We start from the raw sequence: 50,067 nt of genomic DNA, 5'->3' as shown, positions 1-50,067 counted from the left end.
AGAAGTCAGTAGTTAGGCAGAAGAAAAAAGAGAAAAGTGATGAGAAGTGAGAGGTAAGAAGACCGGTGACGGATGGCCGAGTCCGAAGTCCGAAGCGCAGAGTCCGTAGTCCGAAGTTCGAAGGTGGAGCAAGTTAAGCGCCATGTTTGCTATCAGCTATAAGCCATCAGCTTTTTTTATTAGTCAGTAGTCAGTAGTCAGAAGAGAAAAGTGATGAGCGGCATGCACTCTAAACCAGTAACCCGAAACTCTGTCATCGGTCCTCAGTCTTCCAAAAAAAACTCTGCGCCTTTGCGCCTCTGCGTTAAACACCTTATACCCTAAATCCTCTGGACTTCGGGCTACGGACTCCGGACTTTTTTAAGCACCATGTCTGCTATCAGCTTTTTTAGCCCGTCAACCAGCAACCAGTAACCCTAAACCATCAACCCTAAACCATCAACCCTAAACCCTAACACCTCATCCCTAAAGCGCAGCGTTCTGTCTTCTCATCCCCACAATCCTCCCTTTTATCAATAAATCAACATAATTTATCAACTGAAGCATGCTTGTTTAAGGATAAATACTATTTTAGTACTCGCTAATCGGAAATACACCGCCTCCCTGACCGGGGATAATGTGAGAGTTATATGGGGCGGGAAATCATAAAGGAATAAAATTAGGTGTTGGCACTGGGTGCTGATAGTGCGTGATATGTAGAGCTATCGCTACGGATGATATTGGAAAAATATTGTGAAGTGGAGTGTAGATATATAATTAGTTGGGCATTATACAAGATGAACTATGAATGAAGTACAGTTTACATATTTAATTGGTGCAGGAGCAAGTGCTTTAGCTATCCCTGTTATAAATGATTTTGCTAAAAACCTTGTTGAATTTGCAGAATATTTGGAAAAATTTAAGCTGAAGGAAGATAAATATCCTGAATCATATGGAACTGATTCAAGACCATCACAAATAAAAGATAAGTTCATAGAAAATATTAGGTGGTTGGCAAATGAATGCGAAGCTCATTCCTCAGTTGATACTTTTGCGCGCAAATTATTTTTATCAAATCGACAGAGTGAATTGATTAAATTGAAGGGTATTGTTAGTGAATTTCTCCTATGGAAACAGAATGAAAATGGAATTGACAAAAGATATGATGCATTTTTTGCTGCATTACTTGAAAAGGGTAGTTCTGGCTTGACTTTACCTAAAAATGTTAAATTTTTGTCTTGGAATTATGACAAACAGATAGAGTATTCTGTTTCTCAATTTAAAAACCCGTCAGATGATAGAATGATTGAAAACTTTCTACAGGTATCGCCAAGAGCTGAGGGAACTGCTATAGACACAGAGGATTTTTGTTTATTTAAGTTAAATGGTGCAATTGGAGGAACGATTAAAAATGGAGGTACTTATGTTCCAATGAGAATGGATTTTAACTTAGTTGGGGAAAAAATAACAGATGACATAGAGCAGAATATCATGAAGAACATGATGTTCAGATACAACCTTATTGAAAATAGAATCTTTCATGAAGAGTATTATGGGAATACTGAAGATATAGATGAATATCCTACAATAATGTATTCTTGGGAGCGAAATCCAGTCTTTGAGTTTGTAAGAACAAATGCATTGAGTGCTACTAGAAAGACTGAGATTCTTGTGATAATTGGGTATTCATTTCCGACTTTTAATAGAAACCTAGATAAGAAACTATTGCAAAATATGGAGAACTTAAGAAAAGTATTTATACAGTCACCAAAGGATTCTATTAAAGGGGTAACACAAAGATTTAAATCACTATATGAGTCTATAACAGAGATTGAAATAGAAGAAATTACTAATGTAGATGAATTTTATATACCATTTGAATATTAAAACGTACTATGCCCAGCTTAGCTTAATTTACAATTATGTAGAAGTTAAAACGCGGTTTAAATTTAAAGTCTTTGCTTGCCGAGAGATTTTTTTAACTAAAGATTTATAATAAACAAACATTAAAACCAAGACTAATTATTATGGAAGCAATTATTGGAATAGCACTTTTAGTAGGAGCAATTTTATTATTACGAGCAATTGGAGCATGGATGTTAAGGATTGACGAAGTCATAAAACATCAAAAAGAGATTGTGACAGAATTGAAGAAGATATCAGGGAAAGGACAAAATACTAACGCCTAAAATGATATCCCCCCGTTTGGCGTAGCGTCTCGCTACGCCATCCATACCAAGGCCTCACCGGCATACCTTTAAACCACATTAAGTTTAACTTATAAACCCGTTTGGCGTAGCCCCTCGCTACGCCATCCTTACCAAGGCCTCACCGCCATACTTTTAAATAATATGAAACTTAAATCAAACCAACCATGAAAAAAACAAGAATCACCCTAATCGTTTTCGCCGCTATCATTATTGCCGTGCAGCTGTTTCACATTAACTACAGCGATTTAAGCTGGGGCGTTAATGCATCGGCCTATATAGGTATTAGCTCCATGGTGTTAGTGATTATCGCTATGGTGGCTTCCAACAAACACGATAGTAAGCACCAGGCTAAGCCCTGAGGGACATCTACTCATGCACCTGATTAGCCCGGATTTATGCATGCAACATATACTACTGACTACTCACTGCTGACTACCGACTAATACACTAAATACATACCAAAACAACTGTAGAAAGGAACAGATGGCACAAAATGATACGTGCCTGTTAGAGTATCATTACAAACTTATTCACCTAATTATGATTGAAAAAGAAGTACTTCAGGAGATGCTGCCTGAGATTAACAGTGTTAAAAAAGAGGATGTAAAGCCTTGCAATATTCCTGTGAGCGTGTATGTGCAAGAGGCCGGTAACCTGCACGAACGGATGAGCCTCGATAGTGCACGCCTGCAGGCCTTGGGTATGGACCCGGCCTTGCAGACCCGCCTCGACAAGCTGCGGGCCGCCCTGTTTGCAGCCGAGGTGGACTGGCAAGAGCAGCAGAGCGAGCGCCAAAAGGCACTGGAGCTATGGAAAGAAAAATCGCCGGCCCTCTACGATTTGCGTAAGGATATCATTGAACACCTGGCCTTTGCCTTTCGCAAAGACGAGCGCCTGATGGAGCAGCTGGCGGCTATTGAAGAGGGGAATTCGCATGCCGATGCCATTGAAGACCTGGCGCGTCTGGCTGTGTTGGGTGTTCAAAACCCCGAACTGGTGCAAGCCATTAACTACGATGCCACCAAATTTGACACCGCCAATACCATGGTGAGTGAGATGAGTGGTGTATTGTCGGCGGCCAACGGTTACCTCTACCGCGACGACGAACGTAAGCTGATACGCGACAAGGCCTATACACTGCTGAAAGAAGTGGTGGATGAGGTACGCGATTACGGCCGCTTTGCGTTTCGTAACGACCCTGAGCATGTTAAGGGTTATTCGAGTAAGTACGCGCGCGACCAGGCCAAGGCTTATCGTCGGTCGTTAAAGGAAAAACAAGAATAGTTTGATTTGTCAGAGCCAAATAAGGGGTGCTTAGGCACCCTTTTTTAGATCCATATTATGCGATGGGAAAGGGTATTGCACCGACGGGAAGCTCTACTTTCGTGACGGGAAGCACCACTTTTACGATGGGATCACTCACCACCGCGATGGGGAGCGTGCACTGCACCGATGGAAAGACTTGCTTGTGCGATGGGAGACCTCATAGCTGCGATGGGAGAGGGTAATCCACCGACGGGAGGCTCTGCTTTTGCGATGGGAAGCGTCAACCTTACGATGGGAAAGGGTGTTTGTGCGACCGGAATGTTGTGTTTCTTAAACTCATCAACTGATAAACTATTAAACAGATCCCTATCACTAGAACCCCTAACCAGTAACCCAGAACCCTAAACCTCCGTCACCGGTCTTCCGTCCTCCGTCTTCTGTCTTCCAAAAAAAAACTCCGCGCCTCTGCGCCTCTGCGTTTAACTAATTTCCTATTTTTACGACCCATTAAGCCATCAGGATATTTACATCTTGAGTCTTGATACTTATGTCTTAAACCTTGATTTTGAAATAACATGTTTAAAAAAGTCCCCCATACCTACGTCATCATTTTCTCCTTAATCGTATTGGCAGCTGTGGCCACCTGGTTCATTCCCGGCGGCGAGTACGTCGAGCAAACCACCGTGGTTGATGGTGTTGAGCAAACGCAGATGGTGTTTCAAACCATCGATAGCCAGCCCCAAACCTGGGAGGTATTTGCAGCGCTGGTGCATGGTTTCGAAAAAGGTGCCGGCATCATCATCTTCATCCTGATGATTGGCGGAGCGTTCTGGATCATGAACGATTCCAAGGCCGTGGATGTGGGCATTTTCTCCTTTCTTAATTTCGTTAAAAAGCTCGATCGTTATAAAATCATACGCCTCCTGGGGGCCAATAACATCATACTCATCCTTATCATGCTCATGTTCTCGGTGTTTGGCGCCGTGTTTGGCATGAGTGAAGAGACCATTGCCTTTATGGTGGTGCTCATTCCGCTGGCCATCTCCATGGGCTACGATAGTATTACTGGTGTGGGCATTGTGTACCTGGCGGCTCACCTGGGCTTTGCCGGTGCGGTGCTTAACCCCTTCACCATTGGTATTGCGCAGGGACTGGCCGATTTGCCTCTTTTCTCAGGCTTTGAGTACCGACTGGTGTGCTGGTTAATTATCAACCTGGTGGGTTTCAGCTTTATCCTGTGGTATGCCCGCAAGGTGAAGAAGAATCCTAAAGCATCGCCCGTGTATGAGGAGGATGCCTACTGGCGCAAGCGTGCGGCCACACAAGTGGAGGATATTGACAAACCAACCTCACCCGCTGCCTGGTGGGTATATGGCTTAACAACGGTGGTGCTGGTGTTATTCGCCATCAAGCATCCCGAAACCACCCTGAAGGTAGGTGGGGGCGAAGGTGTTACCTGGCCGGTGATGCCGGTTATGGCGGGCTTGTTTGCCATCACCAGCTTCCTGTCGCTACGCAAGAAAGTACATTTCTTTATTCTCAACCTATTGAGTTTTACCATCCTCTTTTTGGTGATAGGCGTAATGGGTTACGAATGGTACATCACCGAGATAGCCGCGTTATTCCTGGCTATGGGACTACTGTCAGGCATCTCCATGGGCAACGATGCCAACCACATTACCAAGCTGTTTCTTGATGGCGCTAAAGACATCATGTCGGCGGCCCTGGTGGTGGGACTGGCCGGTGGTATCATCGTCATCCTCGAAGAAGGAAAGATTGTGCATACCATACTGCATGCTTTGGCGCAGTCCATGAGCGACCTGGGTAATATCGCGTCTGTGGGCATTATGTACATGATTCAAACCCTTATTAACATTGTTATCCCGAGCGGTTCGGCCAAGGCGGCCTTAACCATGCCCATCATGGCCCCATTCAGCGACCTGATAGGCTTATCGCGCCAGGCAACCGTTATGGCTTTCCAGTTTGGCGATGGCTTCACCAACATGATTACCCCCACATCGCCGGTACTGATTGGCGTGCTGGGCGTTGCCAAAGTGCCCTACACCAAATGGTTTAAGTGGATTGCACCACTTATCATCGGACTGATTATCCTCGGCTTCCTCCTGCTGATTCCAACAGTAGTGATGGATCTGAATGGGTTTTAGGTGTAGCTGCTAGCTGAAAGCCACTCATACTCGGCGTGAGGCAATGTTTCGGCCATCCATTCTCCCCTTGGGGAGAAACCCGCAGGGAGAGGGGGGATACAGTTTAATCCCCCATCAGCTTGCAGCCACTTCCCCAGGGGGAAGATGTTTATTAGCAGCTTGATTTAATTCCTATCGCCTTCGGCATTTTGCCAATAGGTGTTCGTTATGAAAGGTATTGGCAACTTTAGCTGACGAACAATTCCAATACGACTTTATAGCTTTGGCCTGTGGGCGGAAGCTTCTTTTTGACTAGCGTTTTTTGTAGCAATGACAATAAGGAAAGACTTGTCCCGTGTCAAAAAGAGACCCAGCAGCTTGAGCTGATATAAGAGAATTAAACTTCAATTAATCCACCATTCAAAACAAGGTTTTGAAGCATTGAAAGCAAGCGATAGGCCTGAATATGGCAGAATGGCGGCTTCGACGAAGGAGAAGGGAAGCCTGTAGCCATAAATTCAGGCCGTTGCATAGCAATCGCCTCTTTCAATGAGGTTTTTTGCTCCTCGTTTTTTCTAAAAAAATGAGGAACCCGCCTGGTAAGGCAAGTCTCATTCTAAACGAGTAATCTATTTTTATTTCCGATTAACCTTTATTCATTATTTGAAAAACTATCATCAATTCCAAACATCATGATAAACCTTTACAATTCTACCCCTTTTTGTACACACAATTATTGAATCCGCACCGAACTTATCATAAATTTGTTCCACAATTTTTAATCTATGATGATGTACAGATTCCCTATAATAATCGCGATTCTTTTGAGTGTGTTTGGTTGTGCTAATAGCCAGAACGACTGGGAGAACCCGGCTGTGTTCAATGTCAACAAAGAGCCGGCCCGTGCTTCTTTCTATTCCTTTACCAAGGAGAAAAATGCCATGACTTATAATAGGGAAGAGGCCCGCTTTTTCAAGCTGCTCAACGGCTACTGGCGTTTCAACTGGGTGGATGAACCCGGCAAGCGACCTGCAGATTTTTACCGCAGCGATTACGATGTCTCAAAGTGGGACAGCATTAAGGTGCCCTCCAATTGGGAGGTCGAAGGCTATGGCATTCCTATTTATGTGAATACCACCTATCCCTTTGCCATGCGCAACCCACAGCCGCCTACCATCCCTGATGGCTGGAACCCGGTTGGCTCCTATAAGCACCGTTTTTCCATCGATGCCAGCTGGAAGAGTAAAAGGGTATTTATCCACCTGGGAGCTGTTAAGTCGGCCATGTATCTGTGGGTAAACGGGCAGAAGGTGGGCTACTCGCAGGGCTCCAAGCTGCCGGCTGAGTTTGAAATTACCAACTACATCAAGGAAGGAACAAATGACCTGGCACTGGAGGTGTATCGCTGGAGCGATGGCTCCTACCTGGAGTGTCAGGATTTTTGGCGCCTGTCGGGTATCGAACGAGATGTGTACCTCTATGCCACCAACGATGTGCGCATGCGCGATATACGCTTTAACAGTGAGCTCGACTCGGCTTATAAAGATGCCACCTTTGATGTTGAGGTGGAGTTATCGGCCCGACAATCTGCAGGTGCCTACAATGTTGAGGTGGTGCTAAAAGATGGCAATAAAATACTGTTTACAGGTAAGCAACAGGTTCAGGTGGCAGATAAGCAGGCAGCCATCAAGGTGAAGGGCAAGGTCAGTAACCCGCTGAAGTGGACGGCCGAAACGCCTTACCTGTATGATTTGCAGGTGGCCTTGAAAGATGCGAATAACCTAACCATTGAAGCAACGGCCATTAAGGTGGGCTTCCGAAAGGTGGAAATCAGGGGTGGTCAGTTGCTGGTGAATGGGAAAGCTGTTTACCTCAAAGGCGTGAACCGTCATGAGCATGATGAATTCAATGGTCATGTGGTGAGTCGTGAATCCATGATACAGGATATCCGCTTGATGAAAGAGCATAACATCAATGCGGTCCGCACCTGTCATTACCCCAATGATCCGCTGTGGTATCAGCTATGCGATCAGTACGGCTTGTACCTGGTTGACGAGGCCAATATTGAGTCGCACGGCATGGGCTATGGCGAGCGTTCACTGGCCAAAGATACCGTGTGGAAAGCCGCCCATATCGACCGGGTGCAACGCATGGTGCAGCGCGATAAAAACCACCCTTCGGTCATCATCTGGTCATTGGGTAACGAGGCTGGCGATGGCGTCAACTTTGAGGCTTGCTACGATTGGATTAAGCAGTACGATACATCGCGTCCGGTGCAGTATGAGCGTGCCGAACGACGCGCCCATACCGATATTGTTTGCCCCATGTATTCGCCAATCGACCATTTGGTGAGTTACGGGCGCAGCGTGCAGGCACGGCCATTTATTCTTTGTGAATATGCTCATGCCATGGGTAACAGTGTGGGCAACCTGCAGGACTATTGGGATGTGATGGAGAAATACGATAATCTGCAAGGCGGCTTTATCTGGGACTGGGTGGACCAGGGACTGGTAAAATATACCAAAGATGGTCAGAAATACTGGGCCTATGGTGGCGACTATGGTCCGGAAGGTATCCCCAGCGATCGCAATTTCTGTATGAACGGACTGGTGAATCCCGACCGCACCTTGCATCCGTCCATCTACGAAGTGAAGAAGGTGTACCAGAATATAGCGTTTGAAGCGGTTTCCTTTAGTAGTAACACCATCCGCATCCGCAATAAATACGAAGCTACCACATTGGATCGTTTCGAACTCAACTGGGAGCTGCTGGAGAATGGGCAGGTTGTGTCCTCTGGTCAATCGAAGTTAGATGCCATTGCGCCTGGCATGGAGCAGGTAGTGCCAATCTACCTCAATGGCTGGAAGAAGAAAGACGGGGCGGAGTATCTGCTCAATGCAAGCGCAGTGCTGAAGAAGGACTGGGGGCTGGTAAAGGCTGGTACGGTTTTAGCCAGCGAGCAGTTTAAGCTGGGTGATAAATATAAACCGCAGTTGAAGGAAAGTCAGATACCGGTTCAGGTGTATCAAAGCGATGAGAGTTACGTGGTGGGTGGCGACCTGTTCCTGGCGCAGTTCGATATCGAATCGGGCACCTTGTATTCGTATGCATATAAAAAGCAGGAGCTGCTGGCAGAACCGCTTCAGCCTGCTTTTTGGAAGGCTCCCAACGACAACGACCATGGTTTTAATATGGTGAAGGAACTGGGCGTATGGCGTCATGTCATGGATAATGCCAAAGTGGTGGACTCACGCCTTTCGCGCATTGGTAACCTGGAGGCCGAGGTGTTCTTCCGCATCTTTTTACCGGATGTGAATTCGCACATTAATCTTAGTTACATTGTGTCGGGCAACGGACAGATAGTGGTTAACTATGCGTTTGAGCTAGGACAAAAACCATTGCCAATGCTGCCGCGCATCGGGCTAAAACTGGCTTTACAACCGGCTTATCAGCACTTGGAATGGTACGGTCGCGGGCCATGGGAGAACTATCCTGATCGCAACACGGCCTCTTTTATTGGGCTTTACAGCAGTGCTGTCAAAGAGCAGTATTTTGCCTATGCCAGTCCGCAGGATAATGGCTATAAAACCGATACGCGCTGGATGAAATTAAGTAATCAATCGGGCACAGGACTGCAGGTTTTGAGCGAAAAGCCATTCGGGTTCTCCGCACTGCATTATACGGCCGAAGATTTTACCAGTGACGAACGGGGTGTACAGCATCCTTTTGATATTAAGGAGCGCAAGGAGGTCTATGTGCACATCGATCGGGCAATTATGGGTGTTGGAGGCGATAATTCCTGGGGAGCGCGTCCACATGCCAACTATTCGGTAGTGCCCAATAATTACAAGTTTAAGGTGGTGCTCAAGCCATTTTAACGGATAGTTAGTTGCATTGTTTATGCTGAGATTTTGATTGGAGCAAGTCTTTAATCTTGTATCTGGAGTCGTATAGCTTCAATCATCATCCTGCTAGGGTGTAAATCAACTAGTGAACTTTCTCAGAGGCTTCAGATGGCTGAAGCTTCTCTTTAAGTTCATGCAGGGCTGCTTGAAGGGCGTTAATCTGGTTTTTTTGCTGTCTGCTTTTGTCAGTTAGCTGGTAGTTCTGCTCCAGCAGGTTGTCTTTGGTTTTCCTGAGTTTCTCAATTTGTTGCAGCAGGTTTTCTTCCTGTTTGAGCATGCGCTCCATACGTTTGTCAAGCGACAGGTTTTTGTCAAGCACCTCTTTGAGGTGTCTTTTTAAGAATCCCTTATCTTTTTTACTTTGTCTTAATTGCTGGTTAAGTAAATCAAAATGCTTCAGTAATCCGGTTTTTCGTCTTAGGAGCTGGTCATATTCATTGCTCAAATTGTTGAACTTGTCTTCTAGTTCATCATATTGCCTCTCCTTATGCTTAAGCTCTAACTGTAAATTAAATCGTTCGGCTTTTTCAAATCCCCATTTGGTTCTTCTGTAAAGTGTTTTGTTCTTATCAGTATAGATATTTGGGAGGGTAGGATGGGGGCTTAGTCTTAAAGCAAAGGCCAGTATATCGTAGGCCGAAAAGCTTAAGCGGGATTTATAGTCTTCAGGCATTGGGTAAGTTTCGGATTAGTTATGTACTTTTAGTGTCAACAAAGATAAGGTGGTATTTATGAATATATCAAATGTTTTAAAGCATTATTGAGTATGTACCAAGCTTAAATCAATATTTGTTATGGAAATAATAAAGCATAAAACGCATCCGGGCAATGTTATCAGGTATTGCCCACGCTGTGGTTCAGAATCTTTTCTTTTTGATGGCGAGAAAGCTTTTAAATGCCAGACTTGCCGGTTTCATTTTTTTATAAATTCGGCCTGTGCTGTGGCGGTTATTATTCTTAATGCAGAGGGAGATATGCTTTTTACCAGGCGCGCAGTAGACCCACACAAGGGGATGCTCGATTTGCCCGGAGGTTTTGTTGATCCGCTCGAAAGTGCAGAGGAATCTGTGATACGGGAGATAAAGGAAGAGTTGAATCTGGATGTTGTTTCAATGCAGTACATGGCTTCTTTCCCCAATGATTATGTCTTCTCAAACTATTCGGTTTTTACTACAGATCTATGCTTCTTATGTGAAGTGAAATCCTTTGAGCATATGCATGCCAAGGACGATATCAGCGGCTATGAATTTATTCATCCTGGCGATATAGATTTTAATCAAATAGGCTCAGAATCGATAAAAAACATAGTGAGAGCCTATATCAGAACGATTTCAAGTGATTTAGATTAAAAATAAATTAGCTGTAAGGAAGGCTGAGTGCGGATTATTTGCGGCAATATTTTACTAATTTTAAAAGAAAAAAATGAGTCAAGAGCTTCAAGTTTTGCTAATCAGCGCAGCATCTATCGGTTTTTTTCACACCTTACTAGGACCTGATCATTACTTGCCATTTATCATGATTGGAAAGGCTCGCGAATGGAAACTCAGGAAGGTGATTGCATTAACCATTCTTTGTGGTATTGGCCACATCCTAAGTTCGGTAGTGGTTGGGTTAATTGGTATTGCACTGGAGATGCAGGTGGAAAAGCTCAACTGGTTCGAGTCCTTCCGGGGTAACCTGGCGGCCTGGGCTTTAATTGCCTTTGGATTGCTTTATGCTTTATGGGGCATTCGCCGCATGTATAAAAAACACCACCATGGTCATATGGATAAATTGCAGGATTCGAGAAACATTACGCCCTGGATTCTTTTCATCATATTTGCGCTTGGCCCTTGTGAGCCGCTTATTCCAATATTAATGTATCCGGCAGCTATTGAAAGTGTGGGAGCGCTTGTGCTGGTCACCAGTGTATTTGGTTTAACAACGCTGTTAACCATGACAGGCGCTGTTCTGGCAGTAACCTACGGACTTTCATTTGTCAATATCCGACGCTACGAGCACCTGGGGCATCCAATTGCCGGATTTGTTATATTTCTTTCTGGGTTGGCCATTCAGGTTCTTGGCTTGTAAACTAAAAAGTTAGGCCAAAAGTTTAGCCCAAAATATGTAACTTTTAAAGGGATGTTACGTTTTATACTTCATGTGTTAAAAAACGTGCAATTAGGTTGTTTAAACTTAAATGGCACATCGGGAACAATGTAAACAGGACTGTGTTGAAGAGGATTGTATTTGGGGTAATTTTACTGGTAGTGATATTCAACAAATTGGTTGCTCAGGGGTTCGCCTTTGAGAACTATGGTGTTGATCATGGGCTTGAGCATCCGTTCATTGAATGTGTGGCGCAAGACTCAACAGGTTATGTATGGATTGGTACTTCTGAAGGCTTATACCTGTATGATGGAAACTTTTTTGATGGTTTCAGGCATCAGCCCGATGATTCAACGTCTATCTCCGACAATCTGATTAATGCCTTGTATGTTGATCCTAATAAGGATTTTTTGTGGATTGGAACGCGCTTTGGCGGAGTCAATAAGTTAAACCTCAATACTTTTAAGGCAGAGCAAATTCAACGTCCGGTTGATGAAGAGCATAAAAGCGGAATTGGTACTGTTCAGGCTTTATCCCGATTTAATGATTGGTTATTTATCGGTACTGAGGAGAATGGTCTTCAGGCTTACAATATTAATAACAGCACGTTCATTGATTTTACATTTACCGATCAACCCCATGGTTTTGAAGTTTTGGATTTGCAGCATAATAACGAAACACTATATGTTGCCACCCGTAGTGGGATCTTCTATTATCCGCTTGACGAATTGGATAAGCGAACCTATCAACTTAGAAAGTTGACCTCATATAAAGGAGGCAAACACGTTAACTCTATAAGCTTTTTAGATGACACCTCTTTGCTGGCCTGTTCAAGCTCTATGCTGGTTAAGTATGATATTAGAAAGCATGCTACAACTGTTATTCATGAAAAGTTACCGGATAATGAAATGCTGACCAGGCATCTGGTAGATGGGCATGGTAATATATGGGTGGGAACCTATGGCGATGGATTGCTTCAATTGAGTGGTGATGGTAAGATGCTCAACTGGCATAAGGCCGTTGATGCAGACAATGCCCTGGTGAATAATTGGGTAACTTCATTATGCTATTCATCAAAGCATAAGATGCTATGGGTAGGTACAAAGGATGGATTTTCGGAATATAGTGAAAATAAGTTAAGGTTCAGGCATATACAAACTAGCTCGCAGGAAGGGCGTATGACGGATAATGTGTTTTTCCTGTTTAAAGATTCCAAAAAACGTTATTGGTGGTGGACTCATACAGAATTATTGATTAAGGAAGGAGAGGCGGATTCCAAAGTATTTGATTTGGTCAACTCGCACGGAACAAATAAAGACACGGTTAATTGTGGCTATGAAGATAAGTATCAAAATATGTGGTTGGGTACTTATGAGGGCTTGTTAAAAGTGGATTTGAATAAAAATACCTATAAGCGCTTATTATTTGAGAAAGAAGGAAGCGATTATCGACAGCTTAATGTTATTTATGCGGTACTACCAGATAATAATGCGCTTTGGTTGGTTTCATTCGGTGGTGTTATTCATTTAAAAAGGAGTGGTAAATACACTGTTTATCCATTCCCAGATGATTATGGAGACCAAAACGGATTACGGACAACCACCGCCTGCTTTGACACAAATGGTGTATTGTGGATCGGGAATAAAGATGGTACACTCATTTCTTTCAATCCGGTAGATAAGGCCTTTGAGTGCTTTTCATCGACAATTGTTAATCAGCAAGGTAACGTCAGGATGAATGCCATCATGGATTTGCATGCGCAAAATGATAGCACCATTTTTCTGGCTACCTATGGTATGGGGTTGCTGCGTTTTAATACACTCAAGAAAGAGTTTAGCCAGGTACTGGATAGCGAACTGCTCACGACAAACATTTATTCGATACATGAAGATGCACAAGGGTATTTGTGGATGAATAATAATTCGCAAATTATTCGATACAATTGTGAAGATAAAAGCCTGCTCAGCTTTGGTAAGTATGATGGAATAATGTGTCGCGAATTTAACCAGACATCCCATTTTCAGGGGAAAGATGGTACCATATTGATGGGAGGTTTTGGTGGCTTTGTCGAATACAATCCCAATACCTTCAGGTATAATACATTTACGCCTGAGGTAGATTTGGGCTCCTATTCAGTATATGATGACAGGCAAGTGGTAGGAGGACAGGTATATACTAATTGGGAGTACATCGGTCAAGATACCCTGATCATTGGTACCGGACATAAGCCAATATCATTTTATGCAACTGTTTTCAACTTTCAAAATTCCTACCGTAATATGGTTGCCTGGCAGCTCGAAGGTTATGAAACCACCTGGGATACCTTAATGGCTTTTAGTTCCAAAACCTATTTGTCAATTCCTGAAGGAAAATATGTATTGAGAGTAAAAGGCTCTAACAATGATCAGTTGTGGAATGATGAAGGCGATAGTGTCGTGCTTATTGTTAAGCCTACCTTTATGGATAGCAGGCTGTTCAAGGGATTGGTGGTATTATTGGCAGTTTTAGCTATATACTTGATATATATAACAAGGATTAGGTATCTGACGAGTCAGAGAAAAAGGTTGGAAGCCAAAGTGCTTGAGCGTACGCAGCAGTTGCAACAGGTGAATCATGATTTGGAAGAAAGCCGGGAAGAGATTCTGAATCAGAAAAAGGAACTGGAACGGCACCGTTATTACCTTGAAGATTTAGTGAATGAGCGCACAACAGATTTAGAGTCGGCCAAATTGAAAGCCGAAGAAGCCGATCGCTTGAAGACCGCTTTTCTGGCAAATCTATCGCATGAGATACGGACTCCTATGAATTCGATTATTGGCTTTTCAACTTTGCTGGCCAGTGATGTGTACAACGAATCAGAGCGAAAGGAGTTTGCCAATGTAGTGCAAAAGAGCAGTGATAGTTTATTGGTGCTCATTAATGATATCATCGATATATCCAGGATTGAAACCGGACAGATATTGCTGGTTAAAAAATGGGTGGATATCTATTCAATTTGCAAAGAAGCCTATAAGTCGCTTGAACTAAACGTCAGCGAAGGAGTGAACTATTTACTTGACATCAGTGTTGAGGAAAACGAATTGATGGTGCATACTGATGGGGAGCGCTTAAAACAGGTGATAATTAATCTTCTTAATAATGCCATTAAATTTACGACACAAGGGCAAGTGAAGTTTAAGGTAAGAACAGGAGAGCAGGCACTGGCCTTATTAAACGGCTCAATTGATCGGGCCTTAGTTCCTGAACAGATTGTGTTGTTTGCTGTTGAAGACAGCGGCATTGGTATTTCGAAGGAGCAGCATGAGGAGATTTTCTCTCCTTTTCAGAAAGTGCAGAATGGTAAGGATATACATGGAGGCATAGGCCTTGGACTGAGTATTGTAAGGCAACTGGTTGAAATGCTAGGCGGTAAGGTGTGGTTGAAATCCGAGCTGAATAAAGGCACTACCTTCTACTTTTTTATCCCCCAACATCATTAAACCAATGTGCTAAAAACAAAGAGTAAAAAGTAGTAGTGAAAAAAGCCAGGCATTAACCTGGCTTATTATTCATTATTACTTTTGATGCCTCATTATATAATTGGAGTCCCTTTGTATACCGATGATTCGGACAATGGTACAATAATGCCCCGGTACTGAATACGTTTGGATGTATTACCTTGAACCGATGCATTGGCTATCTGGCCATCTGAGTTGCAGTCGAGCCGAATGTCGAATGAACCTAAAGCTGAAGAAATATAAAGAGTGATGAAATAAGTACCCTTTTTTTCATTTTTCTTCACTTCATACTTGTTAACATTACCCCTTACTGAAACACCTCCAACACCATTTTGCCCCATGCCAGTATTGGAACCCAACTGCACAAAGGCTTCATCGCCTTCAACCGCAATGAAATTGAGGGTGCTGTTAACAACAACCGAAGCACCTCGTTTACCGGCCAGCGTGTTGGCTTCTAATACCCACATTTGTTCATCAATGGCAGCAGCAAGAAGTTTAGCCATTGCTTCTGATTGCTCTTTCTGCTCTTGCTTTTTTATTTCGCGACGCTCCTTACGGGTGAGCTCCTTGTTTTCATTTTCCTGCCCAAATACTGACAGTGAAAGGCCAAGTACAATAGTTATTAAGACTAGTTTTCTCATAGCTGTTTCTTTTAATTAAGCACCAGGATGTATAGGTTTGTAAACAATATTAATGCCACTTTATACGGTAGCCAATATTCCACTCAATGACTTCGGCCACCGAAAAGTTATGAGCCCTCACTAAAAGTCCCAGGTACAAGTCGTTCTTAAAATGGTATTTCAGTCCAAACTTCTGGTAGAGATATGGGTTGGAGTTGTCGTCTTTTTTGCGCAAAGCCAATACGCCCATGTAGGACGCTACAGAAAGACGGTCAATGGTAAACTCATAGGTGCCATATATACCAAGCATCAGTTTGTCAGAGAATTTGTCAGCAAACTCAACAATAGGTTCTTCACTGCCATCCTCCGGGTTGGTTACAACAACGTTAGCCTTTTCATCGTAGGTTAAATCAATACCTGCCCCAAATTTATTTTTCCAGGTGGTTTGCTTTAAAACGGCTGCCGATAAGTTTAAGTAAGAGTGCATAACGTCTGCAGTGCCTTTTGAGTCCTCAGGGTTGCTTGGCTTGTTTGGGTTGTCGTATAGTACGTTGCTGGAGCCTGAACCAAGCTGAATCGCCACCTCATAGTGCTGCCCATAGGCTGGTTGTGGTTGTTTAAGCAGCAAAGGTCTGTCTTTAAAGCTATAGCTTACTTCAATGGCTGGCGACAGCAGGTTAATACCGCTGTTCGGTTTCTTAGTTCCGCCATTTGAAAAGTGGGTGAACCCGAATGAGCCACGAACAGCCCAGCGAGAACTTAAATAATATTCGTAAAATAGATTGGCATCTATGTATACAGTGCGGTAAGAGCCAATAGCAACATTAAAAGGATTGTCGTACTTGTTATATGGCTCCCAGTTATAGGTTAGTCCAAAGCCCAGTTCATACCCCCACATGCTTCTTTCCTTCCTTTTAAACGGAAAGCCCATGAAACCGTAAAGGGCAGTAGGTGTTCCCAATTCATCCACATTAAAAAAGTTGGCATTGTAGAAGCCCACGCCATAGTAGGGGAAATTAAAAATGTGATGCCATTCTTTACTGCCATCAGTTTGCACACTATAGGCAATGCTTAAGGCCTGGTAATAATCGATCACCTGGTTTGACTCATTCTCTCCCTTTAAAAAGTCATTGGTCTGAAGCACCCGGCCGGCATGGTAGCGCATGGAAAGTGCATTGTAGCGTTTGGGTTTCTTTTTTGATGCTAATGAATCATTTTGTTGTACTTCCTGCGCACTTAGCTGAAGGCAGATAGTCATTAGGATGGTTAGTGCGATAGTTTTCATATATAAGTTATTATTGAAATGCTGTAACGGTTATTTATTGACAATTATGATCCAAAAATAGTTCTTTTGAACTGGTTAACTGAATGTTTGTGAGCGATAAGTTAATAATATTATTTAGCATTTGTTAATACATTCTGGAACTGAATTTGTTGTGCATGGTGCTAAAAATACTTGTGTATAGGTTAAAACATATTATTTGTGGCATATTGCTGGTGTTTATGACAACCTGGGGACTAAGCGCACAGCAGCCAATAAGCAGTAAGTTCTACCAGCTTCAATGGGATAATGATGTGTTTATGATGACCGATTATTATTATACCCAGGGCATGTCATTTACGTCCTACCATCCTTTTTTCGATCGAAATCCGGTCAATCTTATCCTCTTGAAACCCAAAGGATATGTGGAGGTCATCAATGGGATTTCAATTTTTCAGAAAACATACACCCCAAAGGATATAAAGAGTGATGAGATACAATATGCCGACAGGCCTTATGCCGGAGTATTAGTAGTGACATCTCATTCGAGGGCTGTTAACAGGAATAGTGGATGGATGTACCATAGTGAGCTGGATTTAGGTGTGATGGGGCCTGCTTCGGGAGCTGGCCAGGTGCAGTATAAGTACCATGACTTAACCGAGAATCAGCTGCCCAACGGCTGGCAGTATCAGCAGTACAACTGGCCTATTGTTAACTACAACCTGAAGGTATATAAGGAAGTGTATGAATCCAGAGGGCTGGGCTTGTATGCATTAGGCAAAGCCCGCATTGGTACTTTGCACGATGATGCTTCGGTTGGAGCACTTTTCAGACTTGGTAAAATGGATGACTATTATGAGAGCCTGGGTTTGCCTTTGCTCAACGGCAGCAGCCATTGGCAGTTATTCTTCGAAACAGAACCAAACATAACGGCCGTTGCGTACAACGGTACAATGATGGGAGGCTGGCACCGAAACCCAAAAATACATTACATTGAATTTGACGAAATGAGTAAATTAATTGGTACCTGGCGTTCAGGTATCGGCGCCCATTTCAGGTCATTTGGGCTTAGTTTTGATGTATACCTGCAGTCAAAAGAATTTAAATCGGGTTCTCACCATTGGTACACCAGTACGAAGCTGTTTCTTAACTTTTAGCCGTCAGGCCGTATAGTACCACTGAAGCACCAATAATCAACATGCCAACGATGGAAATAATATCGGGCGATTCGTTTGGCAAAATCAGCCAGCTGAGGGTAGCACCAAAAACCGGGATGATGAATTTGTAGATATTCAAATCAGACACCTTAATATTGGGTTTTTGCAGCAGGAAAAACCATATGGAGAAGGCAGTGGCAGATAAAAAGCTTAGCCAGCCCAGTGCTGCATAATATTCGCCAGGAAATACAAAGCCTGAAAAGGGTTCAGTGAACAGGGATGCTACAAACAAAAGCAAGCCGCCCAATATCATCTGAGAAGCATTTAATACCACAGGGGATATACTTTGACGGTTTTTACTGACCACCACATTACCAATGCCAGAGGCGATGTTGGCCAATACCAGCAATGCCATGCCCAGCAGTTCTGTCCATTCATTGGGGCCGTTAATGCCTTTGGGCAAGGCAATTAATACAATGCCCCCAATGCCTGACGAAATAATCAGCAATTTACGAAGGCTCATTTTATCATTTTGCATCATCACATGTGCAGTAAGCGCAGCAAATAAGGGTTGCGAACCAATGATAATGGCTGCCAGCGCCCCATCAATCATATCAACTCCCCAATAAAAGAGGGCATAGAGAATAAATGTTTGAAAGGCTGAAACTTTCAGTATTAGCCAGAGATTTTGCCTGATGACACTTATTAGTTTGGAAAACGATGGTACCAGGGGGAGCAACAATAGCCCCGATATGAAAAAACGTAATCCGGCAAACTGCAATGGCGTCGTGTATTTGAGACCTATCTTAATGCCCACAAAGGCAGTTGACCATAGTAAGCAGGCGATTATGGCCAATAGGGTATTTTTAAATCTTTCTTTTTGCATCAGTTGGTAATTATGGCGCACAAAAGTAGTAAGTATTTTTGATTATAGTTTGTTAGTCAGTGGCCGGCAGTGCTTCTGATAAAGGCATCTGGTTGGTACATTGAAGAAGATATTTAAGCACTCGGCAAACTTTGCAAGATGTTTGAACTTGATGGCTGATTGTCATTAGCTAAACGCCCAAAGCTCTTTATCGTCAGATAAAAGCTATCTTTGCTCTATGCTTATAACACCAAAGGACATTATCTACCAGGATGAGTCGATAATAGCGGTTAATAAACCCGTAGACTTGCCTGTTCATAAAAATGATTTTATGCCGGCTGATGCGGTCTATCTGACCAAGGAAGTGGGCCAGCTAACCGGCGTATCGGTTTTTCCGGTGCACCGGCTGGATGCTAAAACATCCGGGGTGATTGTTTTAGCATTAACAAGAGAAATTGCCGGCATCCTTAGTCGTCAATTTGAGCAACGTGAGGTGAAAAAGACCTACTTACTGGTGAGCAAAGGCTTACCTGGTGAGGGGGTGTTTGATTCACCTGTATTGATTAAGAAAAAGAAGAAACGACAAGCTGCGGAAACAGCTTACAAAACCCTTTCGACAGTAGAAACAGGGATTTGTTATAAGCAGGAAGTGAATGTGCCTATCAGCCTGGTGAGAGCCATGCCTCAAACAGGTCGGTGGCACCAGTTGCGGCAGCATTTTGCCATGAATCGTACAGATATATTGGGCGATACACAGCATGGCGACTGGACGCTTAACAAGATTATGACCGAGGTGACGGGGGTAAAGCGACTCTTATTGCACGCGGCATCACTGGAGTTTCAGCACCCGCAAAGCGGGCAAAAAATAAGCCTCGAAGCAGAAATACCTGAGGCTTTTGATAGGGTACTTACTCAACTGGCCGGACTTCAGTATTCTTTGGCCTAGTGCTCTTTTTGCTGTTCAATGGTGGCTTATACTGGTCAAAACCAGCGCCGTAAACCGCCATCACATTGGCCACCGATATAAACGCATCAGGGTCGGTTTCTTTAATGATTTGAAACACCATGTGTGATTCCGACTTTTTAACAATGGTGATGATGAATTCGCGATCGCCAGCATAGTAATAGCCACGCCCTTTTAAAAAGCTGAGGCCACGGTTGATTTGCGACGATAGCTTATCGGCTATTTCTTTCGGTTTTTGCGAGATGATCAATATCTGAACCGACTGGCGTGAACCGGTCAGCAGCATGTCTGCAATGTAAGACATCAGGCCTACTACTACAAAACCAAACACCATTGTTTCCAGCGATTCAAATACAATGAATGAGGAACTGATGATGAATATATCGCAGAACACCATAATACGGCCCGGGCTGATGTTATGGTTTTTATTAATCATCATGGCAATGATTTCGGTGCCGCCGGTGCTGCCACCCTGTACAAACAAGATGCCAATGCTGGCGCCCACTAAACCACCTCCAATAATAGCCGCCATAAAACGATCGGTTACAATGGGTTCGGTGATGAAATAGGGAAACACGGTAATAAAAACCGACAGGGTGACCAGCGAGTAGATGGTTTTAATGCCGAAGCCTTTACCCAGGATTCTCATCGATAAAAGGATGAGAACGCCATTGAGAACCAGGTTGGTAGGGCCAACAGGCAAATCAAAAATGAAATACAATAATGAGGATAACCCCATTACACCACCACCAACAATATCGGATGGGATAATAAACCCGGTCCAGCCAATGGCACTTACCATCAGGCCCAGGGTTATAATGGCATAGCTCTTTGCTTCTTTTAAAATAACTGATTTTGTCATCACTTTCATCCATTAAAAAAGGTGCCTGTTAAACAAGCACCTTTGCATCTAAAATCTTCTTTATTGTGTTCTTATAGTGCTTTTTTGTAACAACGCTTTCTCTTATGCTGGATATGTTCAAACGACTTCCACATCTGAATAGCCACATGGTTATTTTCTAACATACCCGTGGTTTCCACGTACTTGACGCCATCCTCCTTGGCTGTTTTCCAAAGATCATTCATCAACAGGGCAGCGACACCCATCTTTTGTAATTCAGGCTTTACACCAGTCAACATCAAATCCATCTCTTTGGGTTTTTTAAGCGCTTTCATGATGTGCCACCAGCCAAATGGCAGCAGTTTGCCTTTAGCTTTTTGCATGGCTTCTGAAAGCGATGGGAGCGCTATCAAAAAGCCTGCCAATTCATCCTCTTTATCCAGGATGATTTTAACATAGCGCGGATTTAATATGGGAAAGTACTTATTGATGTAAAATTGCACCATTTTATCGGGCAGCTGGAATGTGCCAAATAGCTCTGCAAAGGCCTTATTAAATAAAGCGAATACCTTTTGCTTATAAGGTTCGAGCTCTTTGCCCGATTTAAAATTCAAGGCCTGTAGACCATAGCGCTTCGTTAGCATATCGGCCACCTTGAACGCTTTTTCGGGCAGTGCATCCGGAAAGGTAATACGAAACTCTACCCAGTCAATCTCTTTTTCGTAGCCCAGTGCATCAAAATGCTGCTGGTAATAAGCCATGTGATAGTCAGAAGCCACCGAAGGTAGCCAGTCGTGCCCTTCAATTAAACAGCCCTGATGATCAAGGTTAGAGAAACCTAATGGTCCCTGCATCTCCACCATACCTTCTGCTTTGAACCACTGTTCAACAGTTTCAAACAGTTGCTGGCTTACCGCTTTGTCGTCAATGAATTCAGGACGGGTAAAACGTCCAATGTTCTGGCCTTTCTTTTCGATCCAAAGAGAATTGATAATGCCACCAATTCGTCCCACGCATTTGCCATCCTGATAGGCTACCCACATTTTTACCTTGCAAAATTCAAAGGCCGGATTCTTATCAGGCAGTAAGGCATGCAACTCGTCTTTTTTCATTGGAGGCACCCAGTTGGCCTCGTTTTTATAAAGTGTATATGGTAGATTAACGAAATCGTTAAGTGTCTTATTGTCAATTACCTCTTTTATCTCAATAGCCATATTGAAAAGATTTATATTATTGCCGCGAAGTTAATACATAAAATCCGGTTAATCCTGAAAAAAAGTGATAATAGGGGCAAGAGTTTTCTGTTTTAGGACATAGAATGTGTATTTTAGTGTTATGATAAAGAAGTTGCTGAAGAAATATGTCTTTACGACACTGAGTCTATCGCTAGTGCTGGCATTGATGGTATTTGCAGTTACCCGTATGGGCTTGCATCACCCCGGTTGGATGGAAAGCTGGTATTCGCAAGGGTTTTATCCGCTTGTAATTACCGGTCTTTCGGCCTTCAGTAATCTGTTTCCTTTTTCACTGGATGATTTATTCTATGGCATTCTGCTTAGCGGCGGACTCTTCATTACTGTATGGGTGTTAATTAGGCGAATGGCATGGCTGCAGTATTTTAAATGCCTGGTTATTACGCTGGCACTGACCTATAGTCTGTTTAATATCTTATGGGGGTTTAATTATTACCGTAATGACTTAACTACACGCCTTGAATTGCAAACAGCTGAGGCTAATGTTGAAGAGCTGATGAAGGTGTTCGGCTGGCTGATAGAGAAAGTGAATAGTAGTTATACCCCCATATATACTATTGATGAAACAGAAGTGCGTGATTTATTGGCGAGTGCTTACCGGGAGCATGCAGATTTTTTGAAGATTGATCGCATTTCAGCCCAAGGCCATCCAAAAGTTATTACACTCAGTCGCTTGTTTGCTTCCGCCACTATATCGGGCTATTATGGACCTTTCTTTGGAGAGGTACATGTCAACCGGTATATGTTGCCGCTTGAACTGCCGGCTGTAATGGCACACGAGATGGCGCATCAGCTGGGGATTACCAGCGAGGCCGAAGCTAATTTTTATGCCTGGTACGTTTGTACGCACTCTGCTGATAAGCGTTTAGCCTACAGCGCTAACTTATATTTACTGCGCTATTTTGCCTACGCCTGTTACCGTTATGAAGGGTTCAGGGAGCTGGTAAAGAATATCCGTTATGAGGTGCGACATGATTTTTATAAATCGCAGTTTCACTGGATGCAACTCATGAACAGGAGGGTAGATATGGTGGCTGAAAAAGTGAATGATGCCTACCTGAAAAGCAATAGTGTTGAAGCTGGCATCGACGATTATGAAGGAGTCGTAAAATATGTGATGGATTTAAAAACGTCAGAATAATCTGGTCAATGAGTCTGAATCCTTTGATAAAAAGCACTTTATTGTTGATAAATGGCTAAGCAATTACTTGACTGCTCATTATTTTTGTAAACGTTAAAACCAACACAAAATGAGAAAGCCCGAAATCATTCATCACGATGGTAAACGTATTTTTTATATGGATTTTACCGGCATTCGATCCACTCCTGAAGTGGAAGCACTGATTAAAGAAAGTAAAGATTACATTCGGATGCAACCCGAAAAGTCAGTAATAACCCTGACTAATATTCAAGGGATGCACTTCAATTCAGAGATTAAAAATGCGTTTTCAGAATTTATTGGCGGCAACAAAGCCTATGTGAGTCATGGAGCAGTGGTGGGCTTATCGGGTTTGCAGCGCATCGTATATAATGGTATTATGAAGATAACAGGGCGGGATATTCGTTCGTTCGAAACGCTCGATATGGCCAAAGACTGGCTGGTGTCGAAGGATGCAGTAGAAGTATAGCAATAACAGACTAATGATATCAGGGGCCTTGTGCCCCTTTTTTTTGTCCGAATTTTGAGAGTTCTCAGTTTCGGGTTTCGGGGTTTGATAGGTAAGGAGTTAAACGCAGAGGCGCAAAGACTCGGAGTTTTTTGAAAGACAGAAGACCGGTGACTGAGGTTTAGGGTTGAGGGTTCTGGTTTACTGGTTCTAGTGATAGGGATCTCATCTTTATGAAAAGCTTGGACATAGAGATGCGATCCTTTTCACAGTTTAGGGTTGGTTTTTATCAGCTTGGGGTTTCCCATTATCATCCGTCCTCTGTCATCCATCTCTTCATAAAATCTTAATGCCCATTATTTACTATATCGCCAAAAAAATATCAACTTTGCATCTTGTTCTATTTATTACGGGGAATGTTAAATTATCGTTTTATAGGTAAGGTGCTGGGGCATATACTTCTGGCATTGAGTGTGTTTATGTTTGTGTGTGCTCTGGTGGCCTATTTGTGCGAAGAAGATGATGTACAGGCGCACCTGATTTCGGCCGTCACCTGTCTGATAATTGGAGGTATATCAAGTTGGGTGTGGCGCTCTAAAACAGTTGATGTAGGTCGGCGCGAAGGTTTCGTGATTGTGACATTTGTGTGGATCATCATGTCCTTATTTGGTAGTTTACCCTATATACTAAGCGGCACTATTCCGGGTTTTACCAATGCCTTTTTCGAAACCATTTCGGGTTTTACCACCACCGGAGCATCTGTGGTGACTGATATTGAGGCTTTACCTCATGGTATATTGCTTTGGCGTAGTATTACCCATTTAATTGGCGGGATGGGCATTGTGGTATTGGCCGTGGCTATTTTACCTTATTTTGGTTTTGGCGGGATGTCATTATACAATGCCGAGGCGGCAGGCATTACCAATGATAAACTGCATCCGCGTGTGAAACATACAGCCAAGTTGCTGTGGCGTATCTATGTGGTCCTGATTTTACTAGAGACAGGCTTTCTGGTACTTGGCGGTATGCCTGTTTTTGATGCTTTTTGCCATAGTTTTGCCACCATTGCCTCCGGTGGTTTTTCCACTAAGAATGATAGTATTGCGGGTTATTCGCCCTATATTCAATACGTCATCATTGTGTTTATGCTATTTGCCGGTACCAACTTTACGCTGTTCTATTTTGTATGGAAAGGTAAACTCAAAAAGGTATTCGAAAATCAGGAGTTCAGGGTGTACCTGACCGTGATTGCGATTGTTACTGCTATTGTTACGGTTACACTGGTTTTTCTGGATCATCATAATGGCGAAGAATCATTGCGCAAAGCCTTGTTTCAGGTGGTAAGCCTGGTGACCAGCACGGGTTTTGCAACAGCCGACTATACGGCCTGGCACCCCTACCTGACCTATCTGATGTTTCTGTTGCTGTTTAGTGGAGCCTGTGCGGGTAGTACGTCTGGGGGGATTAAGATCATGCGACACTCCATCCTGTTCAGAAATACCTTGCTGGAGTTTAAGCGCATGGTGCATCCGCACGCAGTTATTCCGCTTCGTATTCAGGAAAAAACCATTGCTGCCGAAACGGTGTACAAGGTGTTGGCTTTTGTGATGTTGTATATGACTATTTTTTCAATTGGCACTTTTGCCCTCACATTTTTTGGTATGGATATGGACTCGGCCATGGGGGCTGCCGCCACTACCATGGGTGGTATAGGCCCGGGAATTGGCACTGTTGGCCCGGTTAATAACTTTTTTGCAGTGCCTCAGGCTGCTAAGTGGGTGCTGTCGTTACTAATGCTCCTTGGTCGTCTTGAATTGTTTACAGTACTGATATTGTTCTCGCCCGGTTTTTGGAAGAATAATTAAAATAGACACACATATTAATTGAAAAAGTAACATCTTTGCTACTGAAATTTCTGTGAGAAATAATGCTTAACACTCGATTTATAATTCTGGTACTCGGTCTGCTTTTAGTCGTTGAAGGCGTTTTTATGTTACTATCGGCCGGCGTATCTCTGTTGTATGGCGAATACGATTTGCCCTATCATCTTATTTCAGCTGCTATTTGTATTGCTTTGGGAGGCACAGCCAGTGCTCTGTTGTGGAAGGCGCCAAAGAATATTGGTAAGCGAGAAGGTTACCTGATTGTAGCCCTGGTGTGGGTGGTGTTCTCCTTTTTTGGTTTATTGCCGTTTTATCTGAGTGGCGCAATTCCATCTTATACCGATGCTTTTTTTGAAACCATTTCAGGGTTTACAACTACCGGTAGTAGTATATTAAATGATATTGAGGCCTTACCCCATGGCTTATTGTTTTGGCGAAGCCTGATTCAATGGCTGGGCGGTATGGGTATCATCGTATTATCGTTGGCCATATTACCGGTATTGGGAGTAGGAGGTATGCAGATGTTTATTGCCGAAGTGCCCGGGCCCGCACCCGATAAGCTGCATCCGCGCATTACCGAAACGGCCAAGCGCTTGTATGGCATTTATGTGCTGTTCACCATCAGTGAAGCAATTCTTTTGGTAATAGGTGGTATGACACCTTTTGATGCCATCTGTCACTCGTTTACTACCATGGCAACCGGCGGCTATTCAACCAAACAAGCCAGTGTAGCCTATTTTTCATCACCCTATATTCAATATGTAATCATCCTGTTTATGTTTATTGCAGGTGCCAATTTTACCCTGTCGTACAGTGTTCTGCGGGGTAAGTTGAAAAAGGTGATAAAGGACGAGGAGTTTCAGGCTTATACAGGTATCATTATTGGCGTGAGTGTACTGGTGGCCGCTGTGCTCTATTTTACCGAGGGTCATGCATTATTTGAAAAGGCCTGGCGCGATGGTTTGTTTCAGGTTGTATCGATTATAACCACAACTGGTTATGCTACCGCCGATTATCTGTTGTGGGTACCATTCTTAAGTATCGTCATCTTTCTGTTGATGTTCACAGGAGGTTCGGCTGGTTCTACAGGCGGAGGTATTAAGATTGTGCGTATTGTGCTGCTGATGAAAAACAGTTTCTTTGAGTTGAAGCGATTGGTGCACCCCAATGCGGTGATTCCGGTGAGGTATAACAACCGGGCCGTTAACCAGGGCATCATCACCAATGTACTGGCTTTTATCGTTATTTACATGATGACGGTGGGCATTGCCATGATTATTATGAGTATCATGGGCTTTGATCTGGATACAGCCCTGGGTGCTGTGGCTACCTCCATAGGTAATATTGGTCCTGGACTGGGCGATGTGGGGCCGGCCCTCAACTTCTACGAAGTGCCGGCTTTTGGCAAGTGGTTCCTGTCTTTCCTGATGCTGATAGGTCGTTTAGAGCTGTTTACCATCATCGTATTGTTTTCACCTTATTTTTGGAAAGAGTAGTTGTTTTTACTCCTTACGGCTTTTGATTAGTTGCTCTACTTCTTCCAATGTTGAAAGAGGCAAGGAGTTGAGTTCCCTGGTCAGATCAAATACTTTTTCTGTTCGTCGCAGTTCGTTCAAGGGGTGATTGGCTGGTATTGACTCATTTCTTGGAGTATATTCCATAAAGTCGTTGGGCGTGCAGCCTATGCATATGCACAAGCGCTCCAGTAAATCCAGGTTTAGGCGGTTAACGCGGTTGTTCTTCACTTTACTGGCAAAGCTTTCTGAAAAGCCGGCTTTGCGAAGAAAGGTAAATGGGCGGTCGATGGCTTTGGCCTTAAAGATGCGGGTGAAATTGTATCGTAGCATGTCTGAAGAGGTTTAGTTTGTTGTTGGTTGATATAAATTGTGTAAACAGTATTCTCAATTGTTTTAAAAGCAAGGTAATTGATTTAAGCTAAAATGTAAATAGTGTCAAACAATATGTATTTGTTCAGAATAGTATCAAAACATTTTATAACTAAAATGTAATTGCTTCAAATAGTATTTAAATTAGCTATAACCAAATGGTAATTATTTAAAATGGTATACAAACTAGCTATAACTAAATGATAATTGTTTACTTAGGTATTTAAATTATCTATAACCATAGAAGAGTTGTGCCAAATAGAAACTCATTAGTGAATTACCAATGTCAGAAGGTGTTTTTTGCCAATAAGTGAGGCCGTGATAAGATACGAAGCGCTACCAGAACGTCATATGGTTCGAATATGCATGTACGCTTCACAAGTTGATTCATGTATCCTGCAGATAGCGCAGATTTACGCAGGGAAAGCGTCCATTTCTTAAAGAGAAGACCTTTTCCAAAGTTCTAGGAAATCGTCAGGCGCAGCTAGAGTTCGATTTCTCCCTTTCCATACCTTACAACTTCCAGTTCATCGCTGGTGCAGTCAATAATGGTTGAAGGTTCGTTATCGCCATAGCCGCCATCAATCACCACATCCACCAGGTCGGCAAATTTCTCATAAATGAGTTCAGGATCGGTGGTATATTCTATCACATCATCTTCATCCCTCACCGAAGTGGATAGGATAGGGTTACCCAGTTCTTTTACCAGTTCACGTATAATATTATTATCCGGCACCCTGATACCAATGGTTTTTTTATTGTTTTTAAACAGCTTGGGTACATTGCTGTTAGCTGGTAATATAAAGGTGTAAGGTCCCGGCAGGTGTTTTTTCATCAGCTTAAACACATGGTTGTTTAAGGGCTTTGTAAAATCTGAAATATGACTCAGATCGTAACAGATGAACGAGAGGTTGGCTTTTTTCAGGTTGATATCCTTGATGCGGGCCACTTTTTCTACAGCTTTAGCGTTATTAATATCGCAGCCAATGCCGTAGATGGTGTCGGTAGGGTAAATAACGATACCGCCATTGCGCAGCACATCAACTATTTTGTGAATTTCTTTTTCGTTCGGATTTTCCGGGTAGAGCTTGACAAACATGATAATTGCTTAGTTTGCTTAAAAGTAGCAAATAAAATCTAAATAAGGGATACAAAAAAAGGTTCTGCTATTGCTAACAGAACCTCTTTGGTGGGGAGAGCAGGATTCGAACCTACGAAGACATAAGTCAGCGGAGTTATCCCGAAGTTTCGGGACCTTAGTTGGCAGGAGACAAAGGTGTTGTTGTACCTCTCTATTTCTCTAAGATTAAATAGTATGCTCTAGCCAATGACCTTCTTAATCAAATCATTAATGAACTCCGCATTATGATGTTCACTTATTAACCTTTCCAAAAAATGTCGACTTTTTTGTTGTTTAATAAAACGCTCTACTCTCATGGCTTCGCCAATAGTTTGTGAAACTAAGAAGTGTGCTTTTAAATTCCAAGGTTGATATTTTGCAGTAAACTTGGATTTATTCTCGTAAGAATTATGTTCTTTCAATCTCTTTTGGGGATTGGATGAGTAACCAACATAATACTTATCAGCCACCTTAGAGTAAAGTATATAAATGTAGTAGTCCATATTTATAAGATACTAAATTATAATTAATACTAAATGAATATGGCTGGACAGAGGCGATAGGATACAAAAAAAGGTTCTGCTATTGCTAGCAGAACCTCTTTTGTGGGGAGAGCAGGATTCGAACCTACGAAGACATAAGTCAGCGGAGTTACAGTCCGCCCCAGTTGGCCACTTTGGTATCTCCCCAACTGAAAAATTTCAATAAAAAAGCCATTCAGTTGAATGGCTTCGAGCGGAAGACGGGGCTCAAACCCGCGACCCTCAGCTTGGAAGGCTGATGCTCTATCAACTGAGCTACTTCCGCAATAAAAAAATATTGAGCCTGTGGAGGGACTCGAACCCCCGACCTGCTGATTACAAATCAGCTGCTCTAGCCAGCTGAGCTACACAGGCAATTTTGTGGGGAGAGCAGGATTCGAACCTACGAAGACATAAGTCAGCGGAGTTACAGTCCGCCCCAGTTGGCCACTTTGGTATCTCCCCATCAATTACTTTCAATATTTTTAATTCTTTCTCACAACGCGTTTGTTGTTGAGATAATGTGAGTAGTTTGAAACTCCGACCTTCCCGTATTGCATAACGGGATGCTCTAGTTGCAAAGTTACTTCACTCTTTTAATTTGTCTAAAAACCCGTTTGGTTTTCAGAGCCTGTGGAGGGACTCGAACCCCCGACCTGCTGATTACAAATCAGCTGCTCTAGCCAGCTGAGCTACACAGGCAAGGTGGGTAAGCTACCCATATCGCACTGCTACAACCGTCTACCCTTGCTGCCGCCAGGCCCTGGGGGAATTCAACAGGAGCTAGTCGTATGGGACTTACCCGTGTTTATTTCTTGATTGCGGATGCAAAAGTAGGGCAATTTTTCATCCCTGCAAATATTCCAATACACTTTTTTTACCTAAAACTTCTAAAGTGGTGAAAATGAAAAACAAAAATTTTCGTTTTTTTTCTTCGCAAGTGCCCGATAAATAAATTGGGGCTCTATTCGGCGTGTTTAAAAGGATATTTGTACTTTAGTTGACGATAACTTAAAAACTAAATTATGGAAAATGAAAACAAGACTCCGTTAAAAAGTTGGATCAATAATGGGGTAATCTTTGGGGCTGTTTTAGTTGCCTTGAGTGTACTAATGTATGTAATTGTTGATCTTGAGAAAATCTCACTAATGGGATTCGCCGGGATTGGTATTGTATTTGGGTTCCTTCCAATTATAATCGGTTTAATATTCATTATTAGGAATTACAAAAAAGAATTGGGTGGTTTTATGAGCTATAAACAAGGTTTGCTGTATGGTACTTATGCAACTTTTGTTGCTGCTATAATAGTGGCCCTATATTCAATTGCCTTCAATAATTTTATCGATCCTGACTATGTTAAGAAGACGCAAGAGGCGGTTATGGAAAAGACCTTGAGTTTTATGGAGTCTAGTGGAGTTCCTGCGGATGCTATTGAAGAGCAAATGAGTAAGATGGAAGAAAAAATGCAAAAGGAGATTGATAATGCAAAACTAGTATCTCCATTGAAGTCGATACTTTTCACGACGATATTCGGTTTTGTTATTTCTCTTATCTTAGCAGCTATATTTAAAAAAGAGCCTCCGGTATTTGAACCTACCGAAGCAACAGAGTAAGCAAACTATGGATTTATCAATTGTCGTTCCGTTATTCAACGAAGAAGAGTCAATTAAGGAATTATATAACTGGATTCAGCGGGTGGTGAGCCCGCTGAACTGGTCTTACGAGGTCATTTTTGTTGATGATGGCAGTACCGACGCCTCCTGGCAGGTGATTGAGGGGCTGCGTCAGGAGTCGGCTTATGTAAAGGGTATTCGCTTTCGTCGCAATTATGGTAAGTCGGCCGGCCTGTATTGTGGCTTTGATGCCGCACAGGGTGATGTGGTGATTACCATGGATGCCGATTTGCAGGATAGCCCCGAAGAGATTCCTGAATTGGTGCGTATGGTTAAGGAAGAAGGGTACGACATTGTAAGTGGCTGGAAAAAGAAACGCTACGACCCCCTTGGCAAGACGCTGCCCAGTAAGCTATTCAACCGTACGGTGCGCATGGTGTCGGGCATTAAATTGCACGATTTTAATTGTGGACTGAAAGCCTATAAGCTGGATGTGGTAAAAAATATTGAGGTGTATGGCGAAATGCACCGTTATATTCCACTCATTGCCAAGCAGGCTGGTTTTAGCCGAATAGGTGAGAAGGTGGTGCAACACCAGGAACGTAAATATGGTGTTTCGAAATTTGGCATTGAGCGCACCATTAAGGGCTTTCTGGACTTGTTGTCGGTCACTTTTATTTCCAAGTTTGGTAAGCGCCCCATGCACCTCTTTGGCGCATTGGGTACCCTGATGTTCGTGGTTGGGTTTTTGTCGGCTTTGTGGTTAGGTTTAAGTAAGCTATTGTCTGTCTTTTACTATCACATTGCTGCGCCTTTGGTAACCAATAGTCCGTATTTTTATATTGCCTTGGCCAGTATGATTATTGGTACGCAATTGTTTATGGCAGGCTTTTTAGCTGAGCTTGTCTCACGCAATGGTCACGATAGAAATAACTACCAAATTTCAGAAAGGATTGACTAATGGTATTTTACAGTGAATTGGTAGAGGCTTACGATGCAGTCTTTCCGCTTAATCCCAAACAGCTCGAGTTTGTGCAGAAAGCTTGTGATGGTTCACTTGCCAGTAAAAGTGTGCTGGATATGGGCTGTGGTACGGGCTCTTTATCTATAGCTATGGCCCGCCAGAGTGCAAAGGTGCGCGCTTTCGATTTTGATGCTGAAATGGTGGGTAAGGCAGAGGAGAAGCGTCCTCAGGCACTTGACCTGCAGTTTCAGCAGGGCGATATGCGATTGGTGGATACCTATTTTATACCGATGCTGTTTGATGCTGTCCTGTGTTTTGGCAATACGCTGGTGCATCTGGATACAGCCAATGAAGTAGAGTTAACAATTGGAAAAGCTGCAGGCAGACTAAAAGCAGGAGGTAAGTTAATGCTGCAAATCGTGAACTACGATCGTGTACTCAACGAGCAAGTGACCAGTCTGCCTACCATCAGTACTTCTGATTATTCGTTTGTGCGTCATTATAAGCATCTGCCTGATGGTAAAATTGATTTCTCAACGGTGCTTCATACGCCTACTGCAAAGGTGGAGAACTCGGTACCTTTGCTGGCACTTCGAAAAGAACAGCTGGAAGCCATCCTTAATACATACTTTTCTGACATCAAATGTTTTGGTGGTTTTGACCGCTCACAGTGGTCGCCAACTACCTTTCATTTGGTTGTAGAGGCTATAAAGTAGCTTTTAATAGCTCAAGTACTTTCTTATCTATCTGAAATGTTAGTTCTTCGGGTGATGAATGTTTGATGTCAAGCCACCTGAATGATTGAGCACCTTCAACTTCTGGTATGTGATTAAGGACAGAGGTGGTGGGTATTTTCTCTATATCAGTATTCTTCACAAGGTAGTATATGCTTATTAGTTGCATATCTTTAAAGAAGAGAGCTTTCTGAAAATAGTCGGTGGTGTAAAAATGTGCCTTGATGCTCACGTCTATGTCGAGTTCCTCTTTGAATTCGCGTTTCAAACACTCAATAGTGCCCTCGCCATATTCGAGTCCACCGCCCGGAAACTTTGTCATATACATACCCATCCGGTACTCATCAGTAATCAATACTTGTTGCTGTTTATTGATGAGCAAACCGTAAACGCGAATATTGAACTGACCAAAAGGATTCATATTAGAAGAAAAACACCGGGCCATTAAGTGTGTAAACCGCGAGCAAGGATTTGCTACTGGCCCGGTGGGTTAAACTAATTCGATTTGTTTATCAACAAATTTAATGATTTCTGCCACTTGTGAAGGGTGAAACCAGTTTATTTCTTTATCGCGCCTGAACCACGATAGCTGGCGCTTGGCATAGCGACGCGAATTGCGTTTGATTAGCTCAATGGCTTTATCGGCATCGTACTCGCCATCCCAATGGGCAAATATTTCTTTATAACCAACCGTATTGAGTGAGTTGCTTTCCTTAAGGTGATAAAAGGCTTTGGCTTCCTCAAACAGGCCATCTTCAATCATCATGTCCACCCGTTGATTGATGCGTGAGTATAGTTCGTCACGATCCATGTCCAGGCCAATTTTTATGATGTTAAAGGGGCGCTTTCGGCTCGAATTGGTGCGTAGTGAGCTATAGGGCTGACCGGTCATCAGGCAAACTTCAACCGCATGCATCACTCGCTTGTGGTTCTTTAAATCCACCTGATCGTAAAATACCGGGTCCAGCATTTTTAGCTGTCTTCTGATGGCCTCCAGTCCTTCGTTGTTATATAAGTCCATCACCTCCTGGCGCAGTTCCGGATCGATGGTGGGCAGCTCATCAATACCTTTACATACCGCATCAACATACATCATAGAACCGCCTGTCATTAACACCTGTGGATGCGATTGAAACAGATTGTCCAATAATTTAAGTACATCCTGTTCGAACTGGTAGGCATTGTAATAGTCGTTGACTGAATGGGTGGCCACCATGTGGTGTTTTACCCGTTTGAGTTGCTCTTCGGTAGGAGCGGCAGTGCCTATCTTAAGTTCTTTAAATATTTGCCGACTGTCCGATGAAATTATTTCTGTATTCAGGTGCTCGGCCAGCTGTAGACATAGTTCTGTTTTGCCAATGCCAGTTGGCCCAATTAAAACAATAAGAGAATGTGTCATGGCAGGTTTAGTATTGATCGGCCAGATCGTCCAGATTCAGATCGGTGTCCAGATCATCTAATTCATTAAATTTCATTGAGTCGAGTGTACCATCAAATTCGTCATCAAACTGGTCAATAGCCGGCTTGGAAATGTCTTCACTGAAATCGCTGATTTTAATTTGTTCAGGCGCTTCACCCTCCAGTCGGTAGCTGTTTGGTTGTTCAAGTTGACCTTTGGCTGTTTGTATCACTTCAATAAAAAAGGCTCTCTCAGAGAAGAAATCAAAGACATACAGCATGCGTTGACCTTCTTCAAACAGATGATCGGCCAGCAGCGTGTCCTGCATGACCTTTATATTATCCGAGTCGTCATCGGCCATATCAAACAAGGTAATTTCAGTTTCCTTATTCCATTGGCTGTCAGTTATGACAAAAGAAGCCATCTGTGTGGCGTCATAATTTAATGTGTTCTGAATAAATGAATGTAAATCGGCAAATGACATACTATCATCTATGGCCATCTCATTCACAAAATTATCGACCTCACTCGATAATATCCTCAGATATATAATCATCGTGCTTGTTTTTGGTTGTTGGAGTCCGATCTGCAAAAGTATTAAAAATAACGTTTACCTGATGCATTTTGTTATCCATTTGGTTTAAACATTGCTCAACGATGATTTGTTACTTAAGCGATGAAATTAATCTTATTAATTATGAAGCAAATGATTTATGTTATTATCGGATTAATAGTTGGTGCACTGGTAATGCTTTTTATTGTAAGAAGCCTCGCACCTAAAATGATGCTGGTAGAAAGCCAAAGCATGTATTCTTTTGAGGAAACACTGGAGCGCCTGCAGGCGGCTGTTGATGAAAAAGGCTGGAAAACACCTCATGTTCATGATTTGCAAGCTACTATGGCTAAATTTAACTATGATGTTAATAAAGTCAAGGTAATGGAAGTGTGTAAGCCTGATATAGCTCAGCTAATATTGTCGAAAGATGATGAACGTATTGCCTCAACCTTGATGCCATGCCGAATTTCGGTGTATGAAAAGAGTGATGGAAATGTTTATGTTTCGCGGCTGAATAGTGTTAAGATGGGCGGTTTGTTTGGCGGCATCATTAAGCAGGCAATGGATGTGGCTGGTAATGAGAGTGAGCAGATTATTCAATCCGTTGTAGTTCAGTAATAATTAAATCAACCTAATAATTTAAAGATACCTAATGCAGAAGTTAGCAGTACTTGTTTTGGCCATTCTGTTTGTGGCCTGTAATTCTTCGTCCAATAAAAAGGAGCAAAGTCAAGAAGTGAAAGCTGTTGAAAAAACACAGCACCCCGGAGAAATTCAATATAAGCGTCATTGTTTATCGTGCCATCAAAAGAATGCTGGCGGTATACCTGGTATGTATCCGCCGCTGGCAGATAACAAAGTGGTATCGGGCGAAAAGGAGCCATTAATCAATATAGTGCTTCATGGTTTAAGTGGAGAGATTGAGGTAAATGGCGAAAAATACAATGGAGTGATGGCCAGTTATAAAAATTTGTCAGATAAGGATATTGCAGATGTTTTGAATTATTTACGCTCTGGCTTTGGTAATTCAGGCGAGGCTATAACGCCAGCCGAAGTTAAAAGTCTGCGGTAGTTGAGCTTGATATTATTTACCTATTTTTACAAGCTGAACAGTCAAAACATACCATAAATGAATAATCACAAAAAGGGATTTATTACCCGCTCGTTGCATGCCCGGTTTCCTAAGGGTGATGCCTACAATGCATTGCATATGCCTGTATACGATGGTGTTGCCTATGAATTTGACTCGGCTGAGGATATTGCCGAAACGTTTGCAGGGAAAAAGTTTGCCCATGCTTATTCGCGTACTTCCAATCCAACGGTGGAGTATTTTGAGCAGAAAATGAAGGCGGTTACAGATGCAGATGCTGTTGTAGCACTTGCATCGGGTATGGCTGCTATCTCTAATGTTTTGCTCAGTCTTGTTGAAAGTGGAGGAAATATTGTAGCATCCAATCAGTTGTTTGGTCATTCGTATGCTTTACTAAAGCAAACATTGCCGGCTCTGGGTATTGAAGTTCGCTTTGTGAATATGACTAACCTGGAAGCAGTCCAGCAAGCCACTGATGATAAAACCAGGGCTTATTTCTTTGAGACCATCACGAATCCTCAGTTGGAGATAGTTGATTTGAAGCAACTAAGTGAGCTGGCTAAGGCCAATAATGTTGTGGTAGTGTGTGATAGCACCATCACACCTCCATATGTATTTAACTCAAAATCATTTGGAGTTGATGTGGAGGTGATGTCTACTACCAAGTTCATATCGGGTGGAGCAGCTGCATTTGGTGGAGTAGTTCTTGATAACGGCACTTTTGATTATTCATCATTGCCGGCGCTGAAGCAATGGTCCGGCAAATTTGGAAAGGATGCTTTAGTAGCCCGAATACGTAAGGAGATATTCAGGCATTTGGGTGGTACGATGACAGCTCATACAGCTCATTTTATGAATTTGGGGCTCGACATCATGCCTTTGCGAGTTGATCGTTGCGTAGATAATTGCAAGCAGCTGGCAGCCTTTTTTGAGGCTCATCATGGCATTGTGTCGTATAACTATCCGGGAGTTGCAGGCAATAGAGGTTATGATTTAGCCCAAACACAGTTTGGAGGCAAGCCAGGTGCTGTTATGACCTTTGATTTAGAATCAAAAGAAGCTTGTTTCCAGTTATATAATCGCTTAAAGGTGATGCGCCGGGCAACTAATCTTAACGATAATAAAACATTAATCATTCATCCGGAGTCCACCATATATGCCGAGTTTTCTGATGAAGAAAAGAAGGCTATGGATATCCGGCCAACCATGATGCGTTTATCCGTGGGCATTGAAGAAGTTCAGGATTTGATCGCTGATTTTACACAAGCTTTGTAAATTTGCATCATGTATAAAATTCATCATCTGATTGGGGGCTTATTGTTGTGCTTGAGCTGGCCTGTATTGGCTCAGGAAGACGCTCAGGCTGATTCAACTAATAGAACCTTTGTAGAGCAGGCTGCCGTGCTGGTAGAGGATATGATTGATATGGTAACTGTTGAGCGTGGTCGTTCCACTCTATCTTTCTATCCAATGGCGGGCTATTCACCCCGTACCGGTTTTGAAATAGGAGTAATGCCGGTGTGGCGCATTAAACCCCGTCATACAGATGAATGTCGTTTTTATCGCCCAACTACATTTGCACCATCTATAAAGGTTTCAACCAAGGGAATGTATGAGGTGGAGCTCGATGCACTGGCTTTTACTGCCAATCGCTGGATGTTTATTTCAAAGTTTCAGTACCTTTATTTGCCCGATGAGTTTTATGGTATTGGCAACCAAACCAAGCAACCTCCGTTTTCGAGATACGACATCAATCGTTTCGCATTTAATTCAAATATTCTTAAGGGTATCAATGAGAGTTTATTTTTGGGGATTAGGTTGGATGTTAACTACGACAGATACTCAAATTTTGAAGGCGATCTCCTGAATCCGTCCGTTCTTGGTTACGAAGGGGGATGGGTCAATGGTATCGGCCCGGGTATGGCTTTCGATAATCGCGATGATCAACTGTATCCTACGAAAGGTTGGTTTGTAATTTTTACGGCCACCGCATACGATAACTTTACCGGTAGCGATTATAGTTTTGTGTCAGGGAATCTTGATGTACGTAAATTCTGTTCAATCAATGGGGATAAATCTATCCTTGGCTTTCAGGCCGTTGTCAACTCTACTTCAGGCGATGTGCCTTTTTATAAATTATCTTCCATTGGCGGAAAGCGCATGTTGAGAGGAATTGCTCACCCCTACCGTTATGTCGATAAACACTCTTGGTTTACCCAGGCAGAGTGGCGTCAGCATATCTGGTGGCGATTAGGTGGTGTTGTGTTCTCTGGTGTGGGTAAAGTGTCTCCTGAATTCATGCGGCGTCCACTGGCCGATTTACACGTTGTTGGTGGTGCCGGGCTTCGTTTTAGGGTATTGCCAAAAGAAGGACTCAACTTCAGAATGGACTTTGGTATGACTAATAAAGGTGATAATGGCGTCTATTTCACTATTCGTGAAGCTTTCTAAAGTGTGTACTGCATATATTCCTGAATACCTATAAAATAAGTAGGAATACCAGGTTTTCCATAGCTTTTTTCTTTCTTGCTAATTGCCACATATACAGCCTTTAATGTTAAATCCTATTAAATAAATAGGATAAAAAAGTATTTTATTTCTTGGAGTTGCTAATAAACTGATTCATATTTGCTAACAGAAAAAGCAAAATTGTAGGATATGTTTCCAAAGAAAGTACATTATGGCTTACGTTTTTTATTGACCTTATCGGGTCTGGCAGAAGGTACTCACCTTGGAGTAGCTGAAATTGCCGAACGCGAACAGTTGTCGGTGAAATTTTTGGAGGCCATTGCTGTCACCTTACGAAAGGAAGGTATTGTGGATGTGCGACGCGGCGCAGGTGGAGGTTATAGTTTGGCGCGGCCTTTAAAAGAGATAACGCTTTACCAGATTGTATTGGCTTTGGATGAGAAACTGGATAAAGAAATATCAACAGAAGGGCATAATACTGAGAAAGCGGTAGGACGGTTTTTGGTAAGTGTGCGTAACGATTATGGACGCCTGTTACGACGTGTTACTTTGGAGAAGCTGAAGAACTACTATGCTGAAGAGAATGAAAGAATAATGTATTATATATAAAAATTAAACCGTAGAAACCATGAGTAAGATTGCAAAGAATGTTACCGAATTAATTGGTAAAACCCCTCTTGTAAAAGTTAACAGATTAGCTAATGGCGCCAGTGCTGAAGTAGTAGCCAAATTGGAGTATTTTAATCCGGCCAGTTCAGTAAAGGATCGCATCGCCTATGCCATGGTCAGTGATGCCGAACAAAAGGGATTGCTGGATGCTGAAACAGTAATTGTGGAGCCCACCAGTGGTAATACCGGAGTTGGATTAGCTTTTGTAGCTGCAGTTAAAGGCTATCGCTTGATTTTAACCATGCCTGAAAGTATGAGTATTGAGCGTCGTAAGCTGCTTATTAAGTTTGGTGCCGAGTTAGTGCTTACTCCGGCAGAAAAAGGCATGAAAGGTGCGATTGAGCGGGCTGATGAAATTGCCGCTGAGTTACCGAAGGCTTTTATTCCGCAACAGTTTAATAATGCAGCTAACCCGGCTATACACCGGTGCACAACTGCCGAAGAAATTTGGGAAGATACCGATGGTAAAGTCGATATTTTTGTAGCGGGCATAGGAACAGGTGGTACGATTACCGGTGTAGGTGAGATTCTTAAGGAACGTAATCCAAATGTAAAGATCGTAGCTGTTGAACCTGAGGCTTCTCCGATACTATCAGGAGGTCAGCCAGGACCACATAAGATTCAGGGTATTGGTGCCGGTTTTGTGCCTAATGTGTTAAATACCGATGTATTTGATGAGGTGGTGAAGGTAAGCAATGATGATGCCATTGAAACAGCACACAAAGCAGCCAAGAAAGAAGGCATACTATGTGGTTATTCTTCAGGAGCAGCATTATTTGCAGCTATTAGCGTGGCGCAACGCCCTGAGAATACCGGTAAGCGCATTGTAGTGGTGTTGCCTGATACCGGGGAGCGCTACCTGAGCAGCTTCAACATCGACTAAAGAACTTCGGAATAACTTGAGATATTAAATGGATGTAATCCGTGTGGTGGTGATAATTCACTGCACGGGCCAGCATTCAACAGCCTAAATTTTCAGAGTGATGCTACAGTATAAGAGTTTGCTTTCCAGCTTACCTTGCCGAATGCCCGGCCGGGCTTAATATCATTCTTCAGGCCGGAATAGTTTTTCGGTTACCTCATAAATAATTAATAGTGTTTTTATAGGCAGCGGATTGCTGCAATTGGTTGTATTACAATAAATACGATTTAGGATGTCACAGCATATAATAACCGGTGTTTTATCGGAATCATTACTGGGAGAAGCCAATCACCTGGTGAATAAACTCTCAAAGGAACAGTTGCTTTGGTTAGGTGGATACCTGTCGGGCATTGGGTTAAACGGACAGCAGGATACTGCGGTTGCATACCAGCAGGAGGTTACTAATGGAACAGGAATAAAGGACAATCAAACATCAACCGCAAACCTTAAGGTGCTGGTAGGTTCACATTCGGGCAATGGTAAGTTAATTGCCAGGCAGCTGGCAGAGAAGGCTAAAAGCAATGGGCTGCAACTGGAAGTGAGTAGTATGGGTGATTTTCGTCCAAAGCATCTGCAAAAAGAAGACAATGTAATTTTTATTGTTTCCACCCATGGGGAAGGAGAGCCGCCGGTTGAAGCAGCCGACTTGCATAAATTTCTCGGTGGTAAGCGGGTGGGCAATATCTCGCAGCTGAACTATGCTGTTGTAGCATTGGGCGATAGCAGTTATCAGTTCTTCTGTCAGACAGGTGTGGATTTTCATAATCGGTTAAAAGCCCATGGTGCCAATGCCTTAAGTGAACCTTTACTCCTGGATGTTGACTTTAAGGATCAACTCGATAATTTGCCCGATACTGTTTTGGCACTTTTCGGCAATTTAAAAAGTTCTTCCTCAGATACAGGTATCTCAGCTGTAGGTGCACATACTATTTCAGACGGTTTAGTGGAGGCTGAACTGATTGATAAGGTGCTGCTGAACGGACGTGGTTCCAATAAGGAAACCTATCATATAGAGCTCGATATTGAAGGAACAGGCTTAAGCTACCAACCCGGTGATGCGCTGGAAGTGTATGCCGTAAATGATGATGAACTGGTGCAGCAGCTCCTCACAAGACTTAATTACTCAGGAGATGAGCCCGTCGAACATAAAGGGACAACCTATACGATTAGCGAGCTTTTGAAGTTCCATAAGGAGATCACAGTCGTTACAATTCCTGTGTTAAAGAAATTGTCAGCTTTTGTAAAAGAGCCGGACTTGAACCGTTTATTAGATAAGCGAGATGAGTTGGATAGCTTCCTGTATGGTAGTGATTTACTGGATGTTTTGTCCGACTTTAGCTTATCTGTTCAACCGCAGGAGTTGGCTGATACCTTACGGACCTTGCCACCCAGGGCTTATTCCATCGCTTCCTCACAGGCCGAAGTGGGCGACGAAGTGCATCTCACGGTTGGTGCTGTCCGCTACGAGAAGAACGAACGCCCTCACCAGGGGGTGTGTTCAACCTTTCTAATTGATCAACTGGAAGAAGGTGCCAAAGTAGCGGTGCAGATTAAATCCAATGAAGGTTTCCGTCTGCCAACCAATGAAACGGATATCATACTGATAGGTGCCGGAACAGGCATCGCACCCTACCGGGCTTTTTTGCAGGAGCGGGAAGCTGCTGAAGCGATCGGTAAAAACTGGCTCTTCTTTGGTGACCAGCATTTCGAAACAGATTTCTTATACCAGGCTGAGTGGCTGAAATATCGTCAAAAAGGCTTGTTGTCAAAAGTTGATGTAGCTTTTTCACGCGATCAACAAGAGAAAGTTTACGTGCAGCACCGAATAAAAGCCCAAGCCGACGAAGTTTATGAATGGCTGCAGAATGGGGCAACCATTTATGTGTGTGGCGATCGTAAGACTTTGGCCAGAGATGTACAACAGGCTTTTATTGAAATACTGCAGGAGCAAGAGAATATCTCTTTTGAGCAGGCTCAAGAGCGCCTGTTGCAACTGAAAAAAGAAGGTCGTTATCAGGAAGATGTTTACTAACCAACCAAAAATAAACGCATGACATTGAAGCAAAACAATCTGCCTCAGCCACAGGCCTGGAAGCCTTCTGAGGTGGAGACCATAAAAACCAATAGTAATTATTTGCGCGGAACACTTGAGCAAAGCCTCAACGATGCCATTACGGGTGCCATTGCTCCTGATGACACCCAGCTGATAAAATTTCATGGGAGCTATCAGCAAACCGATCGGGATTTGGATGAGGAGCGCAAGAATCAGAAGTTAGAGCTGCTCTACAGTTTTATGATTCGCGCCAGGGTGCCGGCCGGTATTGCCACTGCAGCTCAATGGCTGGCAATGGATGAGCTGGCTGATAAATATGGCAATGGCACGATGAAACTAACAACACGTCAGGCCTTTCAGTTGCATGGAATTGTGAAGAAGAACCTGCGGCAAACCATGCAGGGGATTAATGAGGCGTTGTTGGATAGTATAGCCGCCTGTGGTGATGTCAACCGTAATGTGATGAGTACCTCCAATGAAGGCTTGTCGCCTGTGGTAGGTGAACTGGCCGGGTTCGCAAAAACAATTAGTGAGCATTTGTTGCCTAAAACAACGGCCTACCACGAAATATGGTTGAACAAGGAGCTAATTACCGGCGGGCAGCAGGATGAGGAGCCTATCTATGGCAAAACGTACCTGCCGCGAAAATTTAAAATTGCTATTGCTGTGCCTCCTTACAACGATACGGATGTGTTTGCCAATGATATTGGATTAATTGCTATTGTTAAAGACAATCAGTTACTCGGCTACAATGTAGCAGTAGGAGGAGGTATGGGCAAAACCTATGGCATGGCCGAAACCTATCCTCGCCTAGCCGATGTGATTGGTTTTGTGCCAAAAGACAAAGCACTTAAGGTAGTGGAGGAAATAGTGAAAGTGCAGCGCGATTTCGGGAACAGGGAGAATCGTAAGCTGGCTCGTCTTAAATATACGCTCGACCGGATTGGTTCAGAGGCCTTTGTGGAATTGTTGCAAGTGCGATTGGGATTTGAGTTAGAGGAATCTAAACCTTATGTATTTGAGTCTAATGGTGACGTGTTTGGGTGGAAAAAAGCGGCTGATGGCACATGGTTTTTAGGGCTGCACATTGAGCATGGACGTATTAAAGATACGGATGCTTTGCAATTGAAGCAGGCTTTGAAAGAGGTGGCGCAGCTTGGAGTGTGTGACTTTCGTTTGACTGGTAATCAGGGTTTAGTGCTGGGTAACGTTATTACACGGAATAAGCTGAAGATACAGGAAATATTAGGGCGTTATGCCGCAGGTGATGCACAAGAACTATCCGGATTGCGAAAGCATGCCATTGCCTGTGTGGCTCTTAATACTTGTACTATGGCCTTCGCTGAAGCAGAACGCTACCTGCCTTCCCTGGTGACTAAGCTGGAGTCGTTGTTGGAAAAGTTTGGTTTGTCAAATGAAGATATTCTCATACGAATGACGGGCTGTCCCAACGGGTGCGGACGTCCATTCCTTGGTGAGATAGGCCTGGTGGGACGTGCCATGGGTAAGTATAACCTTTACCTGGGAGCTGGTTTTGCAGGCGAACGTCTGAATACCTTGTATAAGGAGATGGTATCGGAAGCAGATATACTGCAATTACTGGAGCCTTTATTTGAAAGATATGCTGGTGAGCGAACAGAGAAAGAGCGATTTGGTGATTTTCTGGTTCGCACAGGTGTAATTAAGGCCTCACAGCAAGTTCAAACCATCAAATAAGTAACCATGAAAGACAAACGATACCGAAGCATCATCAAAACTATATCGTGGCGGGTGACAGGTACCATCGACACCTTTTTGGTCTCGTGGCTGGTTACAGGACGTATTGGTCTGGCAGCCTCCATCAGCATGGTGGAGGTGTTTACCAAGCTCTTGCTCTATTACCTGCACGAACGACTCTGGAACCGCATAAAAATAGGGCAGGAGAAGATTGAACCAGACTATCAGATTTAAAATACAGATGTATGAATTTTTTACCCATTAGTATCAATATCGAAGACGAGACCATCCTGATAATCGGTGGGGGAAAAGTGGCCATTCATAAAATTGAATCACTGGAGCGCTTTACTCATCGAATCAAGATCATTGCCAAAGAGGTGGTGCCCGAAATTCGTCAGCGCAGCTTTATTGAGATTGTTGAAAAAGAATATGAGCCGGGCGACCTGGATGGCCATCTTCTAGTGTATGCAGCTACCAATGACAGTGTTCTGAACAGCCGGATTCGGGAAGATGGCAAAGCCAGACGTTCCATTGTTAATGTGGTAGATAAGCCCGCGAATTGTGACTTTGTTTCGCCTGCCATTTATAAACAGGATAATATGACCGTAGCAGTAAGCTCCAATGGTGAGAACGTGTTTGCCGCCATTCACTGGCGCAATCAGATTCGTGATTTGGCGCAAAGTAATCAGATTGGTACCTCGAAAACCAAGAAAATTTTTCGACAGGAGTTTCAGGCTGCCAGTCAAAAGTCTTAACTATTAAAAAGTAACATGATGCAAATACAGGTTCAGGTTTTAGCACCCGTTTTCAATTATATATATCACCAGCTAAATGCGGTGTTGCCCAAGGGGACAGAGTTGATAGTGAGTAGCCATCGGTATGAGAATCGATTGGATACGCAACAGATGATGACTATGCTGATGAAAGGTGTTGACTGTATCGTTGTGTCAACTGATAAGGTACATTATCCCATTCATGAAGAGGTGCGTGTTGTTGCTGTATTGAATAATGAGGCCGATGTGCTCAATCCGCTTCTGTTACTTGGTTTGAATCAGGAGAAGGCACAATTATTCTCACAGCTGGAGGGCGACTTACGCTTGCGTTATGGGCGTGTGGCTATCGCTGGTTTTGGCCCCGGAAACCCGGAGTTGCTCACCATCAAAACTCAACGTTTAATTGAGGAGGCTGATATTATTTTTCATGATGATTTGCTGGACGATGCCTACCTAAGCGCATACAAAGCTGAGAAAGTATATGTGGGGAAGCGAAAGGGAAAGCACAGTGCCCACCAGGAGACCATTAATGAACTTCTGTTTAAGGCAGTTCTGGAAGGAAAAAAGGTGTTGCGCCTGAAGGGGGGTGATCCCTTAATTTTTGGAAGAGGAGGTGAGGAGCATCACTATTTAAGGCAGCGTCTGGTGGATGCAGAAATTGTTCCCGGCATAACATCGGCTTTGGCTGCAGCGGCTGATGCGGTTGTGCCGCTCACATCGCGTGGGACCAGTACCTCAGTGGCTTTTACACTCGGTCATGATGCGCTGTATAACCAGCTGCCTAAGGCCGATACACTGGTTTTTTATATGGGCGCCTCTCAACAGAAGCCATGGGCAAGGCGATTGGTCAAAGAAGGATGGCCTGGCAGTACACCTGTTGTTAGTGTACGAAATGCTTCATTACCCGATAAGGAAATTCGACGTTACACCCTTGACGAGTTATTGACCAGCGAAACTGTATTGCCTGCACCGGCATTATTGCTTGTTGGACAATCGGCTGGTCAGAATGGTTATTTACCGGCAAAAAAGTGGTTGTACACTGGTCTGGATCTGAAGTATTTTAAGGAAGAAGGAAGGGTAGTACATAATCCTTTGACAGAATTACAACCATTAGCTTTGGATGAGAAATCAACTCGTTTGCTTCAGAATATAAACGCTTTTGACCGAATCGTGTTTGCATCGCCCTATGCAGTGCATCATTTTATACAAGCAATCTTCTCGCTCGGGTTAGATACCAGAGTTTTATACAGGAATGAGTTAACGTCTATTGGAGCTTCAACGTCTGAGGCACTGTTGCAGTATGGATTGAACGTAAAGCCAGCTTCGGGAGGCAACTCATGGCAAGGTATTATAGAAGCTTTGAAAGAAGCTAAGGTCAGTAATGAGTCGGTATTATTGCCATGCTCCGATAAGGGGCTGGCTAAATTGCCAAAGGCCATTGAAGGTATTGGGAGTCATCCATATGAGTTAAAGCTTTACAGGAGTGTTTTGCCCAGTAAGGCGGTTCGGCATAATCTGGGAGATTTTTATGGGGTGGTATTTACCTCACCTGCTTCAGTACATCACTTTTTTCAGTTGTATGGTACTATTCCAGCAGAGCTGGTTTTACGGGTCAGAGGTAATTATACTCAAAAAGTACTAGAAGAATACGTCAGGCAGTTGAGTATATCAAACCAAGTGTTGGTTTGTAAGGATGCTTCTGAGGTGGAAGTCTGATTTGTGAGTTTAATTGATTTCATAGAAAGGCATAAAAAAAGCGGAGCATCTTGCTCCGCTTTTTCTTTGCTTTTATCTATTGATTAAAAGAATTTGCTTCTTTCGTCGGCAATTACAGCTTTGCTGCGGATAGCTTCAGTAGCTTGGTAATCTACTTTGAAACCTACACTTTGCGATAATTGTGCTTTTTCAGCTTCAAGGTCAACCGTATTGTTTGTAACGTTGCTTACCTTAACGGCATATACGCCATTGTTACCAGCAACAGGAGCACTTACTTCACCCACTTTAGAACTGGTAGCTAATGCAACCAATGCGGGCTCAACACCAGCTCCTGGTACCTGGAAAGCACCAAAATCAATTTGGCTGGCAGTCATCACTTCACTATCAATAGCAGATGCTAAAGCAGCAATGTCGTTACCTTGTTTTTTGCTGTTAAGTTCAGCAATTAATACTTCAGCTTTCTTATCGTTACGCAGGCGGCGCTCAATAGAGCTCTTAACGGCAGCTACTGATTGATAACCTTCTTCTTTAGCTCCTGTAACAAAAGCAATAATATATGAATCACCAAACTCGAAGATTGGAGACATTTCGTTCATGTCAGCTTCAAAAGCCCAACGTACCATCTCACGTGAGTGTTCCATGTTATTTACGGTACGGTCATTAGCTTTGATGCTTCTGCCATAGCGTTTCACCAAATTGTCAGCTGTAATGGCTTCGTCAAATTTCTCAAAAGTGTTATTCATTGAAGCAAATTTGGCTGCCTGAGCATACACCTGCTGGTTAGTTTTTGAGCTGTAGGTAATATTACGCTCTAGAGTGGCAATGTTGTATTTAGTAACAGGCTTGCCTTTATCCTGAACATTAATGATGTGAATGCCGAATTGTGTTTCTACTTTTACGATTGAACCTTTAGGATTCTCAAAACAGGCATCGTTAAAAGGCTTAACCATGGTTCCTTCAGCAAACCAACCTAAGTCACCGCCGTTAATAGCTGAACCCTGATCAGCAGAATTTGCACGCGCAATTTCTGCAAAGTTAGCTCCACCTTTAACCAAGGCAAATAAACTATCAGCCAATGCCGGATCATTCACTAAAATATGACGGGCTTTAACTGAATCAGGCATTTGCTTAATAGCTACAATGCGCGACAGTTTATATGTTTCGTTTTCCAGGTATGGACCATAAACCTCGTTTTCTGAAGCGCCCTGCACAAATCCCTGAAGCGTTGAGCTTAATTGTTCAAACTTAAGGTTACGAGGAATATAGTTTGACTCCGAGTTCATGTTTACATACTGAATAGCATCGGTCTGTGGATTTGCGAATTCAACTTTTGAGTTCTCGATCCACGCTTCAGCCATTTGACGGTCTTCATCTGAAGGCACTACATCAAAAGAAACGTAAGCCACTTCTCTGGTTGCCTCTTGCTTGTAGTTTTCTTTGTGTGCGTCATAGTAATTTTTCACATCGCTTTCTGATACTGTTACAGCTGAATCAGGAACAGCTGAGTAACGCTTCACTACAAAATCAAAATCAACCTTATTTTCTTTAGCTTCAGCTTCAGCTTTTGCCTGAGCTGTTGTGATATACATACCCTTCTTGATTAACTCGCGGTATTTAGCAAATAAACGTTCTTTTTTGATTTGCTTTTCAAGGAATAACCAGTAGAAGTTAGCATTAGGATCTAAATTCTTTTGTTGCAGGAAGTTAATTACCTGAGCTCTGTCAAAAACCCCGGTTTGTGGGTTGGTAAACATTTGACGAATCTGAGGGTGAACATTCTTACCGGTTGCCATCTCAAAGATTTCGTCGGCTGTTACAGCAATGCCTAAATCTTCATATTTTTCGTTCATGATAATGTCCTGAACCATTTGGTTCCAGGCTTGCTCACGAATCTGGTATGATGTGTTTTCATCCAATGCAGATGAACGAGAGTTCAGCTTATAATAATCCTCAAGTTCAGTTACATAGTTTTGATATTCAGGATAAGATACAGATGTTCCATTAATTTCTGCAATCTGCATGTTACGTCTTCTAAAAATGGAATCTCCCGAACTCATTAAGTCTCCCAGGAGGAAGGCCAAAAGTCCAATCGCAATGACGATGATGAGTAATCCAGATTTATTTCTAATTCTCTCTAATGTTGCCATTCTGTTATTACTTAAAAAATTATGTAGATTTCAAAATCAGGTTACGAATATACAAAAAAATGAGACACACGAAGAGTTGCATTCATCTTTGCAACAATAAAGTTTTAGCCGCTTGTTTAATCTTGCTGATAACTGACTTTTACCAGTTCAATTTTGGCATTGCTGGCTTCTATAATTTCAAAAGTAAAGTGCTCGATGCTGATAATGTCATCCACTTCGGGTATCGACTGATTATGGAAAAGTATCAGTCCGGCAATGGTTTCGTATTCCTCCGATTGAGGTAGCTGAAACGGGTATTTCTCATTGAGGTAGTCAATCTCCAGTCGGGCAGAAAACAGGTAGTCATTGTCGCCCACTTGTTCCTCGATGTGTTCCATTACATCGTGCTCATCGTTAATCTCCCCGAAAATCTCCTCCAAGATATCTTCTAGTGTTACAATGCCTGCTGTTCCACCAAATTCGTCCACCACCAGTGCAATGCTTTTGTGTTCTTTGGTAAATAGTTCCAGGGCCTGATTGGCTGTCATGGTTTCCGGTATTATGGAAATGGGGCTAACGATGTTGCGCAATTTCTTTGGATGCTTAAACAGCGAGGAGACATGCACATAACCTATAATGTTGTCAATACTGTCTTTGTAAACCAGTATTTTTGATAAGCCTGTTTCCATAAACTGCTTACGCAGCGGCTCAATTTCTGTGTTTACTTCAATTACCTGAAGGTCGGTACGTGGTATAATGCACTCTCTAATCTTTAGTTTGGTAAAGTCCAGTGCATTTTTAAGCAACTTAATTTCGTTGGCTCGCTGATCGTCTTTGTCACTTTTTTCGTGGTGCTCGGTGAGAAGATCATCCAGATCTACTTTTCCCAGCATCCATTGACCTTGCTCTGGACTGGTCCTGGCCTTTAGTACCTTCTTAATAATAAAGCGCGAGATGCCCATGGTGAGGCTGCTGATTGGGTAAAAGAGGGCATAAAATACCAGCAGGGGGACTGCAAAAACGTTTAAGATGAAGGTAGGGTGTATTCTGAATAGCGTTTTGGGTAAGAACTCTGCTGTTATCAGGATGATAAGGGTTGAAAAAGTGGTTTGAATCAAAAGCAGGGCAATATTTGATTCGATATACTGACTAATGACCGGTTCTATTAAATCGGCCATATATAAACCATAAACAACAAGTGCAATGTTGTTACCTATCAGTATGGTTGATAAAAACATGCCGGGATTTCGTACAAAACGATCAATGATTCCGGCAGGTATTGGGTGTTTCTTTTTATTTAGCTCTAGCAGCAGCTTATTAGAGCTGAAAAAAGCCATCTCACATCCTGAAAAGAAAGCGGATAATACAAGTGTGAGTGTGATGATAAGATATTCGTTCATTTAAGTCGCAGACTTCTTAGACAGGCAAGTTAGAAAAAAGCACTGATATAAAGTTATTCTTCCAGTTCCAAATCACCGGTCAGGTTCTTGATTCGCCAGTTATCCATGTTTTGGTCAGCTTCAAAACCTGTACCTGTATATACATTGGGCCCTTGTGTGATGGTCACAAATTTCTCCGAATAGATCTTTTCTGTTTTCATATCCCAGAAAAGTTGTTCGGTACTTAGTACCTCTCCTTTTTGGTTGATGGCTTCCACATCAATGTTTAGTTCCCAGAGCTCTTCTTTATCGTAGTAGATAGCGTTGCGGCATTTTATTTGGGCATCAATTTCTCCGTTACTTTGGTACATAATGCAGTGCAAACCTTTAGGGAAGTCCCGGTAAGGTTCTTTTTTGCGATCGTATTGGAGCATTTCAGGGGTTATAAACTTAATCTTTACTTTACCTGAATCGGTTATTGTGGTTTCCAGCTCTTCTACTATGAGTGACGGAATATCTTCGCGGTTAGTGATGGCAGCAATCGCCTCCGGTTTGTTTGACTGGCAGGCTGATAGCAAAAAATAAACAGCAAGCAGTACTGCACTGCTTGCTGTTTGTATTGATTGAATTCTATTTTTCTTAAATAAAGGTATCAAAGCTTTACTTTTTAACTCTAACGGTTGTAGTTACGCCAATCCATCCTTCAATCTTATAGCTGTCACCAGCTTTCAGTCCCTGGAAGAATACTTCTTCTGTATTTGGGAAGTACTGTGAATAAAGGGCGATGTTTTCGTTGGCTTCTGCCACTGCTTCAGCATCCA

At 42.9% G+C, this 50,067-nt stretch carries 46 protein-coding genes and 5 tRNA genes (1 of these 51 running past the window's edge); 29 read left to right on the top strand and 22 right to left on the bottom strand.

The window, feature by feature from the left end:
* Positions 1-783: 783 nt before the first annotated feature.
* The 5 genes from KDU71_RS01775 (at position 784) to KDU71_RS01755 (ending at position 5,620) form a co-directional block, all read left to right on the top strand.
* The gene (locus KDU71_RS01775; RefSeq protein ID WP_212188171.1) at positions 784-1,866 is read left to right on the top strand and encodes a hypothetical protein; all 1,083 of its coding nucleotides are present in this window, start codon (positions 784-786) and stop codon (positions 1,864-1,866) included.
* A 140-nt stretch (positions 1,867-2,006) separates the two neighbouring features.
* A complete protein-coding gene (locus tag KDU71_RS01770; protein ID WP_212188170.1) occupies positions 2,007-2,168 on the top strand; it encodes a hypothetical protein in 162 nt (53 codons plus the stop codon).
* 185 nt (positions 2,169-2,353) lie between these two features.
* On the top strand, positions 2,354-2,548 hold the full coding sequence (locus tag KDU71_RS01765; protein ID WP_212188169.1) for a hypothetical protein: 195 nt from the start codon (positions 2,354-2,356) through the stop codon (positions 2,546-2,548).
* Between the two features lie 181 nt (positions 2,549-2,729).
* On the top strand, positions 2,730-3,473 hold the full coding sequence (locus KDU71_RS01760; protein WP_212188168.1) for a hypothetical protein: 744 nt from the start codon (positions 2,730-2,732) through the stop codon (positions 3,471-3,473).
* 557 nt (positions 3,474-4,030) lie between these two features.
* Complete coding sequence (locus KDU71_RS01755) at positions 4,031-5,620, top strand: YfcC family protein (RefSeq protein ID WP_212188167.1); 1,590 nt, start codon at positions 4,031-4,033, stop codon at positions 5,618-5,620.
* Positions 5,621-5,996: 376 nt separating this feature from the next.
* Here KDU71_RS01755 and KDU71_RS23145 read toward each other — a convergent pair whose 3' ends face one another.
* Complete coding sequence (locus KDU71_RS23145; protein ID WP_262898236.1) at positions 5,997-6,131, bottom strand: hypothetical protein; 135 nt, start codon at positions 6,129-6,131, stop codon at positions 5,997-5,999.
* 253 nt (positions 6,132-6,384) lie between these two features.
* On the opposite strand from KDU71_RS23145, the gene KDU71_RS01750 reads away from it, so the two are divergent.
* The gene (locus tag KDU71_RS01750; protein WP_212188166.1) at positions 6,385-9,477 is read left to right on the top strand and encodes a glycoside hydrolase family 2 TIM barrel-domain containing protein; all 3,093 of its coding nucleotides are present in this window, start codon (positions 6,385-6,387) and stop codon (positions 9,475-9,477) included.
* Between the two features lie 109 nt (positions 9,478-9,586).
* Here KDU71_RS01750 and KDU71_RS01745 read toward each other — a convergent pair whose 3' ends face one another.
* Positions 9,587-10,177 (bottom strand): hypothetical protein, encoded by a 591-nt coding sequence (locus KDU71_RS01745; RefSeq protein ID WP_212188165.1) that lies wholly within the window; start codon positions 10,175-10,177, stop codon positions 9,587-9,589.
* Positions 10,178-10,298: 121 nt separating this feature from the next.
* Here KDU71_RS01745 and KDU71_RS01740 point away from each other — a divergent pair, with 121 nt between their 5' ends.
* The 3 genes from KDU71_RS01740 to KDU71_RS01730 all read left to right on the top strand — a co-directional run bounded on the left by KDU71_RS01740 (position 10,299) and on the right by KDU71_RS01730 (position 15,071).
* Positions 10,299-10,853: an NUDIX hydrolase gene (locus KDU71_RS01740; protein WP_212188164.1), complete on the top strand. Its 555-nt coding sequence runs from the start codon at positions 10,299-10,301 to the stop codon at positions 10,851-10,853.
* Positions 10,854-10,926: 73 nt separating this feature from the next.
* The gene (locus KDU71_RS01735; protein ID WP_212188163.1) at positions 10,927-11,574 is read left to right on the top strand and encodes an urease accessory protein UreH domain-containing protein; all 648 of its coding nucleotides are present in this window, start codon (positions 10,927-10,929) and stop codon (positions 11,572-11,574) included.
* Positions 11,575-11,717: 143 nt separating this feature from the next.
* Entirely contained in the window at positions 11,718-15,071 is a 3,354-nt protein-coding gene (locus KDU71_RS01730; protein WP_212188162.1) for a sensor histidine kinase, read from the top strand.
* Positions 15,072-15,163: 92 nt separating this feature from the next.
* On the opposite strand, the gene KDU71_RS01725 is transcribed toward KDU71_RS01730, so the two are convergent.
* Together KDU71_RS01725 and KDU71_RS01720 are read right to left on the bottom strand one after the other, a co-directional pair.
* Complete coding sequence (locus tag KDU71_RS01725; protein WP_212188161.1) at positions 15,164-15,730, bottom strand: DUF4251 domain-containing protein; 567 nt, start codon at positions 15,728-15,730, stop codon at positions 15,164-15,166.
* A 49-nt stretch (positions 15,731-15,779) separates the two neighbouring features.
* Positions 15,780-16,994: an acyloxyacyl hydrolase gene (locus KDU71_RS01720; protein WP_212188160.1), complete on the bottom strand. Its 1,215-nt coding sequence runs from the start codon at positions 16,992-16,994 to the stop codon at positions 15,780-15,782.
* 173 nt (positions 16,995-17,167) lie between these two features.
* Between KDU71_RS01720 and KDU71_RS01715 the strand changes: the two genes are divergently transcribed.
* Positions 17,168-18,127, top strand: coding sequence for a lipid A-modifier LpxR family protein (locus tag KDU71_RS01715; protein WP_212188159.1), 960 nt, complete (start codon positions 17,168-17,170; stop codon positions 18,125-18,127).
* Here the strand turns inward: KDU71_RS01715 and KDU71_RS01710 are convergent.
* The gene (locus tag KDU71_RS01710) at positions 18,117-19,013 is read right to left on the bottom strand and encodes a DMT family transporter (RefSeq protein WP_212188158.1); all 897 of its coding nucleotides are present in this window, start codon (positions 19,011-19,013) and stop codon (positions 18,117-18,119) included. The genes KDU71_RS01715 and KDU71_RS01710 overlap by 11 nt on opposite strands.
* A gap of 217 nt (positions 19,014-19,230) precedes the next feature.
* Here KDU71_RS01710 and KDU71_RS01705 point away from each other — a divergent pair, with 217 nt between their 5' ends.
* Positions 19,231-19,938, top strand: a complete 708-nt coding sequence (locus KDU71_RS01705; RefSeq protein WP_212188157.1) for a pseudouridine synthase — start codon at positions 19,231-19,233, stop codon at positions 19,936-19,938.
* On the opposite strand, the gene KDU71_RS01700 is transcribed toward KDU71_RS01705, so the two are convergent.
* A complete protein-coding gene (locus tag KDU71_RS01700; RefSeq protein ID WP_212188156.1) occupies positions 19,901-20,818 on the bottom strand; it encodes a YitT family protein in 918 nt (305 codons plus the stop codon). The two genes, KDU71_RS01705 and KDU71_RS01700, sit on opposite strands and share 38 nt — an antisense overlap.
* A gap of 71 nt (positions 20,819-20,889) precedes the next feature.
* A complete protein-coding gene (locus KDU71_RS01695) occupies positions 20,890-22,011 on the bottom strand; it encodes a GNAT family N-acetyltransferase (RefSeq protein WP_212188155.1) in 1,122 nt (373 codons plus the stop codon).
* A gap of 121 nt (positions 22,012-22,132) precedes the next feature.
* On the opposite strand from KDU71_RS01695, the gene KDU71_RS01690 reads away from it, so the two are divergent.
* The 4 genes from KDU71_RS01690 (at position 22,133) to KDU71_RS01675 (ending at position 27,036) form a co-directional block, all read left to right on the top strand.
* Positions 22,133-23,191, top strand: coding sequence for a DUF3810 domain-containing protein (locus KDU71_RS01690; RefSeq protein ID WP_212188154.1), 1,059 nt, complete (start codon positions 22,133-22,135; stop codon positions 23,189-23,191).
* Positions 23,192-23,300: 109 nt separating this feature from the next.
* Entirely contained in the window at positions 23,301-23,678 is a 378-nt protein-coding gene (locus KDU71_RS01685) for a hypothetical protein (protein WP_212188153.1), read from the top strand.
* Between the two features lie 395 nt (positions 23,679-24,073).
* Entirely contained in the window at positions 24,074-25,522 is a 1,449-nt protein-coding gene (locus KDU71_RS01680) for a TrkH family potassium uptake protein (RefSeq protein ID WP_212188152.1), read from the top strand.
* 125 nt (positions 25,523-25,647) lie between these two features.
* Positions 25,648-27,036: a TrkH family potassium uptake protein gene (locus KDU71_RS01675; RefSeq protein ID WP_244828046.1), complete on the top strand. Its 1,389-nt coding sequence runs from the start codon at positions 25,648-25,650 to the stop codon at positions 27,034-27,036.
* 6 nt (positions 27,037-27,042) lie between these two features.
* On the opposite strand, the gene KDU71_RS01670 is transcribed toward KDU71_RS01675, so the two are convergent.
* The 8 genes from KDU71_RS01670 to KDU71_RS01635 form a co-directional block, all read right to left on the bottom strand.
* Positions 27,043-27,387, bottom strand: a complete 345-nt coding sequence (locus KDU71_RS01670) for a helix-turn-helix domain-containing protein (protein ID WP_212188150.1) — start codon at positions 27,385-27,387, stop codon at positions 27,043-27,045.
* A gap of 523 nt (positions 27,388-27,910) precedes the next feature.
* Entirely contained in the window at positions 27,911-28,525 is a 615-nt protein-coding gene (locus tag KDU71_RS01665; RefSeq protein WP_212188149.1) for an L-threonylcarbamoyladenylate synthase, read from the bottom strand.
* 221 nt (positions 28,526-28,746) lie between these two features.
* Positions 28,747-29,049: a GIY-YIG nuclease family protein gene (locus KDU71_RS01660; protein ID WP_212188148.1), complete on the bottom strand. Its 303-nt coding sequence runs from the start codon at positions 29,047-29,049 to the stop codon at positions 28,747-28,749.
* Between the two features lie 103 nt (positions 29,050-29,152).
* Positions 29,153-29,235 (bottom strand) — tRNA-Tyr (locus KDU71_RS01655).
* Between the two features lie 45 nt (positions 29,236-29,280).
* Positions 29,281-29,353 (bottom strand) — tRNA-Gly (locus KDU71_RS01650).
* Between the two features lie 15 nt (positions 29,354-29,368).
* Positions 29,369-29,442: transfer RNA gene (locus KDU71_RS01645), tRNA-Thr, on the bottom strand.
* A 7-nt stretch (positions 29,443-29,449) separates the two neighbouring features.
* A tRNA-Tyr gene (locus KDU71_RS01640) sits at positions 29,450-29,532 on the bottom strand.
* A 163-nt stretch (positions 29,533-29,695) separates the two neighbouring features.
* Positions 29,696-29,769: transfer RNA gene (locus tag KDU71_RS01635), tRNA-Thr, on the bottom strand.
* Between the two features lie 323 nt (positions 29,770-30,092).
* Here KDU71_RS01635 and KDU71_RS01625 point away from each other — a divergent pair.
* Genes KDU71_RS01625 through KDU71_RS01615 form a run of 3 tightly spaced genes read left to right on the top strand, consistent with a single transcriptional unit; the run spans position 30,093 to position 32,360 of the window.
* Positions 30,093-30,680 (top strand): DUF4199 domain-containing protein, encoded by a 588-nt coding sequence (locus KDU71_RS01625; protein WP_212188147.1) that lies wholly within the window; start codon positions 30,093-30,095, stop codon positions 30,678-30,680.
* A gap of 7 nt (positions 30,681-30,687) precedes the next feature.
* On the top strand, positions 30,688-31,641 hold the full coding sequence (locus tag KDU71_RS01620) for a glycosyltransferase family 2 protein (RefSeq protein ID WP_212188146.1): 954 nt from the start codon (positions 30,688-30,690) through the stop codon (positions 31,639-31,641).
* Complete coding sequence (locus KDU71_RS01615) at positions 31,641-32,360, top strand: class I SAM-dependent methyltransferase (RefSeq protein ID WP_212188145.1); 720 nt, start codon at positions 31,641-31,643, stop codon at positions 32,358-32,360. Before KDU71_RS01620 ends, KDU71_RS01615 begins: the two co-directional genes overlap by 1 nt.
* On the opposite strand, the gene KDU71_RS01610 is transcribed toward KDU71_RS01615, so the two are convergent.
* From KDU71_RS01610 to KDU71_RS01600, 3 genes are all read right to left on the bottom strand, one after another.
* Positions 32,350-32,799: an NUDIX hydrolase gene (locus KDU71_RS01610; RefSeq protein WP_212188144.1), complete on the bottom strand. Its 450-nt coding sequence runs from the start codon at positions 32,797-32,799 to the stop codon at positions 32,350-32,352. The two genes, KDU71_RS01615 and KDU71_RS01610, sit on opposite strands and share 11 nt — an antisense overlap.
* Before the next feature lie 69 nt (positions 32,800-32,868).
* The gene (gene miaA, locus KDU71_RS01605; protein ID WP_212188143.1) at positions 32,869-33,777 is read right to left on the bottom strand and encodes a tRNA (adenosine(37)-N6)-dimethylallyltransferase MiaA; all 909 of its coding nucleotides are present in this window, start codon (positions 33,775-33,777) and stop codon (positions 32,869-32,871) included.
* Between the two features lie 7 nt (positions 33,778-33,784).
* Positions 33,785-34,333, bottom strand: a complete 549-nt coding sequence (locus KDU71_RS01600; RefSeq protein WP_212188142.1) for an IS1096 element passenger TnpR family protein — start codon at positions 34,331-34,333, stop codon at positions 33,785-33,787.
* A gap of 141 nt (positions 34,334-34,474) precedes the next feature.
* Between KDU71_RS01600 and KDU71_RS01595 the strand changes: the two genes are divergently transcribed.
* The 11 genes from KDU71_RS01595 (at position 34,475) to cobA (ending at position 45,741) form a co-directional block, all read left to right on the top strand.
* The gene (locus KDU71_RS01595; RefSeq protein ID WP_212188141.1) at positions 34,475-34,951 is read left to right on the top strand and encodes a DUF302 domain-containing protein; all 477 of its coding nucleotides are present in this window, start codon (positions 34,475-34,477) and stop codon (positions 34,949-34,951) included.
* Positions 34,952-34,985: 34 nt separating this feature from the next.
* On the top strand, positions 34,986-35,405 hold the full coding sequence (locus KDU71_RS01590) for a c-type cytochrome (protein WP_212188140.1): 420 nt from the start codon (positions 34,986-34,988) through the stop codon (positions 35,403-35,405).
* Positions 35,406-35,462: 57 nt separating this feature from the next.
* Positions 35,463-36,698, top strand: coding sequence for an aminotransferase class V-fold PLP-dependent enzyme (locus tag KDU71_RS01585; RefSeq protein ID WP_212188139.1), 1,236 nt, complete (start codon positions 35,463-35,465; stop codon positions 36,696-36,698).
* Between the two features lie 9 nt (positions 36,699-36,707).
* Positions 36,708-37,874: a BamA/TamA family outer membrane protein gene (locus KDU71_RS01580; protein ID WP_212188138.1), complete on the top strand. Its 1,167-nt coding sequence runs from the start codon at positions 36,708-36,710 to the stop codon at positions 37,872-37,874.
* Positions 37,875-38,081: 207 nt separating this feature from the next.
* Complete coding sequence (locus KDU71_RS01575; RefSeq protein WP_212188137.1) at positions 38,082-38,501, top strand: RrF2 family transcriptional regulator; 420 nt, start codon at positions 38,082-38,084, stop codon at positions 38,499-38,501.
* A gap of 19 nt (positions 38,502-38,520) precedes the next feature.
* Positions 38,521-39,444, top strand: coding sequence for a cysteine synthase A (cysK, locus tag KDU71_RS01570; protein ID WP_212188136.1), 924 nt, complete (start codon positions 38,521-38,523; stop codon positions 39,442-39,444).
* Between the two features lie 271 nt (positions 39,445-39,715).
* Positions 39,716-41,515 carry a diflavin oxidoreductase gene (locus KDU71_RS01565; RefSeq protein WP_212188135.1) on the top strand — a complete coding sequence of 600 codons (1,800 nt, stop codon included), beginning with the start codon at positions 39,716-39,718 and terminating at the stop codon, positions 41,513-41,515.
* Between the two features lie 18 nt (positions 41,516-41,533).
* On the top strand, positions 41,534-43,252 hold the full coding sequence (locus KDU71_RS01560) for an NADPH-dependent assimilatory sulfite reductase hemoprotein subunit (RefSeq protein WP_212188134.1): 1,719 nt from the start codon (positions 41,534-41,536) through the stop codon (positions 43,250-43,252).
* A gap of 6 nt (positions 43,253-43,258) precedes the next feature.
* Entirely contained in the window at positions 43,259-43,486 is a 228-nt protein-coding gene (locus tag KDU71_RS01555; RefSeq protein WP_212188133.1) for a DUF2061 domain-containing protein, read from the top strand.
* An 11-nt stretch (positions 43,487-43,497) separates the two neighbouring features.
* Complete coding sequence (locus KDU71_RS01550) at positions 43,498-44,007, top strand: precorrin-2 dehydrogenase/sirohydrochlorin ferrochelatase family protein (RefSeq protein ID WP_212188132.1); 510 nt, start codon at positions 43,498-43,500, stop codon at positions 44,005-44,007.
* A gap of 15 nt (positions 44,008-44,022) precedes the next feature.
* Positions 44,023-45,741 carry a uroporphyrinogen-III C-methyltransferase gene (gene cobA, locus KDU71_RS01545; RefSeq protein ID WP_212188131.1) on the top strand — a complete coding sequence of 573 codons (1,719 nt, stop codon included), beginning with the start codon at positions 44,023-44,025 and terminating at the stop codon, positions 45,739-45,741.
* An 83-nt stretch (positions 45,742-45,824) separates the two neighbouring features.
* Here the strand turns inward: cobA and KDU71_RS01540 are convergent, their stop codons facing one another.
* From KDU71_RS01540 to KDU71_RS01525, 4 genes are all read right to left on the bottom strand, one after another.
* Positions 45,825-47,888 (bottom strand): SurA N-terminal domain-containing protein, encoded by a 2,064-nt coding sequence (locus KDU71_RS01540; protein ID WP_212188130.1) that lies wholly within the window; start codon positions 47,886-47,888, stop codon positions 45,825-45,827.
* A 116-nt stretch (positions 47,889-48,004) separates the two neighbouring features.
* Positions 48,005-49,267 (bottom strand): hemolysin family protein, encoded by a 1,263-nt coding sequence (locus KDU71_RS01535; protein WP_212188129.1) that lies wholly within the window; start codon positions 49,265-49,267, stop codon positions 48,005-48,007.
* A gap of 53 nt (positions 49,268-49,320) precedes the next feature.
* Complete coding sequence (lptC, locus tag KDU71_RS01530; protein ID WP_212188128.1) at positions 49,321-49,902, bottom strand: LPS export ABC transporter periplasmic protein LptC; 582 nt, start codon at positions 49,900-49,902, stop codon at positions 49,321-49,323.
* Between the two features lie 4 nt (positions 49,903-49,906).
* On the bottom strand, positions 49,907-50,067 hold the 3' end of the coding sequence (locus tag KDU71_RS01525; protein ID WP_212188127.1) for a tetratricopeptide repeat protein. Its footprint extends 1,189 nt past the window's final position; the window shows 161 of its 1,350 coding nt (coding positions 1,190-1,350); the start codon falls outside the window, past its right edge; the stop codon is at positions 49,907-49,909.

Source organism: Carboxylicivirga sediminis (assembly GCF_018156225.1).
Taxonomy (GTDB): domain Bacteria; phylum Bacteroidota; class Bacteroidia; order Bacteroidales; family Marinilabiliaceae; genus Carboxylicivirga; species Carboxylicivirga sediminis.
Note: the sequence above shows the minus strand (reverse complement) of the source record. Positions and strands in the feature narration are given on the sequence as shown.

Bases quoted from the DNA above. Each gene is read 5' to 3' on its own strand.
- KDU71_RS01775 (WP_212188171.1), top strand. From the start codon at position 784: ATGAATGAAGTACAGTTTACATATTTAATTGGTGCAGGAGCAAGTGCT.
- KDU71_RS01770 (WP_212188170.1), top strand. From the start codon at position 2,007: ATGGAAGCAATTATTGGAATAGCACTTTTAGTAGGAGCAATTTTATTA.
- KDU71_RS01765 (WP_212188169.1), top strand. From the start codon at position 2,354: ATGAAAAAAACAAGAATCACCCTAATCGTTTTCGCCGCTATCATTATT.
- KDU71_RS01760 (WP_212188168.1), top strand. From the start codon at position 2,730: ATGATTGAAAAAGAAGTACTTCAGGAGATGCTGCCTGAGATTAACAGT.
- KDU71_RS01755 (WP_212188167.1), top strand. From the start codon at position 4,031: ATGTTTAAAAAAGTCCCCCATACCTACGTCATCATTTTCTCCTTAATC.
- KDU71_RS23145 (WP_262898236.1), bottom strand. From the start codon at position 6,131: ATGCAACGGCCTGAATTTATGGCTACAGGCTTCCCTTCTCCTTCGTCG.
- KDU71_RS01750 (WP_212188166.1), top strand. From the start codon at position 6,385: ATGATGATGTACAGATTCCCTATAATAATCGCGATTCTTTTGAGTGTG.
- KDU71_RS01745 (WP_212188165.1), bottom strand. From the start codon at position 10,177: ATGCCTGAAGACTATAAATCCCGCTTAAGCTTTTCGGCCTACGATATA.
- KDU71_RS01740 (WP_212188164.1), top strand. From the start codon at position 10,299: ATGGAAATAATAAAGCATAAAACGCATCCGGGCAATGTTATCAGGTAT.
- KDU71_RS01735 (WP_212188163.1), top strand. From the start codon at position 10,927: ATGAGTCAAGAGCTTCAAGTTTTGCTAATCAGCGCAGCATCTATCGGT.
- KDU71_RS01725 (WP_212188161.1), bottom strand. From the start codon at position 15,730: ATGAGAAAACTAGTCTTAATAACTATTGTACTTGGCCTTTCACTGTCA.
- KDU71_RS01720 (WP_212188160.1), bottom strand. From the start codon at position 16,994: ATGAAAACTATCGCACTAACCATCCTAATGACTATCTGCCTTCAGCTA.
- KDU71_RS01710 (WP_212188158.1), bottom strand. From the start codon at position 19,013: ATGCAAAAAGAAAGATTTAAAAATACCCTATTGGCCATAATCGCCTGC.
- KDU71_RS01705 (WP_212188157.1), top strand. From the start codon at position 19,231: ATGCTTATAACACCAAAGGACATTATCTACCAGGATGAGTCGATAATA.
- KDU71_RS01700 (WP_212188156.1), bottom strand. From the start codon at position 20,818: ATGACAAAATCAGTTATTTTAAAAGAAGCAAAGAGCTATGCCATTATA.
- KDU71_RS01695 (WP_212188155.1), bottom strand. From the start codon at position 22,011: ATGGCTATTGAGATAAAAGAGGTAATTGACAATAAGACACTTAACGAT.
- KDU71_RS01690 (WP_212188154.1), top strand. From the start codon at position 22,133: ATGATAAAGAAGTTGCTGAAGAAATATGTCTTTACGACACTGAGTCTA.
- KDU71_RS01685 (WP_212188153.1), top strand. From the start codon at position 23,301: ATGAGAAAGCCCGAAATCATTCATCACGATGGTAAACGTATTTTTTAT.
- KDU71_RS01680 (WP_212188152.1), top strand. From the start codon at position 24,074: ATGTTAAATTATCGTTTTATAGGTAAGGTGCTGGGGCATATACTTCTG.
- KDU71_RS01675 (WP_244828046.1), top strand. From the start codon at position 25,648: ATGTTACTATCGGCCGGCGTATCTCTGTTGTATGGCGAATACGATTTG.
- KDU71_RS01670 (WP_212188150.1), bottom strand. From the start codon at position 27,387: ATGCTACGATACAATTTCACCCGCATCTTTAAGGCCAAAGCCATCGAC.
- KDU71_RS01665 (WP_212188149.1), bottom strand. From the start codon at position 28,525: ATGTTTGTCAAGCTCTACCCGGAAAATCCGAACGAAAAAGAAATTCAC.
- KDU71_RS01660 (WP_212188148.1), bottom strand. From the start codon at position 29,049: ATGGACTACTACATTTATATACTTTACTCTAAGGTGGCTGATAAGTAT.
- KDU71_RS01625 (WP_212188147.1), top strand. From the start codon at position 30,093: ATGGAAAATGAAAACAAGACTCCGTTAAAAAGTTGGATCAATAATGGG.
- KDU71_RS01620 (WP_212188146.1), top strand. From the start codon at position 30,688: ATGGATTTATCAATTGTCGTTCCGTTATTCAACGAAGAAGAGTCAATT.
- KDU71_RS01615 (WP_212188145.1), top strand. From the start codon at position 31,641: ATGGTATTTTACAGTGAATTGGTAGAGGCTTACGATGCAGTCTTTCCG.
- KDU71_RS01610 (WP_212188144.1), bottom strand. From the start codon at position 32,799: ATGAATCCTTTTGGTCAGTTCAATATTCGCGTTTACGGTTTGCTCATC.
- miaA (WP_212188143.1), bottom strand. From the start codon at position 33,777: ATGACACATTCTCTTATTGTTTTAATTGGGCCAACTGGCATTGGCAAA.
- KDU71_RS01600 (WP_212188142.1), bottom strand. From the start codon at position 34,333: ATGATTATATATCTGAGGATATTATCGAGTGAGGTCGATAATTTTGTG.
- KDU71_RS01595 (WP_212188141.1), top strand. From the start codon at position 34,475: ATGAAGCAAATGATTTATGTTATTATCGGATTAATAGTTGGTGCACTG.
- KDU71_RS01590 (WP_212188140.1), top strand. From the start codon at position 34,986: ATGCAGAAGTTAGCAGTACTTGTTTTGGCCATTCTGTTTGTGGCCTGT.
- KDU71_RS01585 (WP_212188139.1), top strand. From the start codon at position 35,463: ATGAATAATCACAAAAAGGGATTTATTACCCGCTCGTTGCATGCCCGG.
- KDU71_RS01580 (WP_212188138.1), top strand. From the start codon at position 36,708: ATGTATAAAATTCATCATCTGATTGGGGGCTTATTGTTGTGCTTGAGC.
- KDU71_RS01575 (WP_212188137.1), top strand. From the start codon at position 38,082: ATGTTTCCAAAGAAAGTACATTATGGCTTACGTTTTTTATTGACCTTA.
- cysK (WP_212188136.1), top strand. From the start codon at position 38,521: ATGAGTAAGATTGCAAAGAATGTTACCGAATTAATTGGTAAAACCCCT.
- KDU71_RS01565 (WP_212188135.1), top strand. From the start codon at position 39,716: ATGTCACAGCATATAATAACCGGTGTTTTATCGGAATCATTACTGGGA.
- KDU71_RS01560 (WP_212188134.1), top strand. From the start codon at position 41,534: ATGACATTGAAGCAAAACAATCTGCCTCAGCCACAGGCCTGGAAGCCT.
- KDU71_RS01555 (WP_212188133.1), top strand. From the start codon at position 43,259: ATGAAAGACAAACGATACCGAAGCATCATCAAAACTATATCGTGGCGG.
- KDU71_RS01550 (WP_212188132.1), top strand. From the start codon at position 43,498: ATGAATTTTTTACCCATTAGTATCAATATCGAAGACGAGACCATCCTG.
- cobA (WP_212188131.1), top strand. From the start codon at position 44,023: ATGATGCAAATACAGGTTCAGGTTTTAGCACCCGTTTTCAATTATATA.
- KDU71_RS01540 (WP_212188130.1), bottom strand. From the start codon at position 47,888: ATGGCAACATTAGAGAGAATTAGAAATAAATCTGGATTACTCATCATC.
- KDU71_RS01535 (WP_212188129.1), bottom strand. From the start codon at position 49,267: ATGAACGAATATCTTATCATCACACTCACACTTGTATTATCCGCTTTC.